The sequence below is a fragment of the Pseudomonas sp. C5pp genome, assembly GCF_000814065.1.
GTDB lineage: Bacteria > Pseudomonadota > Gammaproteobacteria > Pseudomonadales > Pseudomonadaceae > Aquipseudomonas > Aquipseudomonas asiatica.
Window position 1 is genome coordinate 1 of record NZ_JWLN01000021.1, and the last position, 56,529, is coordinate 56,529.

At 63.7% G+C, this 56,529-nt stretch carries 52 protein-coding genes and 1 pseudogene (1 of these 53 only partly in view); 30 read left to right on the top strand and 23 right to left on the bottom strand.

Annotated features, from left to right (window positions below; all coding sequences use genetic code 11):
- Positions 1-85: 85 nt before the first annotated feature.
- The gene (locus RR51_RS31560; RefSeq protein WP_080563721.1) at positions 86-283 is read right to left on the bottom strand and encodes a hypothetical protein; all 198 of its coding nucleotides are present in this window, start codon (positions 281-283) and stop codon (positions 86-88) included.
- Positions 284-467: 184 nt separating this feature from the next.
- Positions 468-1,574 (bottom strand): agmatine deiminase, encoded by a 1,107-nt coding sequence (gene aguA, locus RR51_RS17415; protein WP_039614238.1) that lies wholly within the window; start codon positions 1,572-1,574, stop codon positions 468-470.
- 279 nt (positions 1,575-1,853) lie between these two features.
- On the opposite strand from aguA, the gene rfbC reads away from it, so the two are divergent.
- Genes rfbC through RR51_RS17435 form a run of 4 tightly spaced genes read left to right on the top strand, consistent with a single transcriptional unit; the run spans position 1,854 to position 6,114 of the window.
- Complete coding sequence (rfbC, locus tag RR51_RS17420; protein ID WP_039614239.1) at positions 1,854-2,399, top strand: dTDP-4-dehydrorhamnose 3,5-epimerase; 546 nt, start codon at positions 1,854-1,856, stop codon at positions 2,397-2,399.
- A gap of 42 nt (positions 2,400-2,441) precedes the next feature.
- Complete coding sequence (locus RR51_RS17425; protein ID WP_039614240.1) at positions 2,442-4,256, top strand: sensor histidine kinase; 1,815 nt, start codon at positions 2,442-2,444, stop codon at positions 4,254-4,256.
- A complete protein-coding gene (locus tag RR51_RS17430) occupies positions 4,253-5,659 on the top strand; it encodes a sigma-54-dependent transcriptional regulator (protein WP_039614241.1) in 1,407 nt (468 codons plus the stop codon). Before RR51_RS17425 ends, RR51_RS17430 begins: the two co-directional genes overlap by 4 nt.
- Positions 5,659-6,114, top strand: a complete 456-nt coding sequence (locus RR51_RS17435; RefSeq protein WP_039614242.1) for a thioesterase domain-containing protein — start codon at positions 5,659-5,661, stop codon at positions 6,112-6,114. Before RR51_RS17430 ends, RR51_RS17435 begins: the two co-directional genes overlap by 1 nt.
- Before the next feature lie 156 nt (positions 6,115-6,270).
- Here the strand turns inward: RR51_RS17435 and cysQ are convergent, their stop codons facing one another.
- Together cysQ and nudE are read right to left on the bottom strand one after the other, a co-directional pair.
- On the bottom strand, positions 6,271-7,089 hold the full coding sequence (gene cysQ, locus RR51_RS17440) for a 3'(2'),5'-bisphosphate nucleotidase CysQ (RefSeq protein ID WP_039614243.1): 819 nt from the start codon (positions 7,087-7,089) through the stop codon (positions 6,271-6,273).
- The gene (nudE, locus tag RR51_RS17445; protein WP_013970466.1) at positions 7,086-7,652 is read right to left on the bottom strand and encodes an ADP compounds hydrolase NudE; all 567 of its coding nucleotides are present in this window, start codon (positions 7,650-7,652) and stop codon (positions 7,086-7,088) included. Before nudE ends, cysQ begins: the two co-directional genes overlap by 4 nt.
- 64 nt (positions 7,653-7,716) lie before the next feature.
- Between nudE and yrfG the strand changes: the two genes are divergently transcribed.
- Positions 7,717-8,379, top strand: a complete 663-nt coding sequence (gene yrfG / locus RR51_RS17450; protein ID WP_003257447.1) for a GMP/IMP nucleotidase — start codon at positions 7,717-7,719, stop codon at positions 8,377-8,379.
- A gap of 111 nt (positions 8,380-8,490) precedes the next feature.
- On the opposite strand, the gene lysM is transcribed toward yrfG, so the two are convergent.
- On the bottom strand, positions 8,491-8,931 hold the full coding sequence (lysM, locus tag RR51_RS17455; RefSeq protein ID WP_023661080.1) for a peptidoglycan-binding protein LysM: 441 nt from the start codon (positions 8,929-8,931) through the stop codon (positions 8,491-8,493).
- Between the two features lie 185 nt (positions 8,932-9,116).
- Between lysM and fdhD the strand changes: the two genes are divergently transcribed.
- From fdhD to RR51_RS17470, 3 genes are all read left to right on the top strand, one after another.
- On the top strand, positions 9,117-9,947 hold the full coding sequence (fdhD, locus tag RR51_RS17460) for a formate dehydrogenase accessory sulfurtransferase FdhD (protein WP_013970464.1): 831 nt from the start codon (positions 9,117-9,119) through the stop codon (positions 9,945-9,947).
- Between the two features lie 5 nt (positions 9,948-9,952).
- On the top strand, positions 9,953-12,298 hold the full coding sequence (locus tag RR51_RS17465; protein ID WP_039614244.1) for an FdhF/YdeP family oxidoreductase: 2,346 nt from the start codon (positions 9,953-9,955) through the stop codon (positions 12,296-12,298).
- A 317-nt stretch (positions 12,299-12,615) separates the two neighbouring features.
- Positions 12,616-13,098, top strand: a complete 483-nt coding sequence (locus RR51_RS17470) for a glycine zipper domain-containing protein (protein ID WP_015268607.1) — start codon at positions 12,616-12,618, stop codon at positions 13,096-13,098.
- Between the two features lie 55 nt (positions 13,099-13,153).
- Here RR51_RS17470 and RR51_RS17475 read toward each other — a convergent pair whose 3' ends face one another.
- The 3 genes from RR51_RS17475 to hslO all read right to left on the bottom strand — a co-directional run bounded on the left by RR51_RS17475 (position 13,154) and on the right by hslO (position 16,363).
- On the bottom strand, positions 13,154-13,594 hold the full coding sequence (locus RR51_RS17475; protein WP_039614245.1) for an acyl-CoA thioesterase: 441 nt from the start codon (positions 13,592-13,594) through the stop codon (positions 13,154-13,156).
- Between the two features lie 148 nt (positions 13,595-13,742).
- Positions 13,743-15,284: a phosphoenolpyruvate carboxykinase gene (locus tag RR51_RS17480; protein ID WP_039614246.1), complete on the bottom strand. Its 1,542-nt coding sequence runs from the start codon at positions 15,282-15,284 to the stop codon at positions 13,743-13,745.
- 179 nt (positions 15,285-15,463) lie between these two features.
- Positions 15,464-16,363, bottom strand: coding sequence for an Hsp33 family molecular chaperone HslO (gene hslO, locus RR51_RS17485; protein ID WP_015268604.1), 900 nt, complete (start codon positions 16,361-16,363; stop codon positions 15,464-15,466).
- Positions 16,364-16,485: 122 nt separating this feature from the next.
- Here hslO and RR51_RS17490 point away from each other — a divergent pair, with 122 nt between their 5' ends.
- A complete protein-coding gene (locus RR51_RS17490) occupies positions 16,486-17,280 on the top strand; it encodes a phosphatase PAP2 family protein (protein WP_039614247.1) in 795 nt (264 codons plus the stop codon).
- A gap of 129 nt (positions 17,281-17,409) precedes the next feature.
- On the opposite strand, the gene RR51_RS17495 is transcribed toward RR51_RS17490, so the two are convergent.
- A complete protein-coding gene (locus RR51_RS17495; protein WP_013970457.1) occupies positions 17,410-17,811 on the bottom strand; it encodes an RNA-binding S4 domain-containing protein in 402 nt (133 codons plus the stop codon).
- Between the two features lie 109 nt (positions 17,812-17,920).
- On the opposite strand from RR51_RS17495, the gene rimB reads away from it, so the two are divergent.
- Positions 17,921-18,403 carry a retropepsin-like aspartic endopeptidase RimB gene (gene rimB / locus RR51_RS17500; RefSeq protein WP_003257436.1) on the top strand — a complete coding sequence of 161 codons (483 nt, stop codon included), beginning with the start codon at positions 17,921-17,923 and terminating at the stop codon, positions 18,401-18,403.
- The gene (rimK, locus tag RR51_RS17505; protein WP_013970455.1) at positions 18,400-19,305 is read left to right on the top strand and encodes a 30S ribosomal protein S6--L-glutamate ligase; all 906 of its coding nucleotides are present in this window, start codon (positions 18,400-18,402) and stop codon (positions 19,303-19,305) included. Before rimB ends, rimK begins: the two co-directional genes overlap by 4 nt.
- Before the next feature lie 114 nt (positions 19,306-19,419).
- On the opposite strand, the gene RR51_RS17510 is transcribed toward rimK, so the two are convergent.
- Both RR51_RS17510 and ompR read right to left on the bottom strand, forming a co-directional pair.
- Positions 19,420-20,733: an ATP-binding protein gene (locus RR51_RS17510; RefSeq protein WP_013970454.1), complete on the bottom strand. Its 1,314-nt coding sequence runs from the start codon at positions 20,731-20,733 to the stop codon at positions 19,420-19,422.
- A 13-nt stretch (positions 20,734-20,746) separates the two neighbouring features.
- Complete coding sequence (gene ompR, locus RR51_RS17515; RefSeq protein ID WP_012270052.1) at positions 20,747-21,487, bottom strand: osmolarity response regulator transcription factor OmpR; 741 nt, start codon at positions 21,485-21,487, stop codon at positions 20,747-20,749.
- Positions 21,488-21,704: 217 nt separating this feature from the next.
- Here ompR and RR51_RS17520 point away from each other — a divergent pair, with 217 nt between their 5' ends.
- The 4 genes from RR51_RS17520 to RR51_RS17535 all read left to right on the top strand — a co-directional run bounded on the left by RR51_RS17520 (position 21,705) and on the right by RR51_RS17535 (position 26,775).
- Positions 21,705-24,029 (top strand): Tex family protein, encoded by a 2,325-nt coding sequence (locus RR51_RS17520; protein ID WP_015268601.1) that lies wholly within the window; start codon positions 21,705-21,707, stop codon positions 24,027-24,029.
- On the top strand, positions 24,029-24,412 hold the full coding sequence (locus RR51_RS17525) for a PaaI family thioesterase (protein WP_003257433.1): 384 nt from the start codon (positions 24,029-24,031) through the stop codon (positions 24,410-24,412). Before RR51_RS17520 ends, RR51_RS17525 begins: the two co-directional genes overlap by 1 nt.
- A gap of 153 nt (positions 24,413-24,565) precedes the next feature.
- On the top strand, positions 24,566-26,143 hold the full coding sequence (gene gshA / locus RR51_RS17530; protein WP_161795749.1) for a glutamate--cysteine ligase: 1,578 nt from the start codon (positions 24,566-24,568) through the stop codon (positions 26,141-26,143).
- Positions 26,143-26,775, top strand: a complete 633-nt coding sequence (locus RR51_RS17535; protein WP_039614249.1) for a TetR/AcrR family transcriptional regulator — start codon at positions 26,143-26,145, stop codon at positions 26,773-26,775. Before gshA ends, RR51_RS17535 begins: the two co-directional genes overlap by 1 nt.
- A 139-nt stretch (positions 26,776-26,914) precedes the next feature.
- Here the strand turns inward: RR51_RS17535 and RR51_RS17540 are convergent, their stop codons facing one another.
- From RR51_RS17540 to RR51_RS17575, 8 genes are all read right to left on the bottom strand, one after another.
- On the bottom strand, positions 26,915-27,130 hold the full coding sequence (locus tag RR51_RS17540; RefSeq protein ID WP_003255829.1) for a TOBE domain-containing protein: 216 nt from the start codon (positions 27,128-27,130) through the stop codon (positions 26,915-26,917).
- A 40-nt stretch (positions 27,131-27,170) separates the two neighbouring features.
- Positions 27,171-27,983 carry an aliphatic sulfonates ABC transporter ATP-binding protein gene (ssuB, locus tag RR51_RS17545; RefSeq protein WP_013970450.1) on the bottom strand — a complete coding sequence of 271 codons (813 nt, stop codon included), beginning with the start codon at positions 27,981-27,983 and terminating at the stop codon, positions 27,171-27,173.
- The gene (gene ssuC / locus RR51_RS17550; RefSeq protein ID WP_039614250.1) at positions 27,980-28,777 is read right to left on the bottom strand and encodes an aliphatic sulfonate ABC transporter permease SsuC; all 798 of its coding nucleotides are present in this window, start codon (positions 28,775-28,777) and stop codon (positions 27,980-27,982) included. Before ssuC ends, ssuB begins: the two co-directional genes overlap by 4 nt.
- Before the next feature lie 10 nt (positions 28,778-28,787).
- The gene (gene ssuD / locus RR51_RS17555; protein ID WP_039614251.1) at positions 28,788-29,936 is read right to left on the bottom strand and encodes an FMNH2-dependent alkanesulfonate monooxygenase; all 1,149 of its coding nucleotides are present in this window, start codon (positions 29,934-29,936) and stop codon (positions 28,788-28,790) included.
- A 58-nt stretch (positions 29,937-29,994) separates the two neighbouring features.
- On the bottom strand, positions 29,995-30,960 hold the full coding sequence (locus RR51_RS17560; protein ID WP_039614252.1) for a sulfonate ABC transporter substrate-binding protein: 966 nt from the start codon (positions 30,958-30,960) through the stop codon (positions 29,995-29,997).
- 84 nt (positions 30,961-31,044) lie between these two features.
- On the bottom strand, positions 31,045-31,638 hold the full coding sequence (ssuE, locus tag RR51_RS17565) for an NADPH-dependent FMN reductase (RefSeq protein ID WP_039614253.1): 594 nt from the start codon (positions 31,636-31,638) through the stop codon (positions 31,045-31,047).
- A 289-nt stretch (positions 31,639-31,927) separates the two neighbouring features.
- Positions 31,928-32,566: a peroxiredoxin gene (locus RR51_RS17570; RefSeq protein ID WP_013970445.1), complete on the bottom strand. Its 639-nt coding sequence runs from the start codon at positions 32,564-32,566 to the stop codon at positions 31,928-31,930.
- A 165-nt stretch (positions 32,567-32,731) separates the two neighbouring features.
- The gene (locus RR51_RS17575; protein ID WP_039614254.1) at positions 32,732-34,066 is read right to left on the bottom strand and encodes an OprD family porin; all 1,335 of its coding nucleotides are present in this window, start codon (positions 34,064-34,066) and stop codon (positions 32,732-32,734) included.
- A gap of 508 nt (positions 34,067-34,574) precedes the next feature.
- On the opposite strand from RR51_RS17575, the gene tauA reads away from it, so the two are divergent.
- From tauA to tauD, 4 genes and pseudogenes are all read left to right on the top strand, one after another.
- Entirely contained in the window at positions 34,575-35,546 is a 972-nt protein-coding gene (tauA, locus tag RR51_RS17580) for a taurine ABC transporter substrate-binding protein (protein ID WP_013970443.1), read from the top strand.
- 27 nt (positions 35,547-35,573) lie between these two features.
- Complete coding sequence (gene tauB / locus RR51_RS17585) at positions 35,574-36,362, top strand: taurine ABC transporter ATP-binding subunit (protein WP_023660883.1); 789 nt, start codon at positions 35,574-35,576, stop codon at positions 36,360-36,362.
- Positions 36,359-37,198, top strand: a complete 840-nt coding sequence (gene tauC, locus RR51_RS17590; RefSeq protein WP_039614255.1) for a taurine ABC transporter permease TauC — start codon at positions 36,359-36,361, stop codon at positions 37,196-37,198. Before tauB ends, tauC begins: the two co-directional genes overlap by 4 nt.
- Positions 37,199-37,246: 48 nt before the next feature.
- A pseudogene (gene tauD, locus RR51_RS17595) lies at positions 37,247-38,079 on the top strand (taurine dioxygenase).
- Positions 38,080-38,205: 126 nt separating this feature from the next.
- On the opposite strand, the gene betT reads toward tauD, so the two are convergent.
- Positions 38,206-40,167: a choline transporter BetT gene (gene betT / locus RR51_RS17600; protein WP_170929293.1), complete on the bottom strand. Its 1,962-nt coding sequence runs from the start codon at positions 40,165-40,167 to the stop codon at positions 38,206-38,208.
- Between the two features lie 333 nt (positions 40,168-40,500).
- Complete coding sequence (gene epsC, locus RR51_RS17605) at positions 40,501-41,433, bottom strand: serine O-acetyltransferase EpsC (RefSeq protein WP_039614256.1); 933 nt, start codon at positions 41,431-41,433, stop codon at positions 40,501-40,503.
- 391 nt (positions 41,434-41,824) lie between these two features.
- Between epsC and tcyJ the strand changes: the two genes are divergently transcribed.
- From tcyJ to RR51_RS17650, 9 genes are all read left to right on the top strand, one after another.
- The gene (tcyJ, locus tag RR51_RS17610) at positions 41,825-42,619 is read left to right on the top strand and encodes a cystine ABC transporter substrate-binding protein (protein WP_003257420.1); all 795 of its coding nucleotides are present in this window, start codon (positions 41,825-41,827) and stop codon (positions 42,617-42,619) included.
- Complete coding sequence (tcyL, locus tag RR51_RS17615) at positions 42,616-43,284, top strand: cystine ABC transporter permease (protein ID WP_003255849.1); 669 nt, start codon at positions 42,616-42,618, stop codon at positions 43,282-43,284. The genes tcyJ and tcyL overlap by 4 nt, the downstream gene beginning before the upstream one ends.
- A gap of 2 nt (positions 43,285-43,286) precedes the next feature.
- Positions 43,287-44,045 carry an L-cystine ABC transporter ATP-binding protein TcyN gene (tcyN, locus tag RR51_RS17620; protein WP_013970435.1) on the top strand — a complete coding sequence of 253 codons (759 nt, stop codon included), beginning with the start codon at positions 43,287-43,289 and terminating at the stop codon, positions 44,043-44,045.
- Between the two features lie 327 nt (positions 44,046-44,372).
- Positions 44,373-45,614, top strand: a complete 1,242-nt coding sequence (locus RR51_RS17625; RefSeq protein ID WP_039614257.1) for an SfnB family sulfur acquisition oxidoreductase — start codon at positions 44,373-44,375, stop codon at positions 45,612-45,614.
- 141 nt (positions 45,615-45,755) lie between these two features.
- The gene (locus RR51_RS17630; RefSeq protein WP_039614258.1) at positions 45,756-46,937 is read left to right on the top strand and encodes an SfnB family sulfur acquisition oxidoreductase; all 1,182 of its coding nucleotides are present in this window, start codon (positions 45,756-45,758) and stop codon (positions 46,935-46,937) included.
- Entirely contained in the window at positions 46,937-48,328 is a 1,392-nt protein-coding gene (locus RR51_RS17635; RefSeq protein WP_039614259.1) for an LLM class flavin-dependent oxidoreductase, read from the top strand. Before RR51_RS17630 ends, RR51_RS17635 begins: the two co-directional genes overlap by 1 nt.
- Positions 48,321-49,121 (top strand): MetQ/NlpA family ABC transporter substrate-binding protein, encoded by an 801-nt coding sequence (locus RR51_RS17640; protein ID WP_039614260.1) that lies wholly within the window; start codon positions 48,321-48,323, stop codon positions 49,119-49,121. Before RR51_RS17635 ends, RR51_RS17640 begins: the two co-directional genes overlap by 8 nt.
- Position 49,122: 1 nt before the next feature.
- Positions 49,123-50,232 (top strand): methionine ABC transporter ATP-binding protein, encoded by a 1,110-nt coding sequence (locus tag RR51_RS17645; RefSeq protein WP_039614261.1) that lies wholly within the window; start codon positions 49,123-49,125, stop codon positions 50,230-50,232.
- Positions 50,222-50,866 carry a methionine ABC transporter permease gene (locus tag RR51_RS17650; RefSeq protein ID WP_008096606.1) on the top strand — a complete coding sequence of 215 codons (645 nt, stop codon included), beginning with the start codon at positions 50,222-50,224 and terminating at the stop codon, positions 50,864-50,866. The genes RR51_RS17645 and RR51_RS17650 overlap by 11 nt, the downstream gene beginning before the upstream one ends.
- Positions 50,867-50,959: 93 nt before the next feature.
- Here the strand turns inward: RR51_RS17650 and dibA are convergent, their stop codons facing one another.
- Positions 50,960-52,855, bottom strand: a complete 1,896-nt coding sequence (dibA, locus tag RR51_RS17655; RefSeq protein ID WP_039614262.1) for a phosphodiesterase DibA — start codon at positions 52,853-52,855, stop codon at positions 50,960-50,962.
- Between the two features lie 146 nt (positions 52,856-53,001).
- On the opposite strand from dibA, the gene desA reads away from it, so the two are divergent.
- Both desA and RR51_RS17665 read left to right on the top strand, forming a co-directional pair.
- The gene (gene desA, locus RR51_RS17660) at positions 53,002-54,186 is read left to right on the top strand and encodes a delta-9 fatty acid desaturase DesA (protein WP_039614263.1); all 1,185 of its coding nucleotides are present in this window, start codon (positions 53,002-53,004) and stop codon (positions 54,184-54,186) included.
- A gap of 100 nt (positions 54,187-54,286) precedes the next feature.
- Entirely contained in the window at positions 54,287-55,315 is a 1,029-nt protein-coding gene (locus tag RR51_RS17665) for a GGDEF domain-containing protein (protein ID WP_039614264.1), read from the top strand.
- A gap of 130 nt (positions 55,316-55,445) precedes the next feature.
- On the opposite strand, the gene RR51_RS17670 is transcribed toward RR51_RS17665, so the two are convergent.
- Positions 55,446-56,529, bottom strand: partial view of a response regulator gene (locus tag RR51_RS17670; protein WP_039614265.1) — the 3' portion only. The gene runs 176 nt beyond the window's last position; the window shows 1,084 of its 1,260 coding nt (coding positions 177-1,260); its start codon lies off the right edge, out of view; it ends in the stop codon at positions 55,446-55,448.

Here is a 56,529-nt window from a genome sequence, read left to right on the forward strand (position 1 = left end):
GGTACCCCACATGTATCGAGCCCAGTGGGGTACCTGTGGGAGCGGCTTTAGCCGCGAAGGGGCCAGCACAGGTTTAAGCAATCGATCAGTGCCACACTGCCATCAGCGCCTGCATTTCTGCTTCGCTGATCAGCCCTTGGGGGTATCGTCCGGCAAGCAGACGTCGTGGGTCGGTCGTCCTGACCCTGATGCTTCCATGGTGTTTCAACCACTTCGCCACAAGCCTGAGCGATTGGTGATTCACTGCCGATGGGCGCAAAGCCGACTCACTTGCTGCGTTCATTTCTACACGTACTCCCTGGCCCGTGAGCGGCTAATCTACGTAAGGATTGTTACAGGTCCGAGAGCGCGGCATGGCCGAGCTATCTCACTGAAAACAATACAAAACTTATGCCAGCACCAGCCTGCGGACGGCCCTCGCGAATAAAAAAGGCCCGTCATGACGGGCCTCTTGATTCACCGTGCGCTCAACGCTTGACCGGTGCCGGTTGCTGCTGGGTCAGGCAGTGGATGTTGCCACCGCCCAACAGCAGCTCACGACCAGGGATCATCACCACCTCATGGTCGGGGAAGATCTTAGCCAGGATCGCTCTGGCCTCGGCATCTGCCGGGTCGTCGAAGCTAGGCGCAATGATGCCGCCGTTGACGATCAGGAAGTTCACGTACGAGCCTGCCAGGCGCACCGATGGGTCACGCTCCTGGCTGCCTGCCACCTGATCGACCCCGGCGCACTCTTCGGCAGTAGCGAACAGCGGGCCCGGGATCGGCATTTTGTGCACGATGAACTCGCGGCCCTTGGCATCGCGAGTGTTCTTCAGCACCTCCATGGCGGCATGGCAGCGTGCATAGTTGGGGTCGTTGGAATCATCGGTCCAGGCCAGTAACACTTCGCCCGGGCGCACGTAACAGCAGAAGTTGTCGACATGGCCATCGGTCTCGTCGTTGTACAGGCCATCCGGCAGCCAGACCACGGTGTCCACCGCCAGATGATCGCGCAGCACCGCTTCGATCTGCTCGCGGTTCAGGTGCGGGTTGCGGTTGCGATTGAGCAGGCATTCTTCGGTAGTAATCACCGTGCCTTCGCCGTCCACGTGGATCGAGCCGCCCTCGAGCACGAAGCCTTCGGTGTGGTAGCGCTGGCAGCGCTCCATTTCCAGGACCTTGGCCGCCAGCTCCTCGTCACGGTTCCACGGTGCGTACAGGCCGCCGTCGAAGCCGCCCCAGGCATTGAAGCCCCAGTCCACACCACGCACCTCACCCTGGTCGTTGATGACGAAGGTCGGGCCGGTGTCACGCACCCAAGCATCGTCATTGCTGATCTCGACCACGCGAATGTTCGGCTGGTCGAGCTGGCGGCGGGCATTTTCGTACTGGCCAGCGGAAACCGCGACGGTTACCGGCTCGAAGCGGGCAATGGCCTTGGCCAGGGTCACATGGGCAGCCTGCGCCGGCTTGCCGCCAAGGCGCCAGTTGTCCGGGCGCTCCGGCCAGACCATCCACACCTGGGTTTGCGGGGCCCACTCGGCGGGCATGTGGAAACCATCGGCACGGGGAGTGGAGTTGAGGGTTTTCATGATTGACCTCTGTGATGGCCCTGAGCCGGACTGTGCTGGGGCGTTTGTCAATTTATAACCGATATATATCGATATTTGAAGCCCGATAATCGGGAAAATCATGAGCGAGCGAGGGAATTAAATCGATAACAATCGATACACCCCCAACCTTGACCGAGAAGCAAAACGGCACGACATCTACCATAGCCAGCCCTTGTGAATGCCGTTGAAGCCCGAGGCGGAAAAAACGGCCAGACCGGCTAGGGTCAATACATGAGCAGAACGGGCCAGCGAACCGCCATGAACATCATCCCTACCGCGATCCCTGAAGTACTGATCATCGAGCCGAAGGTTTTCGGTGACAGCCGTGGTTTTTTCTTCGAGGCATTCAACGCCCGTGAGTTCGCCCGGCAAACCGGCGTGAAGGCCGAGTTCGTCCAGGACAACCACTCGCGCTCCATCAAGGATGTGTTGCGTGGCCTGCACTACCAGGTGGAAAACACCCAAGGCAAGCTGGTGCGCGTGGTGCAGGGGGAAATCCGTGATATTGCCGTGGACGTGCGCAAGAGCTCGCCAACCTTCGGCCAATGGGTCGCGGTGCAGCTGTCGGCCGACAATCATCGCCAGTTATGGATTCCACCAGGCTTTGCCCACGGCTTTGCGGTGATGAGCGAGTCGGCCGAGTTCCTCTACAAGACCACCGACTACTACAACCCGGGCGCCGACCGCTGCATCCGCTGGGATGACCCGCAATTGGCGATCGACTGGGGGCTGCAGCAGCCACCGGTGCTGTCGGACAAGGACAAGCTCGGCCTGCCGCTGGCAGAGGCGGAACTGCTGCCTTAACTAGCGCATAATTGCGGCAGACTTTTCTGGCGCATTTACGTGATGATTGCAAAACCCACGCCCCCACGCCGTCCCCGCTGGCGCAGCCTGGCCCTGTTGGCCGTGTGCCTGGCCCCGTTATTGTGGCCCCTGCATCACCTGGCCGAACGTTACTACCAGGAAGAACTGGCCTCGCAGAACCGCCAGACCCTCGACCTGTATGTCGCCAACCTGCTCGGTACCCTGCACCGCTATGAAACCCTGCCACAGATACTCGGCGACCTGCCGGCGCTGCGCGGGGTGCTGGCCGACCCGTTCCGCCTGGAGGCAGTGACCAATGCCAACCGCCTGCTCAAGGACATCGTCCAGCAGACCGGCGCCGAGGTGATGTACCTGATGGACGTCAGCGGCAATACCCTGGCTGCCTCCAACTGGGACAAGCGCGACAGCTTCGTCGGCCGCAACTTCGCCTTCCGCCCCTATTTCAACGAAGCCATGGCCGGCCGCCTGGGGCGCTTCTTTGGCCAGGGCACCACATCGGCCAAGCGCGGTTACTTCTTCGCCGCCGCCGTGCGAGACCGTGAACGCATCGTTGGCGTACTGGTGGTCAAGGTCGACCTCGACCACACCGAAACCTTGTGGGGCCGCACCCCCGAGCAGCTGTTGCTGACCGACCACAATGGCGTGGTCATCCTGACCTCGCGGCCCGACTGGCGCTTCCGCGCGACCCGCGCGCTGACCGAGGCCGAGCGCCAGGCGATCATCGCCATCCAGCCCTACCCGACCCAGGCCCCGCAACCGCTGGTACTCAACCCGGACGCCTGGATCAGCCAGACCCGCGACATCAAGGAAACCGGATGGCAGGTCAGCATCCTCGCCCCGCGCATGCTGGTCGACCGTTCGGTGCAAACCGTGATGGCCATCGGCGCTGGCACCCTACTGGTGCTGATACTGCTGGCTGGCCTGGTGATGCAGCGGCGCCGTCACTACATCGACCGCATCGACTTCGAGGCACGCGGCCGCCAGGAACTGGAAAAACGCGTGGCCGAGCGCACCGCCGACCTCGAAGGCCTGAACACCCGGCTCAAGAGTGCCGTACTGGAGCGTGAGAACGCCCAACAGGAGGCCGTGCGCGCCCAGGACGAACTGGTACAGGCCGGCAAGCTGTCGGTGCTCGGCACCATGTCGGCCAGCATCAGCCACGAACTCAACCAGCCGCTGGCCGCCATCCGCAGCTACGCGGAAAATGCCGAGATCCTGCTCGACCACCAGCGAACCGAAGAAGCCCGCGGCAACCTCAAGCTGATTGGCGAGCTGACCGGGCGCATGGCCTCGATCATCGCCCACCTGCGCGCCTTCGCCCGCCGTGACCGCCATGCCCCGGAGAGCGTGGCCTTGCAGCCGGCCCTGGACGACGCCCTGGCGCTGCTGGCCAAGCGCCGCCGGGCAATGGCCGTGGAGCTGATCCGCGACCTGCCGGAGGCCACCTTGTGGGTACAGGCCGGCGAGACCCGCCTGCGCCAGGTGCTCGGCAACCTGCTGGCCAATGCCCTCGACGCCCTGACCGAAAAAGCCAACCCGCGCCGCCTGTGGCTAAGTGCCGAACAGCGCGATGACTGCGTCTATCTGTACATTCGCGACAACGGCCCCGGCTTCAGCCGCCAGGCCCTGGAGCACGCCAAGGAGCCGTTCTTCACCACCAAGACCCGCACCCAGGGCCTGGGCCTGGGCCTGGCCATCTGCGAAAGCCTGATGCGTGCCCTGGGCGGTGAACTGCTGCTGGCCAACCACCCGGAAGGTGGCGCACTGCTGACCCTGCAGCTGCGCGTGGCCGCGCCTGGCGCTACTTTGCCCAATTCGGAGGACCCCTCGGCATGACCACCGAGACACTGATCGACAGCCGAGCCCAGGTCATCCTGGTCGATGATGACCCGCACCTGCGCCAGGCCCTGAGCCAGACCCTGGACCTGGCCGGGCTCAAGGTGGTCGCTTTGGCCGACGCCCAGGGCCTGGCCGAACGCATCGAGGCCGACTGGCCCGGCGTGGTGGTCAGCGACATCCGCATGCCGGGTATCGATGGCCTGCAGCTGCTGGAACAACTGCACGGCCGTGACAAAGAGCTGCCGGTATTGCTGATCACCGGCCACGGTGATGTGCCGCTGGCGGTGCAGGCAATGCGCGCCGGGGCTTATGACTTCCTGGAAAAACCCTTTGCCAGCGACGCTCTGCTGGACAGCGTGCGCCGCGCCCTGGCCCTGCGCCGCCTGGTGCTGGACAACCGCAGTTTGCGCCTGGCCCTGAGCGACCGCCAGCAACTGGCCACCCGCCTGGTGGGCCAGTCGCCGTCCATGCAGCGCTTGCGCGAGCAGATCGGCGCCTTGGCCGGCACTCGCGCCGACGTGCTGATCCTGGGTGAGACCGGTGCCGGCAAAGAGGTGGTGGCCCGCGCCCTGCACGACCTGTCCAGCCGCCGCGACGGGCCGTTCGTGGCGATCAACGCCGGCGCACTGGCCGAGTCGGTGGTCGAAAGCGAGCTGTTCGGCCATGAGCCCGGGGCGTTCACCGGCGCGCAGAAACGCCGCATCGGCAAGTTCGAGTTCGCCAACGGTGGCACGCTGTTCCTCGATGAAATCGAGAGCATGAGCCTGGATGTGCAGGTGAAACTGCTGCGCATGCTGCAGGAACGGGTGGTCGAGCGCCTGGGTGGCAACCAGCTGATCCCGCTGGACATCCGCATCATCGCCGCGACCAAGGAGGACCTGCGCCAGTCAGCCGACCAGGGGCGTTTCCGCGCCGACCTGTATTACCGCCTGAACGTGGCGCCGCTGCGTATTCCACCGCTGCGCGAACGCGGCGATGACATCCTGGTGCTTTTCCAGCACTTCGCCGACGCCGCCAGCGAGCGCCATGGTCTGCCGCCACACGCCCTGCAGCCGGCCCAGCGCGCCATGCTGCTGCGTCACGACTGGCCCGGTAACGTACGCGAGCTGCAGAACGCCGCCGAGCGTTTCGCCCTTGGCCTGGAACTGGCTCTGGACGGCCAGGCGCCGCCTGCGGCAATGCCTTTGGTTACGATGCCGAGCGGCAACCTCAGCGAACAGGTCGAGCAGTTCGAACGCTCGCTGATCGCTGCCGAACTGGCCCAGCCACACAGCTCCATGCGCAGCCTGGCCGAGGCGCTGGGCATCCCCCGCAAGACCCTCCACGACAAGCTGCGCAAGCATGGCTTGAGCTTCGACGGCGGTAGCGGCGGGCATGACGATCAAGAGGACAACCGTTAATGAACACCGATAGCCAGTACCTGCAGTCCGTCCTACACGGCGACATCCCCCTGACCCGCGAAATGGGCCTGGAAGTGCTCGATTGGCAGCAGCACACCCTGCGCCTGCAATTGCCGCTGGCGGCCAACGTCAACCACAAGAGCACCATGTTCGGCGGCAGCCTGTACTGCGCCGCGGTGCTGGTGGGTTGGGGCTGGCTGCACCTGCGCCTGCGCGAGTTGGGGATCGATGACGGGCATATCGTCATCCAGGAAGGGCAGATCAGTTATCCGCTGCCGGTTACCGGGGCGGCGGTGGCGCGCTGTGCGCCGCCGGATGAGAAGACCTGGGAGCGGTTCCTGACCATGTACCAGCGGCGCGGGCGGGCACGGTTGACGCTGGAGACCACGGTGAGCAATGCCGGTAGTGACGAGCCTGCTGTTACCTTCAGCGGCCAGTACGTGCTGCACCGCTGAAACCAATGGACTGTCGCGACTCCTGTAGGAGCGGCCTTGTGTCGCGATCGGGCCGCGAAGCGGCCCCGGCAATTAATGCGGCAATGCTGAAACCCTGGGGCCGCGCTGCGGCCCGATCGCGACACAAGGCCGCTCCTACACGATCATGTCCGCCTGTCAGATCAGGCTCAGGAAGGCTTGACGCCACACAGCATTTGCCGGCAAAGCCAGGAAATGCGGGTTGAGCAACGACTCCCGCGCCGGGTACCGGAACGGCAAGCCATCCAGCCCGATTACCTCCCCACCAGCCCCTTCCACCACCCCCTGCGCCGCCGCGGTATCCCACTGCGAGGTCGGTGCCAGGCGGGGATAGCAATCGGCGCTGCCCTCGGCCAACAGGCAGAATTTCAACGAACTGCCGATATTGGCCAGCTCCAGTTCCCCCAACGCAGCCCCCAACCCGGCCAACAGCGCTTCCTGTTCCGGGCTGGAATGGCGACGGCTGGCAACCACGGTGAAACGCCCACCTGCCGGCGGCTCGTCGCGAACCTGGATCGGCTGCGGAGCCTCACTCGCTTCCGCACGCCAGGCGCCCAACCCACGCCCACCGAAGTAGCAGCGCCCGTTGGTCGGCATGGATACCACGCCGAACACCACCTCGCCGTTTTCGACCAGGGCGATGTTGACCGTGAATTCCTCGCTGCCGGCGATGAATTCCTTGGTGCCATCCAGCGGGTCGACCAGCCACCAGCGGCTCCAGCCCTGACGCTCGGCCAGCGGAATGTTGCAGTCCTCTTCGGACAGCACCGGGATCTGCGGCGCCAGCGCCAGCAGGCCATCGGCAATCACCCGGTGCGCCGCCAGGTCGGCGGCGGTGACCGGCGAATCGTCGGCCTTGTTGGTCACGGCCACATCGGCGCGCCAGAACGGCAAGATCGCCTCGCCCGCCAACAGGGCCAGCTTGACCACTTCGTGCATCAGTTGCAGGTCGTTCATGCTTCCAGCAGCCCCCGCTGAATCAGCAGGTCACGCGCCAGGTACAGCGCAGCCAAGGCACGCCCCTCGGTGAACTGTGGGTGCATGGCCAGGGCCGAGAGCTCGCGCAGGTTAACCTTGTCGACCCGCATCGGCTCCGGCTCATCGCCCTCCAGGCGCTCCTCGTACAGGTCGCTGGCCAGCACCACCTGGATCTTCTGGCTCATGTAGCCCGGCGACAGCGACAGCTCGGTAAGGTGCTCCAGCTGGCGAGCGCCATAGCCGGCTTCTTCCTTGAGCTCCCGGTCGGCTGCCGCCAGCACGTCCTCGCCCGGCTCGATCAGGCCTTTGGGCAACGACAGCTCGTATTCGTCGGTGCCGCCGCAGTATTCCTCCACCAGCACCGCGTGCTCGGCATCGAGCATGGCCACGATCATCACCGCCCCATAACCATTACCCCGGCCCACCAGGCGCTCGTAGGTACGCTCGTTGCCATTGCTGAAGCGCAATTGCACGGCTTCGACGCGAAACAGGCGGCTGCTGGCGACGATTTCGCGGCTGAGGACGGTGGGTTTCTGGCGCATGGGGCGGCTCCTTGGCGTGAACGGGTTACTATACCGTGGCTTGCCGACTGATCGAGAGTTTCCCATGCCTGTTCTTCCCTGGTCCGCCATCGATACCGTCCTGCTGGACATGGATGGCACCCTGCTCGACCTGCATTACGACAACCGCTTCTGGCTGGACCACCTGCCCCAGCGCTATGCCGAGCTGCACGGGGTGAGCCGGGCCATGGCGGAAATGGAACTGCAGCCGCTGTTCGAACGCAATGCCGGCACGCTTAACTGGTATTGCCTGGACTTCTGGAGCCGCGAACTGCGGCTGCCGATCCGTGAGCTGAAACAGGAAATCGCCGACCTGATCGCCCTGCGCCCGGATGCCGACACTTTCCTTGCCGCGATCCGCGACGCGGGCAAGCGCGTGGTGATGATCACCAATGCGCACCGGGATTCGCTGTCACTGAAGCTGGAGCGGGTGGAGCTGGCGCCGTACTTCGAACGGCTGATCAGCTCGCATGACTACGGCTACCCGAAGGAAAGCCCGCAGTTCTGGGACGCATTGCAGGCGGACATCGGCTTTGAACCGGAGCGCAGCCTGTTCATCGATGACACCTTGGCGATCCTGCGCAGTGCGCGACGGTTTGGCGTGGGGCATCTGCTGGCGGTACGCCAGCCGGATAGCCAGGCCGGGCCGCGCGATACCGAAGAGTTTGCGGCGGTCGAGGATTACCGGGAATTATTGGTAGGCCTGTGAAGGCCCTTTCGCGGGTAAACCCGCTCCCACAGGATCACCACAGGTCTGAACTGTGTGCGATCCCTGTGGGAGCGGGTTTACCCGCGAAGAGGCCGGTACAGGCTGCAGAGATCAGTCAGGAATACGCAGCACCTGCCCCGGATAGATCTTGTCCGGGTGCTTGAGCATCGGTTTGTTGGCCTCGAAGATCTTCTGGTACTTGTTGGGGTCGCCATACACCTTCTTCGAAATCGCGCTCAACGTATCCCCCTTCTCCACCGTCACGAACCGCGCAGCCTGGGCCACCGGCCCGGTCACGGTGATCTGGTCATCCACACTGGCAACGCCTGCGACGTTACCCGCCGCCAGGATGATCTTCTCCTTCTCCTCCTGGCTGGCCACCTCACCCTTGAGGATGATCGTGTCTCCCTCTACAGTGGCCGTGATATTCGGGTTGCCCAGGCCGACACTTTCCACGTGTTTCTTCAGTTGCTCTTCGGCATTGGCATTGCCGGGGGTCAGCAGGTCGATCAACTTCTCGCCCGCTTCCTTGACGAAACTGAACAAGCTCATAGCGCTCTCCTTGTTGACGAAACCTCGGACACAGCAGTCTAGGCCAGCTTTTCCCCTGGCGCCCCATGCGACCAATCGACGCGGTCTATCAAGGCATAGACCCTAGCGATTAGACGCCGCCGGCCCGCACGCCTAGGCTTGTGCTATCTGAAAGTTGCCGATAGCCCGATGAACAGTCAGCCCCGATGAACAGCAAGCCTCCGGTCTGCGCGGCCTCATCGCCCTTGACCATGCCCGCCGCCAGCAACACCTACGATTACGTCCAGCTCAACGATGCCAGGCGCGACAGCACGCCCCTGGCCGAAGAAGTGGCCCTGGCCATTGCCTACAACGGCCTGAACCAGGCGGTGATGCTGGTCAGCCCCACCGACCTGGAAGACTTCGCCGTCGGTTTCAGTGTCGGCAGCGGCATAGTCGAAGGCACAACGGAAATCTACGACCTGAAACTCTCCGGCAGCGGCTCGGCAATGTACGCCGACCTGGAGATTTCCAGCCGTGCGTTCTGGAACCTGAAAAACCAGCGCCGCCAAATGGCCGGCACCAGTGGTTGCGGCCTGTGCGGGGTCGAAGCGCTGGAGCAGGCACTGCCAGAGCTGGCCAAGCTGCCTGGCGCACCTTTACCACCCGCGCAATGGTTGGTCGGCCTGCGTGAGCGCATCGATGCCTTCCAGCCCCTCGGCCAACACTGCGGCGCAGTGCATGCGGCGCTGTTCATGGACCGCCATGGCGAGCTGCTGCTAGGCCGCGAAGACATCGGCCGACACAACGCCCTCGACAAGCTGATCGGCGCCTTGCTTCGCCAAGACATCGACAGCCAGGGTGGCCTGGCCATCGTCACCAGCCGCTGCAGCCTGGAGCTGATCCAGAAGGTGCTGCGGGCCGGTATCCAGACCCTGGTCAGCCTGTCGGCGCCCACCGGCCTTGCCCTGCAATGGGCGCGCAAACACAACCTCAACCTTATCCATTTGCCCAAGCACAGCGCACCGCGGGTCTACAGCCCAGCGGCGGAGTCGTAACAGTCGTGACCTCGTACCAACACCTCCCGGACAACGCCCCAGCCTCTCCACCTCGTTACAAGCCCTACCACGGCCCCGCCGGTGGTTGGGGCGCGCTGCGCAGCGTGGCCAAGGCCTGGGTTGGCAGCGATAACGCGCTGAAGAACATTCGCGCGCTGCTCAAGACCAACCAGAACGGCGGCTTCGATTGCCCCGGCTGCGCCTGGGGCGACTCGCCGGAAAGCGGCATGGTCAAGTTCTGCGAGAACGGTGCCAAGGCAGTGAACTGGGAGGCGACCAAGCGCCGCGTCGATGCCGCGTTTTTCGCCCGCTACAGCGTCACCTCGCTACTGCAACAGAGCGACTACTGGCTGGAGTACCAGGGGCGCCTGACCGAGCCGATGGTCTATGACGCGTCCAGCGACCGCTACCAGCCGATCAGCTGGGACGCCGCGTTCACCCTGATCGCTCGCGAGCTGAACAAGCTGGCCAGCCCTGACCAGGCCGAGTTCTACACTTCGGGGCGCGCCAGCAACGAAGCAGCGTACCTGTACCAGCTTTTCGTGCGGGCCTACGGCACCAACAACTTCCCCGACTGCTCGAACATGTGCCACGAGGCCAGCGGCGTGGCCTTGGGGCAAAGCGTCGGGGTCGGCAAGGGCACCGTCACCTTCGACGACTTCGAGCACGCCGACGCGATTTTCGTCTGGGGCCAGAACCCCGGTACCAACCACCCGCGCATGCTGGACCCGCTGCGCGATGCGGTAAAGCGCGGTGCCCAGGTGGTGTGCATCAACCCGCTCAAGGAACGTGGCCTGGAGCGCTTCCAGCACCCGCAGAACCCGCTGGAAATGCTGACCAACAGCGACCGGCCGACCAACACCGCATTCTTCCGCCCGGCCTTGGGCGGCGACATGGCGATGCTGCGCGGCATGGCCAAATTCGTCCTGCAATGGGAGCGCGAAGCCCAGGCCAACGGCGAACCGGCAGTCTTCGACCATGCCTTCATCGCTGAACATGGCCATGGCGTCGACGACTACCTGGCGGTAGTGGATGCCACCCCGTGGGAGCACATCCAGGCCCAGTCCGGCCTGGCGCTGGCCGACATCGAACTGGCCGCGCGCATGTACTGCCGTGGCAAGCGGGTGATCATGTGCTGGGCGATGGGCATTACCCAGCACCGCCATTCGGTGCCGACCATTCAGGAAATCGTCAACCTGCAAATGCTGCGCGGCAATATCGGCGTGCCGGGCGCAGGCCTGTGCCCGGTGCGCGGCCACAGCAACGTGCAGGGTGACCGCACCATGGGCATCAACGAGCGCCCGCCGGTGGCCCTGCTGAACGCCATCGAGCAGCGCTTCGGCTTCCCCGTACCCCGGCACAATGGCCACAACACCGTCGAGGCGATCCACGCCATGCTCGACGGCCGGGCCAAGATATTTATCGGCCTGGGCGGCAACTTCGCCCAAGCCACGCCGGACACCGAGCGCACCGCCCAGGCACTGCGCAACTGCGAGCTGACCGTGCACATCAGCACCAAGCTCAACCGCAGCCACCTGGTGCACGGCAAGCAGGCACTGATCCTGCCGTGCCTGGGGCGCACTGACATCGACCTGCAGGCAGAAGGGCCACAGGCGGTAACGGTAGAGGACTCGTTCAGCATGGTCCACGCCTCCAATGGCCAGCTGAAGCCGCTGTCGACGCAGATGCGCTCGGAGCCGGCGGTCATCGCCGGTATCGCCGCCGCCACCCTGGGCAAGAAGCCCGTGGACTGGCACTGGCTGGTGGCTGACTACGACCGTATCCGCGAGCTGATCGGCGACACCATCGCCGGCTTCAGGGGCTTCAACCAGCGCCTGCGCGAGCCGGGCGGTTTCTACCTGGGCAACAGCGCCGCCAGCCGCGAATGGAATACCAGCACCGGCCGCGCGAACTTCAAGGCCAACTTGCTGCCCGACACGCTGCTCGACGAGCGTGTACGCGCCAGCGGCCAGGTGCCAGACCTGATCATGCAGTCGATGCGCTCGCACGATCAGTACAACACCACCATCTACGGCCTGGACGACCGCTACCGTGGCGTGCGTGGCCAGCGCGAGGTGCTGTTCGCCAACGAAGCCGACATCATCCGCCTGGGCTTCCAGCCTGGGCAGCAGGTCGACATCGTTTCGTTGTGGGGGGATGAGCATGTACGCCGCGTGCATGGCTTCACCCTGCTGGCCTTCGACATCCCGGCCGGGCAGGCGGCGGCGTACTACCCGGAGGTGAACCCGCTGGTGCCGCTGGAAAGCATTGGCGATGGCAGCCATACGCCGACGTCGAAGTTCATTGCCATCAAGCTGGAGCGGGCGCGGGACGACGGGCGCATCCTGTAGGAATGGTGTTGGCCTCTTCGCGGGTAAACCCGCTCCCACAGAGGCAACTCAAGGACTGAGAGCGGTGGTATCCCTGTGGGAGCGGGTTTACCCGCGAAGAGGCCGGAAGCCCTTGCGCAAAAATCAAAAAAGCCCTGTTCCATAGCGGTTCAGGGCTTCGTCATAAAGGTCTCAGACAGCGAAAAAACGATAAAGTTTCACAGTAAATACAGTAAGTTAGAGAATTGTGTACAACTCGTGTTACTCGTCGGATTTCCGTTGCCAGCCGCGCCTGTAAGGCTCAAAAATCGCCCCGTCATCCTAATGAGGCTCTCTTGATGAAGAAGTACTCCTCGATACTGTTGTTGTCTTTCAGCTTGCTCAGCGGCGTTGCCATGGCAGGCGGCACCACCGAGGCCGGCATTGGCGGCGCATTGGGTGGGGTACTGGGCTCCGTGGTGGGCAACTCCATCGGTGGTAGCACCGGCGGCGCCATTGGTGCCGGCCTGGGCGGCGCGGCTGGCGGTGCCCTGGGTGCCGACAAGCGTCAGCGTGGGGAAGCCGCAATCGGCGGCGCGCTGGGCGCAGCAGGCGGTAACGTGGTCGGCCGCTCCGTGGGCGGCACTACCGGTAGCTACATTGGCGCAGCAGCCGGCGGTGGTGCCGGTGGCGCACTGGGTAACTACCTTGGTAAAGAGGCCGACAGAGACGATTACCACGATGGCCGCCGCTACCGTCGTGGTTATGACGACGACCGTCGCCACTGGGACCGTGGCCATCATTACGGCCATCGCAAGCACAAGCGCCACTGGCGCGACTAACGCCTGAGGGCCCTGCCCCGGCAACAAAAGCCCCGCCCCTGCCAGCGGGGCTTTTTTATGCCTGCTGTTCCAGCACTAAACCAGACAGGATCACCTGCAGCGTCTCTGGCAATGCCACTGGCCGGCCACTGGCGCGTTCGATGAACACCTGCACCACCGTGCCTGCCGCACACGCCTCCGGCTCCCCTGGGCGGAACAGGGCCAGGCGGTACTCCACCGTACTGCCCGCCAGGCGCGTCACCCCCAGCCCCACTTCCAGCACATCCGGGAAGCCGGGCAGCGCGTAGAAATCTGCCGCCGAACTGACCACGAAGGCCGCCAGCTCACCGTCACGCAGGTCCAGTTCGGCCTGTTCGACGAGGAACGCCTGGATGGCGGTTTCGAAAAAGCCGTGCACAGTGGCACCGGCGACGTGGCCATTCAGGTCATTGTCCTGGGGGCGAGTGAGGATGGGGTGGAAGTGGGAGAAGGCAGTGCGCTGAGGGGATTCGGTCATCTGGCTGGCTCTTGTCTTCGCAATGAATGCTGACAGTGAAACAGAAAAACCGGATTTCCGCTGCCCGCGATCCCCTGTGGGAGCGCTAATTCACAGGAACAAAAAAGCCGCCCAAAGGGGCGGCTTTCTCGTTGCAGGCGGGTTCAGCTTACAGCTGCGGGCCAGCGGCCTTGATGGCGTCGGAAACTTCGAACTTCTTGAAGTTTTCGATGAACAGCTTGGCCAGGCCTTTGGCGGCCTCGTCGTAGGCAGCCTTGTCAGCCCAGTTGGTGCGCGGGTTGAGCAGCTCGGTATCAACGCCCGGAACGGCCTTAGGCACGTCCAGGTTGATGATGTCCAGGTGCTCGGTTTCGGCACCGATCAGCGCGCCGCTCTGGATCGCAGCGATCACGGCACGGGTGGTCGGGATGCTGAAGCGCTTGCCAACGCCGTAGCCACCGCCGGTCCAGCCGGTGTTGACCAGGTAGACCTTCGAGTCGAAGCCCTTGATACGCTTGATCAGCAGCTCGGCGTACTCGCCAGCCGGGCGCGGGAAGAACGGGGCGCCGAAGCAGGTAGAGAAAGTCGACTTGATGCCGCTGCCCGAACCCATTTCGGTGGAACCGACCAGCGCGGTGTAGCCGGACAGGAAGTGGTAGGCCGCCTGCTCGTTGTTCAGGATCGAAACCGGAGGCAGAACACCAGTCAGGTCGCAGGTCAGGAAGATGACTGCGTTCGGCTCGCCGCCCAGGTTCGCTTCGGAACGCTTGGCAACGTGCTCCAGCGGGTAGGCCGCACGGCTGTTCTGGGTCAGGCTGACATCGGTGTAGTCGGCGTGCTTGTTGGCGTCGAGGACGACGTTTTCCAGCACGGCGCCATGCTTGATGGCTTTCCAGATGACCGGCTCGTTCTTCTCGGACAAGTCGATGCACTTGGCGTAGCAGCCGCCTTCGATGTTGAAGACCACGCCCTCGCCCCAGCCGTGCTCGTCGTCACCGATCAGGTAACGGCTTTCGTCGGCCGACAGGGTGGTCTTGCCGGTGCCGGACAGGCCGAAGAACAGGGTTACATCGCCTGCTTCGCCGATGTTGGCGGCGCAGTGCATCGGCAGTACGTCGGCAGCCGGCAACAGGAAGTTCTGTACCGAGAACATGGCTTTCTTCATTTCGCCGGCGTAGCGCATGCCAGCGATCAGAACCTTCTTCTGAGCGAAGTTGATGATCACGCAACCATCGGAGTTGGTGCCGTCACGCTCAGGCTCGCACACGAAGTTGGCGACGTTGAGGACTTGCCACTCGCCACGGCCAGCCGGGTTGTACTGCTCCGGGTTGATGAACAGGCAACGACCGAACAGGTTCTGCCAGGCAGTCTGGGTGGTCATCTTCACCGGCAGGTAGTGCTCGGCGGCCGCCCCTACGTGAACGTAGGAAACGAAGTGATCCTGGGCGTTGTTGAACGCCTCGACGCGGTCCCACAGGGCATCGAACTTGTCGGCCGGGAACTTGCGGTTGATCGGGCCCCAGGAAATGGCGTCCTGGGTGGAAGGCTCTTCGACGATGAAACGGTCAGCCGGCGAACGGCCAGTACGGTGACCGGTCTCCACGACCAGTGCGCCAGTATCGGCTAGTACGCCTTCACCGCGTTGCAGCGCTTCTTTTACCAGCTCATCGACGCTCAGGTCGGTGTACACGGTGTTGTTGGCTTGCGTCATGAGATACCCCATCCGGCCCGAGGCCGAGTGCTCCAAACGTTTTGTAGTTGTCTTGAAAAAACTACTACAGCGAAAAAAGTGGCCGGATTATGCCAGAAACGCCCAAAAAAAGTAGGCCCCTCCTGTCAGAACTGCGCTTTTGCGCAATTCGACAGGAGATTGTCCTGTGGTTAAACGTTTCAGTGACGAGTTTCTGAGGCTACGTCAGTGCCGCCACCGGCAAACAGTTGCGCCACATCGCTGGCGTCGAAGAAATAGCGCTCGTTGCAGAACTGGCAATCGATCTCCACCTGCCCGCCGCATTCTTCAACCAGCGCCTTGGCATCGTGCTCGCCCAAACTGACCAGCGCATTGCCGGAACGTTCGCGAGAGCAGCTGCAGTTGAAGCGCAGCGGCTGGATATCGAACAGGCGCACGGCATCTTCGTGGTACAGGCGGTGCAGCAGAGTTTCGTTGTCCAGCGCCCACTCATCAGCCTTGAGCGTGGTGGCCAATGCCACAACGTGCTGCCAGCTTTCCTCACGCTCTTCATCGTCCGGCTGGCGATCGCGCGGCAGTTGCTGCAGCAGCAGGCCACGGGCCTTGCCGCCTTCGGCGTTGAGCCAGAAGCGCGTGTTGAGCTGTTGCGACTGGACGAAGTAGTTGGTGAAGCACTCCGACAGGGTGGCGCCGTCGAGGTCGACGGTGCCTTGGTAGCGCTGGCCCTTGACCGGATCGATGGTCAGGGTCAGGTGGCCGTCGGGCATCAGCTGCGACAGGGTCGCATCCGCCGGGATCTGGTCCGCTTCGTAACGGGCCATGCCACGGATGTCCCGGTCACCGGAACATTCGACCATCAACAGCGGGATCGGTCCTGCGGAACGCGCCTGCAGAATCAGCAGGCCGTCGAACTTCAGCGCCCCCACCAGCAAGGCGGTGGCGGCCATCAGCTCGCCCAGCAGTGCCTGCACCGGCTGCGGGTACTCATGACGCGCCAGCACCGCGGCGTAGCTGTCATCGAGAGACACCCACTCGCCGCGCACATCGCGCTCGTCGAAGATGAAACGTTGGGTGAAATCGGTATCAGGCAAGTCGCTCATAGGTTTTGGCTATCTGAAAAATGATGACAAAATGGTTACAAGGGTTGTCGGAAAACATGCGAGAACCCCGTGACAGAGCGCTCACAAGGCGCTCCGATTCCTGTTTGCAATAGAGGTATTTTATGGACAATCGACCACTGTTCCAAGCAAGGTGGTCCTGGGGGCCATTGGCAGCCTGTACGCTGCTTCCTATCGCTCTACTGTGTTTCTGGTTATGGCCCATTGGCCAGATCTTGTGCCTGACTTTCGACGAGTGGCTGTTCCACGGCCTGAATGCGCCGCTGGCCGACAACACCACCTGGCGCTACATCTGGACCGTCGGTAGCCTGCGGCCATTCGACATCGTCGTCGGCCTGATCCTTCTGGCAGTGCTTATCCGTGGCGACTGGGTGTTCAAGGCAACCCAGGTCCGCCAGGCCTTTTTCGGCTTCCTGGTCACGCTAATCCTCTTAGTGGTGATTCGCGCGCTGTTTTCCAAGTGGGTGGATGCAGCCGGCTGGCAGCACAAGAGCCCTTCGATGATGTTCGACGAGGTGGTGCACCTCAGCGACTACTATCCGAACCTGGAGGCGGCCTGGGAGCTCAAGGACCGTTCCAGCAAGAGTTTCCCGGGGGATCATGCCTCGGTGCTGCTGGTCTGGGCGCTGTTCATGAGCGTGTTCAGCCGCCGCCTGGTGCAGTACCTGGTGGTCTGGGGGTTGGCGGTATTGTTCATGTTGCCGCGCCTGGTGGCCGGTGCCCACTGGGGGCAGGATGACTACATCGGCGGGCTGCTGATGGCGGTGCTGGCGTTGGGCTGGAGTTGTTTCACGCCGCTGGCGGCCAAGGGAAGTGCGGTGCTGATGCGCTGGACGGCGCCGTTGTTCGCGATCGCGGCCAAGTTACCGTTGGTCGGGCGCTTGGCGGTGACCCGCTAGATCCTTGGGGCTACTGCGTAGCCCATCGCGACACAAGGCCGCTCCCACAAGTACCGCACAAGGCATTCAGGCAACGCCCTGCTTGTGGGAGCGGCCTTGTGTCGCGAAAGGGCCGCAAAGCGGCCCCGGCTATTCGAAGCTCCCATGCAACTGGTGAATCTGCCGCCGCTGCTTCTTGGTCGGCCGCCCATCGGTGGTCACGCCCATCGCCCCGGCCTTGCGCAGTTCCGCCGCCTGTTCACGCCGGCGCACGCTGTCCTCGGTCTCTTCGTACAACGTCTGCGCCTCTGGCGCCCCACGCCGCACCACCGACAGAGCCTTCACCACCACGGTGCGCTCGTCGAACCCGGTGCGCAGCACGAACTCGTCACCCACCCGCGGCTCCTTGCCCGGTTTGCAGCGCTCACCCCGGCAATGCACCTTGCCGCTCTCGATCGCCGCCTTGGCCAGCGCGCGAGTCTTGTAGAAGCGTGCCGCCCACAGCCATTTGTCCAGACGGACCTTGTCGTCGTCTTCGGCTTTTTGTGCCATCCCGTTACCTCGAACGCTGTGTTTCATCGAACTGTACTACCGTAACGATCGGATGCAAAAAATCCCCGCCGTGCTTACAGTTCACCACCTCATCCGCAGGGTGCGTTTCGTGAAGACATTTGACCATTTGACTGTGATCGGCCTGCGCGAGTGGGTCGCCCTGCCCGACCTCGGCGTGGCCGGGCTGCGCGCCAAGATCGACACTGGTGCCAGCACCTCCAGCCTGCACGCCACCGAGGTGGAACCGTTCGAGCGCGACGGCCAGCCCTGGGTCCGCTTTACCGCACATCTTGGCTCGGTGGTGCAGTTGCGCCACCGCCGCTGCGAGGCACCGCTGGTGACCATGAAAACCATCAAGAGCTCCAACGGCCAGGCCCAGACCCGCTATGTCATCCGCACGTCACTGGCCCTGGGCGATGGTGTGTGGGAAGTGGAGTTCACCCTGGCCTGCCGCAAGAACATGCGTTATCGCCTGTTGCTGGGTTCCAAGGCCCTGATCCATGGCCAGCTGGTGGTCAACCCTGGCCTCAAATACGTACAAGACAAACCGGCCTTCCCGGCCACCCTTTCTACTGCCACAGGTGCTGCATGAAGATCGCTGTGCTGTCGCGCAATCCGCGTCTGTATTCCACCCGCCGCCTGGTCGAAGCCGGTACCCAGCGGGGCCACGAAATGGTAGTGATCGATACCCTGCGGGCCTACATGAACATTGCCAGCCACAAGCCGCAGATCCACTACCGCGGCAAGCCGCTGGAAGGCTTTGACGCGGTGATCCCGCGCATCGGTGCATCGGTGACCTTCTATGGCTGCGCAGTGCTGCGCCAGTTCGAGATGATGGGTGTGTATCCGCTCAACGAGTCGGTAGCGATAGCCCGCTCTCGCGACAAGCTGCGTTCACTGCAATTGCTGTCGCGGCGCGGCATCGGCCTGCCGATTACCGGTTTCGCCCACTCGCCGGACGACATCCCCGACCTGATCCAGATGGTCAACGGCGCCCCGCTGGTGATCAAGGTACTGGAAGGTACACAGGGCATCGGCGTGGTGCTGTGCGAAACCACCAAGGCCGCCGAATCGGTGATCGAGGCGTTCATGGGGTTGAAGCAGAACATCATGGTGCAGGAATACATCAAGGAAGCGGGTGGCGCGGATATCCGCTGCTTCGTGGTCGGCGACAAGGTCATCGCGTCGATGAAGCGCCAGGCCAAGCCGGGCGAATTCCGCTCCAACCTGCACCGCGGTGGGGTGGCCAGCCTGATCAAGATCACCCCGGAAGAACGCATGACCGCCATTCGCGCGGCCAAGGTGATGGGTTTGAGTGTGGCGGGTGTGGATATCCTGCGCTCCAACCACGGGCCGCTGGTGATGGAGGTGAACTCATCGCCGGGGCTGGAAGGCATCGAAGTGACCACCGGCAAGAACGTGGCCGCCATGATCATCGAACATCTGGAGAAGAATGGCGGCCCTAATCAGACTCGGACCAAGGGTAAGGGCTGAGATTTTGGGGCTGCTTTGCAGCCCATTCGCAGCACAAGGCTGCTCCTACAAGGGATCGCGCGCCCTGTAGGAGCGGCCTTGTGTCGCGAAAGGGCCGCAAAGCGACCCCGGCAATCACACGGCATTACGCGGCAGCAACAACCCCAAAGGCAACCGTACCCGCGCCTCGATCCCACCCCCGGACCGATTGCGCAACTCCACATTCCCGCCATGCTGCGCCGCGATCCGCTTGACGATCGCCAGCCCCAGCCCGGTGCCCTTGCCCCCCCGGGCCCGGTCACCACGAATGAACGGGTTGAAGATGGTCTCCAGCTCCGACTCGTCGATCCCCGTCCCGCGGTCCAGCACGCTCAGCACCACATACGGCGCACTCTCGTCGCCCGACACATAGGCGGCCACCTCGACCCCTTTGCCGGCGTGGTGCAGGGCGTTGCCGATCAGGTTGCCCAGCATGCGCTTGAGCGAAACCCGGCGCAGCGGGAACGGTGGGATCGGCTCCAGGCACAACCGCACCCGTTCTTCCGGCTGGTTGTACGGCGCCACCACTTCGCGCACCAGGTCGGCCAGGTCGACCTCCTCAACCGGCTCGTCACGCCCATCGCGGATAAAGGCCAGGAACTGGTCGAGGATCGCGTCCATGTCCTCGATATCGCGGACCATGTCGTCACTCAGTTCGCTGTCGCTGTCCAGCAACGACAACGACAGGCGCAGGCGCGTCAGCGGTGTGCGCAGGTCGTGGGAAACCCCCGCCAGCATCAGCTCGCGCTCGCGCCCGGCCTGCTCGACATCCTCGGCCATCTGGTTGAAGGCCTTGTACACCTCGGTCATCTCGCTGGGCGTATCGCTGATCGGCAGGCGCACGCTGCGCCCCTGGCCCAGCTGCCGGGCGGCGAACACCAGGCGCTTGAGCGGCTGGTTCAGCTGGCGCACGAAGATCCAGGCCGAAGCTGTGGACAACAGGCCGATGGCCAGGAACCAACCCAGCACGTTCCAGATCTTCTGCCCACGCAGCGGGTGCGGGTACAGCGGTACCTTCAACCAGCCCGGCCCCAGGCTTGGCGCATTGACCCATAACGCCGGCGGCGCATGAATGCGCAGCCGTACCTCGGTGTCTTCACCCAACTCGGCCTGCATCTGCCGTTGGTAGATTTCGCTGTAGGGCCAGTGCTGCTCACCCTCGGGCACGCCCGAGCCGGTGACCCGGATAAGGCCTGCCGCTTCGGCGATCTTGTCGCGGTTTTCTTCGTCGGCCGCCCAATAGGCGCGCAGGGTCAGCGCAACACCGTGGCTGTACTGACGGTCGACCAGCACGTCCTCGTTCATCAGCAGGTAGACCAGGGTCAAGGCCTTGGAGAACAGGACGACGATCAACACCAGCCACAGGGTGCGGGCGAAGAAACTTTGCGGAAACCAGAGCGGTGTTTTCATCGACGGCGCGGCATCATTTACCGGCGTTTCCGTCCGGCACGAACACGTAGCCCACGCCCCACACGGTCTGGATATAACGCGGCTTGGACGGGTCCGGCTCGATCATGCGGCGCAGACGCGAGATCTGCACGTCGATGGAGCGTTCCAGCGCATCCCATTCACGGCCACGCGCCAGGTTCATCAGCTTGTCGCGGGTCAGCGGCTCGCGCGCGTGCATCACCAGCGCCTTGAGCACGGCGAACTCGCCGGTAGTGAGCATGTGCACTTCATCGCCACGCTTGAGTTCGCGGGTGGCCAGCGACAGCTCGTAATCGCCAAAGGTGACCGACTCGTCTTCGCTACCCGGCGCACCCGGCACGCTCGGTGCCTGGCGGCGCAGCACGGCCTTGACCCGGGCCATCAGCTCGTCCGGGTTGAACGGCTTGCCCAGGTAGTCGTCTGCGCCCAGCTCCAGGCCCTTGATACGGCTGAGCTCGTCACCCTTGGCGGTGAGCATGATGATCGGGATCTGGTTGTTCTGCTGGCGCAGGCGCTTGCACGCCGACAGGCCATCCTCGCCGGGCAGCATCAGGTCGAGCACCACCAGGTTGAACACCTCACGCTGCAGCAGGCGGTCCATCTGCTCGGTGTTGGGCACCGCACGGGCACGGTAGCCCTTGCTGGTGAAGAAACGTTCCAGCAGGCTGCTCAGCCCCGGGTCGTCGTCGACGATGAGAATCTTGTCACCTTCAGCGGTGTTTGGCGTGCCGGTCATGAATAACTCCTCTGATATCGCCGCGCATTATGGCGTAGCCATTGCTGCACGTTGCGTGAGCATTGTTAGCAGATTTTTCCCCCGGCGCCAGTTCCGGCTGGCCGGGCGCCATCACCGCAAGCCGTTTGCGATGGGTATAATGCGCGGCTTTCATCCAGCGCCGCCGGGCGACAGGCCCACAGGCGACCCCCGTATTCACAAATGTCAGGTGGTTTACATGGACAGCATCAACAGCCGTATCGCCGAGGAACTGGGCGTACGCCCCCAGCAGGTCGAGGCGGCCGTGGGCCTGTTGGACGAAGGCTCGACCGTGCCCTTCATCGCCCGCTACCGCAAGGAAGTGACCGGTAGCCTGGACGACACCCAGCTGCGCCATCTGGAAGAGCGCCTGCGCTACCTGCGCGAACTCGACGAGCGCCGTGCCAGCATCCTGGCCAGCATCGAGGAGCAGGGCAAGCTGACCCCGGAACTGGCCCGCGAGATCAAGCTGGCCGATACCAAGACCCGCCTCGAAGACCTGTACCTGCCGTACAAGCAGAAGCGCCGCACCAAGGGCCAGATCGCCCTGGAAGCCGGCCTCGGCGAGCTGGCCGACGGCCTGTTCAACAACCCAGACCTTGCCCCGGAAAGCGAAGCCGCACGCTTCGTCAACGCCGACAAGGGCGTGGCCGACGTCAAGGCCGCGCTGGAAGGCGCCAAGTACATCCTCATGGAGCGCTTCGCCGAAGACGCCGCCCTGCTCGACAAGCTGCGCAGCTTCCTCAAGCAGGAGTCGGTGCTCAGCGCCCGCGTCGTGCCTGGCAAGGAAGAGGAAGGCGCCAAATTCCGTGACTACTTCGCCCATGACGAACTGCTGCGCAACGCCCCGTCGCACCGCGCCCTGGCAATTTTCCGCGGGCGTAACGAAGGCGTGCTGAGCGCCTCGCTGAAGGTGGGCGAAGAACTGCCCGGCACCTTGCACCCGTGCGAATTGATGATCGGCAACCACGTCGGCATCGAGAACCGCAACCGCCCGGCCGACAAGTGGCTGGGTGAAGTGGTGCGCTGGACCTGGAAGGTCAAGCTCTACACCCACCTGGAAACCGACCTGTTCGGCGAGCTGCGCGACAACGCGGAAGGCGAGGCGATCAATGTGTTCGCCCACAACCTGCACGACCTGCTGCTGGCCGCCCCGGCCGGCCCGCGCGCCACCCTGGGCTTCGACCCGGGCCTGCGTACCGGCTGCAAGATCGCCGTGGTCGATGCCACAGGCAAGTTGCTGGACCACACCACGGTCTACCCGCACGCGCCGAAGAACGACTGGGACCGCACCATTTCGATCATGGCTGCGCTGTGCGCCAAGCACTCGGTGGAGCTGATCGCCATCGGCAACGGCACCGCCAGCCGCGAAAGCGACAAGCTGGTGGCGGAGCTGGTCAAGAAGTACCCAGCGCTGAAGATCACCAAGATCATGGTTTCCGAGGCCGGCGCTTCGGTGTATTCCGCATCGGAACTGGCCGCCCGCGAATTCCCGGACCTGGACGTGTCGATCCGTGGCGCCGTGTCGATTGCCCGCCGCCTGCAGGACCCGCTGGCCGAGCTGGTGAAGATCGACCCGAAATCCATCGGTGTCGGCCAGTACCAGCATGACGTGTCTCAGCTGAAACTGGCGCGCGGCCTGGACGCCGTGGTCGAGGACTGCGTGAACGCCGTGGGCGTGGACGTCAACACCGCCTCCGTGGCCCTGCTGACGCGCATCTCCGGTCTTAACGCTACCCTGGCGCAGAACATCGTCGCCCACCGCGATGCCAACGGCCCGTTCGCCACTCGCGCGGCACTGAAAAAGGTCAGCCGCCTGGGTGAGAAAACCTTCGAACAGGCCGCCGGCTTCCTGCGTGTGATGAACGGCGACAACCCGCTGGATGCCTCCGCGGTGCACCCCGAGGCCTACCCGCTGGTGCAACGGATTGCCGCCGATACCGGCCGTGACATCCGCTCGCTGATCGGTGACAGCAGCTTCCTCAAGCGCCTGGACCCGAAGAAATTTACCGATGAAACCTTCGGCCTGCCGACCGTCACCGACATCCTGCAGGAACTGGACAAGCCTGGCCGCGACCCACGCCCCGAATTCAAGACCGCCACCTTCCAGGACGGCGTCGAAGACCTCAAGGACCTGGAACCGGGCATGATCCTCGAAGGCGTGGTGACCAACGTCACCAACTTCGGCGCCTTCGTCGACATCGGCGTGCACCAGGACGGCCTGGTGCACATTTCGGCGCTGTCGGAGAAGTTCATCAAGGACCCGCGTGAAGCGGTCAAGGCCGGCGACGTGGTCAAGGTCAAGGTCATGGAAGTGGACATCCCGCGCAAGCGTGTCGGCCTGTCCATGCGCATGAGCGACACCCCTGGCGAGAAGGTCGATGGCAACCGCGGCGGTAACCGTGGCAATGGCGGCAACCGCCAGCAGCAGGCGCCGCGCCAGCGCGAAACCGCCACCGCAGCACCGGCCAACAACGCCATGGCAGCCCTGTTCGCCAACGCCAAGCAGCTGAAGAAGAAGTGATGGACGTTCCACGCGAATACGTCGAAAGCGCCTTCAGCCAGCTCCTCGGCTGCCGCCTGCAACGCCTGGAGACAGGTGTTGCCGAGGTAGCCCTGGCGCTCGAGCCGCACCTGCGCAACCGTGGCCAGAAGCTGCACGGCGGGGCGATCTTCAGCCTGGTTGACATCGCCATGGGCCTGGCCTGCTCGGCCAGCCATGGCTTCGACCAGCAAAGCGTCACCATCGAGTGCAAGATCAACTACATGCGCGCCGTCAGTGACGGCGAGGTGCTGTGCACCGCCCGCGTGCTGCACGCCGGGCGGCGCACCCTGGTGGTCGACGCCGACGTAGTTCAGGGCGACAAGCTGGTGGCGAAAGCGCAAGGAACCTTCGCGGTTCTCTAGCTCACCAAGCATTATCTGCGGTATTTTCAGCAGTGCGCTGGCACTGCTGGATCCGCGTTAACCAGGCGACAACGCCAGTTCCTTTCTTCCTACCCTTGTAGACCGTTATCTCTACCCCCATATTGGGGCGACTGACGCGTGAAGGAATACATCTTGAGCGACCTCCTCAACCGCCGCCTGAGCCTGCTCGGCGCCAATCTTCCCCTGCTCAAGCAGTGCCTGCACGGTATTGAGCGCGAATGTCTGCGCGTGACCGACGAAGGTCGCCTGGCCCAGACCCCGCATCCGCAAGCCCTGGGATCGGCGCTGACCAACGAGCAGATCACCACCGATTATTCCGAGTCGCTGCTGGAGTTCATCACCCCGGCCCTTCCCGACCCGGCCAAGGTGCTGGAAAGCCTCGAAGAGACCCACCGTTTCGTCTACAGCAAGCTGGGCGACGAATACCTGTGGAGCCCGTCGATGCCTTGCACGCTGCCGGCCGAGGAGGACATCCCGATCGCCGAGTACGGCAGCTCGAACATCGGCAAGCTCAAGCACGTCTACCGCAAGGGCCTGGCCCTGCGCTACGGCCGCACCATGCAGTGCATCGCCGGTATCCATTACAACTTCTCGCTGCCCGAAGCGCTGTGGCCGTTGCTGCGCTCCGCAGAAGGTGGCAGAGAAAGCGACCGCGACTACCAGTCGTCGGCCTATATCGCGCTGATCCGTAATTTCCGCCGCTACAGCTGGCTGCTGATGTACTTGTTCGGCGCCTCGCCGGCCCTGGACAAAGGCTTCCTGCGTGGCCGCCCGCACCAGCTCGAAGAGCTGGATGCCGAAACCTTGTATCTGCCCTACGCCACCAGCCTGCGCATGAGCGACCTGGGCTACCAGAGCAACGCCCAGGCCGGCCTCACGCCGTGCTACAACAACCTGGCCAGCTACACCGACAGCCTGCGCAAGGCGGTGGGCACGCCCTACCCGCCTTACGTCGAAGTCGGCACGCACGTGGATGGCGAGTGGGTACAGCTGAACACCAACATCCTGCAGATCGAAAACGAGTACTACTCGAACATTCGCCCCAAGCGCGTCACCTACACCGGCGAGCGGCCGATCCAGGCCCTGACCTCGCGCGGCGTGCAGTACGTGGAAGTGCGTTGCCTGGACATCAACCCGTTCCTGCCGGTGGGCATCGACCTGACCGAGGCGCGCTTCCTCGACGCGTTCCTGCTGTTCTGCGCGCTGGAAGACAGCCCGCAACTGGACAACGGCGAATGCGGCCAGTGCACCAACAACTTCCTGACCGTGGTCAAGGAAGGCCGTCGCCCGGGCCTGGAACTGCGCCGCAATGGCCAGCCGATCGGCCTGAAGGCCTGGGCCAGCGAGCTGATCGAGCGTATCCGGCCACTGGCCGATCTGCTCGACCAGGCGCAAGGCGGTGCAGAGCACGGCAATGCCCTGGATGCCCAGCAGGCCAAGGTCGACGACGCCTCGCTGACCCCGTCGGCCCAAGTGCTGGCGCGCATGACCGAGCATAACGAAAGCTTCGTCAAGTTCGCCCTGCGCCAGAGTCGTATTCACGCCGAAACCTTCCGCGAGCAGCCACTGCCGGTCGAACGCCAGCAGGCCTTCGAAACCCTCGCCCGCGACTCGCTGGCCGAGCAGTCGCGCCTGGAACAGCAGGAAGTCGGCGACTTCGACCTGTTCGTCGGCGCCTACCAGGCCAGCATCCTGGCGATCAGCAACTGATGACCCGCACTACCACCCCGCGCAAGCCGCGCGCCAGCAGCCAGGCCAGGATCGAGGCGATCCTGGCTGCTGCACGCGAGTTGCTGGCCGAGCTGGGGGTGGCGAGCCTGTCGATCTACAGCGTGGCCGATCGCGCACAGATACCACCGTCGTCGGTGTACCACTTCTTCGCCAGTGTGCCGGCGTTGCTGGAGGCGTTGACGGCCGATGTGCACCGGGCCTTTCGGGAAGCGCTGAGCGCGCCGATCGACAGCAGTGCGTTCAACACCTGGCACGAGCTGTCACGGCTGATCGAGCAGCGGATGCTGGATATCTACAACGAGGACGCGGCGGCGCGGCAACTGATCCTGGCCCAGCATGGCCTGAGCGAAGTGGTGCAGGCCGACCGGCAGCACGACATGGAACTGGGCGACTTGATGCACAAGTTGTTCGACCAACACTTTCATCTGCCGGTGATGCCGGTGGATGTGGACGTGTTTGCCCTGGCCATGGAATTGAGTGACCGGGTGTATGCGCGGTCGGTGCAGCTGCATGAGGCGATCACCCCGCGCATGGCCGAGGAAGGCAAGCGAGTGTTCGAGGCGTATCTGGGGTTGTATCTACCGCCATTTCTGGCGAAGCGTTCCAGCTGAGATCATTGGGGCCGCTGTGCGGCCCTTCGCGGGCACGCCCGCTCCCACAGGGTCCGCGCAAAACCTGAAACCTGCGCAGTACCTGTGGGAGCGGGCGTGCCCGCGAAGGGCTGCACAGCAGCCCCATGGTCCACACCCATCACAGCTTCGCGATGGACACTTCAGTCGATTTCACGAAGGCAATCACTTCACTGCCCACCTGCAGCTCCAGCTCACGCACGGAGCGGGTGGTGATGACCGAAGTGACGATGCCCGAGGCGGTCTGCACGTCGATTTCCGACAGTACCGGGCCTTCCAGGATTTCCTTCACGGTGCCTTTGAACTGGTTGCGAACGTTGATGGCTTTGATGGTCATGACTTGATTCCTTCTCTATGGCTTCAGTCTGGTAAGTGAGTCAGTGCGCCCAACGCAGTTGCGTGGGCAAAGGGGCTACAGGATCCGGCTCGGGCGCAGCGCCCGGGGCCGACAGAACACGGTTGAGCACTTCGCTTTCCAGCGCGGCCAGGCGGTGCGAACCACGCGCCCGAGGCCGTGCCAGGTCGACAGTGAGGTCGAGCCCGACTTCGCCGTCCTCGATCAGGATCACCCGGTCAGCCACGGCGACTGCCTCGCTGACATCGTGGGTAACCAGCAACACGGTGAAGCCGTGCTGACGCCACAGGCGTTCGATCAGTTGCTGCATCTCGATACGAGTCAATGCATCCAGCGCACCGAGCGGCTCGTCCAGCAGCAGCAGGCGCGGCTGGTGAATCAGCGCCCGGGCCAGGGCCACACGCTGCTTCTGGCCACCCGACAGAGCCGCCGGCCATTCATTGGCGCGATCAGCCAGGCCAACCGACTCCAACGCTTCCAGCGCACGCGGGCGCCAGTCGCCAGACAGGCCCAGGCCAACGTTGTCGATCACCTTCTTCCATGGCAGCAGGCGCGCGTCCTGGAACATCAGGCGGGTTTCTTCGCGGGCCTGTTCCAGCGGCGCGGCACCGGCCAGCAACTGGCCTGCAGTGGGCTGGTCGAGACCGGCCAGCAGACGCAGCAAGGTGCTCTTGCCGCAGCCACTACGGCCGACGATCGCGACGAACTGGCCGGCAGGAATATGCAGCTCGATCCCCTTCAGCACTTCGCGCTGGCCAAAGGTCTTGCGCAGGCCGCTGGAAGCCAGCGGGATGCCACGCAGCAGGCGTGGCGGCTGTTCCTTGAGTACGGTCATGCGCCCTCCTTCTTCGCCACTTGATAGGCCGGGTGCCAGCGCAGCCACACTCGCTCCAGGCCCCGGGCTGCGAGGTCGGCAAGCTTGCCGAGCACGGCATACAGGACGATGGCCAGCACCACCACGTCGGTCTGCAGGAACTCGCGGGCGTTCATCGCCAGGTAACCAATGCCGGCATTGGCCGAAATGGTTTCGGCAACGATCAGGGTCAGCCACATGAAGCCCAGGGCAAAGCGCACGCCTACCAGAATCGAAGGCAATGCTCCGGGCAGGATCACCTGGCGGAACAGGCTGAAGCCGGACAAGCCATAGCTACGCGCCATTTCCACCAGCGCCGGGTCGACGTTGCGGATGCCGTGATAGGTGTTCAGGTAGATCGGGAACAGCGTGCCCAGCGCCACCAGGAAGATCTTTGCCGACTCGTCGATACCGAACCACAGGATCACCAGCGGGATCAGCGCCAGGTGCGGCACGTTGCGGATCATCTGCACCGAGCTGTCGAGCAGGCGTTCGCCCCAGTTCGACAGGCCGGTGATGAAGCCCAGCACCAGGCCGATGCTGCCACCGATGACGAAGCCCAGCCCGGCACGCCAGCCACTGATGGCCAGGTGGGTCCAGATCTCGCCGCTGCGCACCAGCTCGACGCCGGCGCTGACCACGGCGCTGGGCGCGGGCAGAATGCGCGTCGACAGCCAGCCGGCGCTGACCGCCAGTTGCCAGGCAGCCAGCAGCAGTACCGGCAGCGCCCATGGCGCCAGACGCTGGCCAAGGTTGTTGGAAGTTGCACGACTCATGGCCTGGCCCTCAGCTCTGCGCAACGGACTTGGGCAGGATGTCGTTGGCCACCATTTCGCCAAACGGGCTCACATAGCCGCCGGCCTTGGTTTGGTCCGGGCGTTGCACATCCAGGTGCGGGAACAGCAGCTCGGCCACCCGGTACGACTCTTCCAGGTGCGGGTAGCCGGAGAAGATGAAGGTATCGATGCCCAGCTCGGCGTATTCCTTGACGCGTGCCGCGACGGTCGGGCCATCCCCCACCAGCGCGGTACCGGCACCGCCACGCACCAGGCCGACACCGGCCCACAGGTTGGGGCTGACCTCCAGCTTGTCACGGTTGCCGTTGTGCAGGGCGGCCATGCGTTGCTGGCCGACCGAGTCGAAGCGCGCCAGCGAGGCCTGGGCGCGAGCGATGGTGTCGTCGTCCAGGTGCGAGATGAGCTTGTCGGCAGCGGCCCAGGCTTCTTCGTTGGTTTCCCGCACGATCACGTGCAGGCGGATGCCGAAGCGCACTTCGCGACCCTGAGCAGCGGCTTTCGCACGCACCTGGGCGATTTTTTCAGCGACCGCACTCGGCGGCTCGCCCCAGGTCAGGTACAGCTCGACCTGCTCGGCGGCCAGGTCCTGTGCGGCTTCGGAGGAACCACCGAAATACAGTGGCGGGCGTGGTTGCTGGATCGGCGGGTAGAGCAGCTTGGCGCCCTTCACCTGGATGTGCTTGCCGTCGTAGTCGACCACCTCGCCTTCCAGCACCTTGCGCCAGATACGGGTGAACTCTACAGAGGCTTCATAACGTTCCTGATGGTTCAGGTGCAGACCGTCACCGGCCAACTCGTCCGGGTCACCACCGGTCACCAGGTTGAACAGCGCGCGGCCGTTGGACAGCCGATCAAGGGTTGCTGCCTGGCGTGCCGCCACGGTCGGCGAAATGATCCCGGGGCGCAGGGCGACCAGGAACTTCAGCCGCTGGGTCACCGGGATCAGCGATGCCGCGACCAGCCAGGAGTCCTCGCAGGAGCGCCCGGTAGGTATCAGCACGCCACCAAAGCCGAGCCGGTCGGCCGCCTGGGCGATCTGCTGCAGGTAGCCATGGTCGACCGCGCGGGCGCCATCGGAGGTGCCCAGGTACTTGCCATCACCGTGGGTAGGAAGAAACCAGAAGATATTAAGGCTCATTGGAGTTGTCTCCTCAAGGGGGCTCAGCCAGGGCGGCTCCCCGGCGCGGGCGAATCAATCAAGGCGCACTGGCGACCTTGGCCGGGGGTGTCCAGATCACGTCCTTGATGCTCAGCGGCTTGGGAATCAGCTTCAGTGCCTGGAACGTGTCGGCGATCTTCTGTTGCGCGGCCACCACTTCCGGGGTGAGCGGCGCGGCACCGTAGCCTTGGCGCTTGACCGAAGTCAGGGTGATATCGGCGGGGAGGCCGAGCAGCGGCGCGACCTGGTCGGTCACTTCCTGCGGGTTGGCCTGGGACCATTCACCTACGGCACGCACTTCTTCGATCAGGGTGTTGATCACCGCCGGGTGCTGGGTCGCGTAGTTGCGGGTGGCCAGGTAGAACTGATGGTTGTCGACCAGGCCCTTGCCGTCACGCAGGGCATGAGCCTGCAGCTGTTTCTCGGCGGCAGCCTGGTACGGGTCCCAGATCACCCAAGCGTCCACGCTGCCGCGTTCGAAGGCGGCGCGGGCGTCGGCCGGGGGCAGGTACACCGGCTGGATGTCGCTGTATTTCAGGCCGGCGTCTTCCAGGGCGCGAACCAGCAGGTAGTGAACGTTGGAGCCTTTGTTGAGAGCGACTTTCTTGCCCTTGAGGTCTTTGACCGACTGGATCGGCGAGCCCTTCGGCACCAGGATCGCCTCGCTGTGCGGCGCTGGCGGCTCGTAGGCGACGTACAGCAGGTCGGCACCGGCGGCCTGGGCGAACACCGGCGGGGTTTCACCGGTGACGCCAAAATCGATGGAGCCGACGTTCAGCCCCTCAAGCAGTTGCGGGCCGCCGGGGAACTCGGTCCATTGCACCTGCACGCCCTGCTCGGCCAGGCGCTTTTCCAGCGTGCCCTTGGCCTTGAGCAGCACCAGGGTGCCGTATTTCTGGTAACCGATACGCAGGCTCTCGGCCTGGGCTTGGGTGATGGCGCCGAAGGACACAGCCGCCGCAAACAGGGCGACCAGACCGCGACGCAAGAAGACTGTGCGCATGGCGCTCTCCTGTGCGAGTGGGTTCGGGTTGCACCTGCTTGCCTCGTTGTCGGGCGAGTAAGGTGGTGAAGCGGGTTGGGCCGGTCAGATGCTCCAGCGAGCGCTGATCAGGCGTTCGTTCAATACGCCGGGGGCCACGGGGCGCGGCCGGCGGGCCAGTGCAACGTGGAAGGTTTCCAGCGCGTCCTGCAGGCGTTCTTCCAGCGCCGCTGCCAGCTGCGCGGGCCTGGAGCCTTCTGCGTAGGCGACCTGGCTGTCGTCGGCGAAGATCCCTTGCAGGGTCTCTTGCGCCTTGAGTGCCGACAGCACGGGTTTCAGTGCGTAATCCACCGCCAGCATGTGGGCGATGCTGCCGCCGGTAGCGATAGGCAACACGATCTTGTGTGCCAGGGCGCGTTCGGGCAGCAGGTCGAGCAAGGTTTTCAGGGCACCGGCGAACGAGGCCTTGTACACCGGCGTGGCGACGATCAGGCCATCGGCCTGGGCCACCAGCTGCTGGAAGTGCTGCACCTGCGGGCTGTCGAATCGGGCGTGCAGCAGGTCTTCGGCGGGAAAGTCACGTACCTGGAACGTCACTACCTCGACGCCACGGTCCTGCAGCCACTGGCGAGAACGCTCCAGCAGCACGCCGGAGCGTGAACGGGTACTGGGGCTACCACCGATTGAGACGACCAGCATTGCAGCGCTTCCTTGTGTTTTGTTGGAGGTGACATTAGCAGTCGCCGCATATATCTAGAAATCATATTTTTTCATTTGTTTATTCCATTTTTATCAAAATCCTGTTTTGGCACTTTCGCGGGTAAACCCGCTCCCACAGGGACCGCACGAGGCCTGAGACTTGCGCTGTTCCTGTGGGAGCGGGCATGCCCGCGAAGAAGCCAACGCAGTTTCAGCAGGCAGAAAAAAGGGCCGTCGAAACGGCCCGAATATCCCTGCTATGGCTAAGAGCAATGCAACGAGGAATCCTTTAACGATTGGGCTGCGGGGTCAGCCGCAGATAGGGTTTGACCGCCCGGTAACCTTTGGGGAAACGCTGCTTGATCTCTTCCTCGTCCTTCAGCGAGGGCACGATTACCACGTCGTCACCGTCCTGCCAGTTACCTGGCGTGGCGACCTTGTGGTTGTCGGTCAGCTGCAGCGAGTCGATTACGCGCAAGATTTCGTTGAAGTTGCGCCCGGTACTGGCTGGGTAGGTGATGGTCAGGCGCACCTTCTTGTTCGGGTCGATGACGAACAGCGAGCGCACGGTCAGGGTGTCGCTGGCATTCGGGTGGATCAGGTCGTACAGGTCGGACACCTTGCGGTCGGCGTCGGCAATGATCGGGAAGTTGACCACGGTGTTCTGGGTCTCGTTGATGTCATCGATCCAGCGGTGATGCGAATCGACCGGGTCCACCGACAGGGCGATGGCCTTGACCCCACGTTTGGCGAAATCGTCCTTCAGCTTGGCGGTCAGGCCCAGCTCGGTGGTGCACACCGGGGTGAAGTCGGCTGGGTGAGAGAACAACACCCCCCAGCTGTTGCCCAGCCACTCGTGGAAGCGGATCTTGCCTTCGCTGGAATCCTGTTCGAAATCGGGGGCGATATCGCCGAGTTTTAGGCTCATGGGCTGCGGCTCCTGTGCTGGGTTCTGTACCGTGTGGGTTCAATGTGCCTGCATTCGATTAAAAACAAAAAGAATAAATACTGATTTGTTTATAACCATTAGACATACAAAATTGCAGGCACAAAAAAGCCTCGCACTAGGCGAGGCTTCTTGTTCAGCTACGGCTTACAGGAAGTTGTAAGTGTAGTTCACGATGAAGCGAGTCTGGTCTTTGTCCCCGATGCTTTCGCCGCTACCACGGTAAACACCCTGACGCAGGCTGAAGCCCAGGCCTTTGAGGGAGCCTTGCTGAATGGTGTAGTCGACGCGTGCGTCACGTTCCCATTCGTTGTAGCTGCCGTCGCCCGACTTGTTGCGGATGTCGTCACCACGCAGGTAGGCCACCGAAGCCTTCAGGCCTGGAACGCCCAGGGACGCGAAGTCATAGGAGTACTGACCGAAGGTGGTGTTCTCACCGGCACGAGCGAACTGGTTGATCATGCTGTCGGTGAACAGGTAGAAGCTTGAGCCGCCATTGCCTTCCAGCGAGGAAGTGGCGCCGTCCTTGCGGACGCTACCTTGGTTCAGCCAGACGAAACCACCATCGTCACCCACTTGCTGGTGGCCGAGCATCAGCGCGTGACCACCCAGGGTGTAGGTGAACATGGCGCTCCAGGTCTTGTTGTCGACCTCGCCCCCGTTCTTCGCGTAGCCACCGTTGTTGTCGAAGGCGTAACCGGTCTCGCCATTCTTGCCATCGCTGCGGCTATCGAAGTAGCGCAGGTCGGTCTTGAACGACTGGTTGTCGGCGATCTTGAAGACGTGGGTAGCACCCAGGAAGTGCTGCTTGTAGAAGTCTTCCAGGTTCGAGTAGTAGTACTGCAGGGTCAGGTCGGGAGTGAGCTTGTAGTCACCACCGGCGAACTGGAACTTGTTGCTGTCGCGGAAGGCGCCAGAAACGGAAAGACCGGTACGGTTGCTCGAAGCACGACCCATGGCGTGGGTCAATTGACCTGCGTTGAAGGTCAGGTTGTCGATTTCCTTCGACTGGAGGGTGCCACCCTCGAAGGTCTGCGGCAGCAGACGGCCGTCGTTGGAGACCAGGATCGGCAGCATAGGTGCCAGGGCGCTACCGTAGTGGACCTCGGTCTTGGAGAAGCGAGCCTTGGCGTTACCACCAATGCGTGCCCAGTCGTGAACTGCCGAACCATCGGAGTCGCTTGGGAAGAAGGTGTTGTTGGCATCTGGGCGGCTACCACGGCCACCATCCAGGTGAATGCCCCACAAAGCCTGGACGTCGACACCAAAACCTACGGTGCCTTCGGTGAAGCCAGACAGGTAGTCAAGCTTGAAGCCCTGACCGCTTTCTTTCTGGTCGATACCGCTTTCGCGGTTGTCATCGTTGAAGTACATGGTGCGCGAGCTGAGCGACAGCTTGCTGTCTTCAACGAAACCGGCAGCGCCTGCTTGTTGGGCGAGAACCCCCAGTGCCACGGCCAGGGCCAGGCTGGACTTGTACATGTTTTGCTCCTCTACGTTCTAATTCTTGTGTATCTCTGGTGGCGGGATCTGCTGCCCCGCTCACCGTGGATTGGCGATTTAGTCCCAAAGCGTGACCGTAAAGTCAATCGTTTCTAAACGTTTCGCGACTTTGGTCTAAGACGCCAGCTGCGCTACAGGATAATGACAATCCTATAAATCCAAAATGACCGTTTTATGAATTGGTAAGATTTTTAAGGAATATGTTAGGAATTATTACTGCTATTCGTTAGAAGCAGCACTCTTTCCATAACCAATAGTTATTTGCAAACGTTTGCTCATAACCTAATTCCGTATCGTTCTATCGGGACGAAAAAGCCTAGCAGCACTCTCGGATTTCACCATTGAGCGAAATCACAGCGTTTCCCTGTTAACGCGTCTCAAACCATTGGCTCCTAAGCTAATGCAAAAAAGTTATTTATTTTGCATTTCTTAGATCAATTAGCCTTCTCGTCATCCACCACACCGATTGCCTGACGAGAGGTTCACCATGATCCCGCACGCCCCGCTGCGCCTGTTCGCCGCCCTGACCCTCGCCAGCGCCAGCTGGTTGGCCCAGGCTGCTGATCTGACCGTGGCCTACCAGACCACCGTCGACCCGGCCAAGGTGGCGCAGGTCGATGGCGATTACGAAAAAGCCAGCAAGGCCAGCATCGACTGGCGCAAATTCGATAACGGCGCCGACGTGATCACCGCCGTAGCCAGCGGCGATGTGCAGATCGGCTACCTGGGCTCCAGCCCGCTGGCCGCCGCAGCCTCCCGCAAGCTGCCGGTCGAGACCTTCCTGATCGCCACGCAGATTGGCGCCGGTGAAGCACTGGTCGCCCGCGACAGCATCAAGACTCCGCAAGACCTGGTCGGCAAGAAAGTCGCCGTGCCTTTCGTCTCCACCGGCCACTACAGCCTGCTGGCCGCGCTGAAGAGCTGGAACATCGACCCGGCCAAGGTGCAGATCCTCAACCTGGCGCCACCGGCAATCATTGCCGCCTGGAAGCGCGGCGACATCGATGCCACCTACGTCTGGGACCCGGCCCTGGGTGTGGCCAAGGAAAACGGCAAGGTGCTGATCACCTCCGGTGAGCTGGCCGAGAAAGGCGCACCGACCTTCGACGCATGGATCGTGCGCAAGGACTTCGCCGCCAAGCACCCCGACGTGGTCAAGGCCTTCGCCAAGGTCACCCTCGACGCCTACGCCGACTACCGCAAGAACCCGCAAGCCTGGCTGGCAAACCCCGACAACGTAAGCAAGCTGGCCAAACTGTCGGGCGCCAAGCCTGCCGACATCCCGGTGCTGCTGCAGGGCAACGTGTACCCACTGGCCGTCGACCAGGCCAATGCACTGGGCGCATCGACCACCCAGGCGCTGACCGACACGGCCACCTTCCTCAAGCAGCAAGGCAAGGTCGACGCGGTGCTGCCGGACTACTCGCCCTACGTCAGCGCCAAGTACCTCCCCAACTAAGCCTGTAGAAACCGACCGGAGCCTGCCATGGCCTTGCTCGAACTGGAGCGCATCAGCGCACAGTACCCCGGTGCCGAAACCCCGGTACTGGCCGACATCAACCTTAGCCTGGGGCCGCGCCAACTGCTGGTGGCCCTGGGTCCTTCCGGCAGTGGCAAGACCTCGCTGCTCAACCTCATCGCAGGCTTCGTCGCCCCCAGCGGCGGGCGCATCACCCTGGACGGCGTGCCCGTCCAGGGCCCCGGCGCCGAGCGCGGCGTAGTGTTCCAGGACGATGCGCTGCTGCCCTGGCAGAACGTGCTGGGCAACGTCGCATTCGGCCTGGAACTGGCCGGCGTGCCACGCGCCGAGCGTGAGGCCAAGGCCCGCGAAATGCTGGCCCTGGTCGACCTCGACGGCTTTGGCGAACGGCGTATCTGGCAATTGTCCGGTGGCCAGAAGCAGCGTGTTGGCCTGGCCCGGGCGTTGGCAGCCGATCCACGAGTGTTGCTGATGGACGAACCGTTCGGCGCACTTGATGCCTTCACCCGCGAGCAGATGCAGGAGTTGTTGCTGCAGGTATGGCAACGCACCGCCAAGCCGGTGTTCCTGATTACCCACGACATCGAAGAAGCCGTGTTCCTCGCCAGTGAACTGGTACTGCTGGCGCCCAACCCGGGGCGCGTGGTGGAGCGCCTGCAACTGGACTTCGGCCAGCGCTACGCAGCGGGTGAATCGGCGCGGGCTATCAAGTCCGACCCGGCTTTTATCGAAACCCGCGAGCACGTACTTGCGCGGGTGTTCTCTCAACGCCAAAGCCTGCAGGAGCGCGCATGAGCAGCCTGGACCTGCCGGTCACCGGCAAGCGCAATACCCAACCCCGGCCAGCCACCAAGCTGCGCCGCCCCCTGCCCACCCGCTGGATCAGCACCCTGACCCTGGCCAGCCTGCTGTTGGCCTGGTGGCTGGTGACCGCGGCCGGCTGGATCGAGCCGCTATTCCTGCCCTCGCCCGCCGACATCCTGGCCAAGGCCGGGACCCTGCTGACCCAAGGCTATATGGATGCCAGCCTGTGGCAGCACCTGGGTGCCAGCCTGGGGCGCATCGGCGTGGCCCTGCTTGCCGCCACCCTCACCGCTATCCCGGTGGGTATCGCCATCGGCTATAACCGCGTGGCCCGCGGCATTCTCGACCCGCTGATCGAGTTCTACAGGCCGATCCCGCCGCTGGCCTACCTGCCGCTGATCGTCATCTGGTGCGGCATCGGCGAGCTGTCCAAGGTGCTGCTGATCTACCTGGCAATCTTCGCTCCTATCGCCATTGCCACTGCCACCGGCGTGCGCACGGTCGACCCGGCCAAGCTGCGTGCAGCGCAGTCGCTCGGCGCGACCAAGGTCCAGCTGATCCGCCACGTGATCCTGCCCAGCGCCCTGCCCGACATCCTCACCGGCATCCGCATTGGCCTGGGGGTTGGCTGGTCGACCCTGGTGGCCGCCGAGCTGATCGCCGCCACCAGCGGCCTGGGCTTCATGGTGCAGTCGGCGGCGCAGTTCCTGGTTACCGATGTGGTGGTGCTGGGGATTTTGCTGATCGCCCTGATCGCCTTCGCACTGGAAATGAGCCTGCGTGCCCTGCAACGCAAACTGGTGCCTTGGCACGGGCAGAGCCACTGAATCCTGTTGACCACGCCAGCAGCCTGGCGCCTGATTGAAGAGACCGACATGAGCCTGACCATCACCCCCTCAGCCCGGCGCTCGGCGCCCAGATCAGCGGCGTGGACATCAGCCGCGATATCACCGTCGAAGAACGGGACGCCATCGAGCAGGCGCTGCTGCAGCACCAGGTGCTGTTCTTCCGCGACCAGCCGATCAACCCGCAGCAGCAGGCGCGGTTTGCCGCCCGCTTCGGCGACCTGCACATCCACCCGATCTACCCCAACGTGCCGGAAACCCCGCAGGTGCTTATCCTCGACACGGCGGTGACCGATGTGCGCGACAACGCCGTATGGCACACCGATGTGACCTTCCTGCCGACCCCGGCCCTGGGCGCGGTACTCAGCGCCAAGCAGTTGCCGGCCTACGGCGGCGACACCCTTTGGGCCAGCGGCATCGCTGCCTTCGAAGCCTTGTCGGCGCCGCTGCGCGAGATGCTCGACGGGCTGACCGCCACCCATGACTTCACCAAGTCGTTCCCGCTGGAGCGCTTTGGTACCACGCCGGAAGACCTGGCGCGCTGGGAAGCAACCCGGCGCAACAACCCGCCGCTGTCACACCCGGTGGTGCGCACGCATCCGGTGAGCGGGCGCAAGGCGCTGTTCGTCAATGAGGGGTTCACCACGCGCATCAATGAGCTGGGCGAACTGGAAAGCGAGGCACTGTTGAAATTGCTGTTCGCCCATGCGACGCGGCCGGAGTTCAGCATTCGCTGGCGGTGGCAGGAGAATGACGTGGCGTTCTGGGACAACCGCGTGACCCAGCATTTTGCGGTGGATGACTACCGGCCGAACCGGCGGGTGATGCATCGGGCGACCATCCTCGGGGATGCGCCCTTCTGATAGAGATGCATCAGCAGTGCCGGCCTCTTCGCGGGTAAACCCGCTCCCACAGGTACCGAACCGGTATTGAAGCCAGTGTTATACCTGTGGGAGCGGGTTTACCCGCGAAGAGGCCGGTACAGGTTACTACCTGACCAGATGCAGGTACTGCATGTGCCGTTCGTACTGGTCGAGGATGTCGTTGATGATCTGCTCCTTGCTGTAGCCGACCAGGTCATAGTTCTGGCTGCCTTCGCTCAGGTGCACCTCCGCCCGGTAGTAACGGCGGTTCTTCAACTCTTGCGTACCCAGCCCACCCAAGGCGAACGATGGCGTGAAGTAACCACGCATCTGCACCTGGTAAATGAACGGCTGTTCCTCGCCATGGCCAATCTTCAGGCTGACGTTGTCGTGGCTCGGGTCGTCCTGGGTAATCAGCACCAGGCCCTTCTGCTCGAACACTTCACGCACATCGGCAATTGCCGGGCGCACCACGTCGTCCATGAAGCGGTACACCTCATCTCGCGACGGGAAGTGCACCGCCTGGCTCAGGCGCTGGCGCCAGCCGCCACGGCCGCGGCGTGACTGGGCGAACGGGGCCAGCGAATGCATCTGTGCGATCTGCCGTTGCGACTCCAGGTAGAACGCCTTGTGCAGCCCCCACATCATGCACAGCAGGATCAGCGAGAACGGCAATGAGGTCAGCACCACCGCCGACTTCAGCGAGTCGATGCTGCCGGCGAACAGCAGCGCGCTGGTGATCAGCGCGGTCATCGCCCCCCAGAAGATACGCAGCCAGTTCGGCCCATCCTCGTCCGCATCACCGCCCTTGGCCGACAAGGTCGACAGCACCACGGTGCCCGAGTCGGCCGAGGTGACGAAGAACACAAAACTGATGAACACCGTCATGGCGATCACCGTCTTGCTCCAGGGGTAGGTCTCCAGCAGCAGGTACAGGCTCATCGACGGGTTATCCAGCGCCGACTGGCCCAACGCGGTCATGCCGTGGTTGATGACTTGGTCCAGGGCACTGTTGCCGAAGATCGACATCCACGCCAAGGTGAAGCCCAGCGGAATCAACAGCACACCAAAGACGAATTCGCGGATGGTGCGGCCACGGGAGATGCGGGCGATGAACAGGCCCACGAACGGCGCCCAGGCAATCCACCAGGCCCAGTAGAACACCGTCCAGCCGCCCAGCCAGTCACGGTTCTCGCCGTAGGCATAGACGTCGAAGCTCTTGCGCGGCAAGGCACCCAGGTAGTCGCCGAGGTTCTGGATCAGCGTGTTGAACAGGTGCTGGGTAGGCCCGGCGAACAACACGAACAGCAACAGCGCGCAGGCCAGGAACAGGTTGATGTCGCTCATCACCCGCACGCCCTTCTCCACCCCGGCGACCGCCACGGCCACCGCAGCGCCCATCATCAGGGTGATGAGCAGCACTTGCACCCACTGGCTGTGGTCGATGCCGAACAGGTAGTCGAGGCCGGCGTTCAGGTGCAGCACGCCAAAACCCATGTCGGCGCCCAGGCCGAACACCGTGGCGATGATGCCGAAACCGTCCACCGCATAACCGATTGGCCCGTTGATGCGCTTGCCGATCAACGGGTACAACGCCGAACGCAGGGCCAGCGGCAGGTTGTGCCGATAGGCGAAGTAGGCCAGGGCCATGCCGACGAAGGCGAACACCCCCCAGCCATGCAGGCCCCAGTGCAGGAACAGGATCTGCATCGCCTGGCGCCCGGCCTCGGCCGTGCCCGCTTCGCCCTGGGGCGGCTGCAGCATGTGGGTCAGGGGTTCGGACACGCAGAAGAAGAACAAGGTGATGCTGATGCCGGCGGCGAACAGCATGCCGGCCCACGACAGGTAGCTGAACTCGGGTTCGTCGTGGTCGGCACCGAGCTTGATCTTGCCGTAGCCGGACAAGGCGGTGACCACCACGAAGACCAGGTACAGCGTCATCGCCAGCATGTAGTACCAGCCGACCGTGTTGGCCGCCCAGTTCTGCGCCGCCAGCAACCAGTCGCCTGCTGCTTGCGGATAGGAAATGACCACGAGGCCGAAGATGAGGATGAAACTTGCCGCGAAATAGAACACCGGGGGGTTCATGCGGATCTTGCCATTGGCAAGGGAAGGGGTCGGTGCACTCATCGGGGGCGCACCTCGTCGAATGACGTAAGGCTCGGAATGAACGGGTTCAGCAAAGGAATCCTCCTGTTGAACACCGGCAGCGGACCAGCGTTTTTTCATTGAACAAGCGTTCAAGTTAAACATGGATCGGATTTCAATGCGAATTGGGGCGCTGATTGGTGCCCTCCTGCACGGGCCTCTTCGCGGGTAAACCCGCTCCTACAGGTACTGCACAAGATTCAAGATCTGTGGGGTCCCTGTGGGAGCGGGTTTACCCGCGAAAGGGCCGGTACAGGCCAAGGAAATGCCAGATCAGTTCTTGTCCTGGCAATCCAGCTGAAGGTTGGCCTGGGTAATGTTGCTTTCGGCCGGCACACTGCGGGTCAGCCACACATTACCGCCAATGGTCGAGCCTTTGCCGATGGTGATCCGCCCCAGCACCGTGGCCCCCGCATAGATCACCACATCGTCCTCGACGATCGGGTGGCGCGGCAGGCCCTTGTGCAGGGTGCCCGATTCATCGCTGGGGAAGCGCTTGGCGCCCAGGGTCACCGCCTGGTAGATGCGCACACGCTCGCCGATGATCGCGGTTTCGCCAATCACCACGCCGGTACCATGGTCGATGAAGAAGCTCGGGCCAATTTGCGCCCCGGGGTGAATGTCGATCCCAGTGGCCGAATGCGCCAGCTCCGAGCTGATGCGCGCCAGCAGCGGCAGGCCGGCCTGGTACAGATGGTGCGCCAGGCGATGGTGGATGATCGCCAGGATACCCGGGTAGCACAGCAGCACTTCATCGACACTGCGCGCAGCCGGGTCGCCGTGATAGGCGGCCAGCACGTCTGTGTCCAGCAGCACGCGCAGGCCCGGCAGGGCGGCGGCGAATCCCTGCACCAGGCTCAGCGCATGGGCATCGACGCCGGCCAGTTCGCCCTTGCTTTGTCGTGCGGCGTAGCGCAGCTCCAGGCGGGCCTGGGCCAGCAGGGCGGTCAGGGCGGCATCCAGCGTATGGCCGACGTAGAAGTCTTCGCTTTCTTCGCGCAGGTCGACCGGGCCAAGGCGCATGGGGAACAGTGCGCCGCACAGTTGCTCCAGGATGTGCCGCATCGCCTCGCGCGAAGGCAGCTCACGCCCGCCCTGCTCGCCGCTGCTGCGGCCATTGCGGGTGCGCCATTGTTCACGGGCGCCGCGCAGGCCGGTGACGATGCTCTGCAACTGCCAGTGCCCGGATGAAGGTTGTTCGCTCACGGTTTTCTCCTGCCTGAAGAGGCCAACTATTTTTATCGCCAGGCCAGGCCTCTTCGCGGGTAAACCCGCTCCTACAGGGACTGCACAGGTTTCGATGCCTGTGCGGTCTCTGTAGGAGCGGGTTTACCCGCGAAGAGGCCGGAACTGCCTACATGCAATTCACTCTACGGCAAATCCATCCCTTGGAAAAAACAACGCTTTATTCCATCCTGCGCTAAGTCAGGCATAAGCCGCGATGACGGAGCAGGCAACCTCGCCTACCCTCAATGCAGCCAGCACCTGGCAAAAACCAAAAAGGAAATAACAAAATAATTTTTTAGTATTTCCTGGCCTAAGCAGCCGACCCTATAGTCGCCACCCACTACTTACACAACAAGCGCGGGGCTCTGAAATGTCGAAATTCGCCAAACCGCTACTCAACGCCAGCCTGGCACTCCTGCTGGGTGCCGGCCTGCTCGGCCAGGCCTTCGCTGGCGAGCAGCTGAAGACCATCCAGGAAAAAGGCGTGATCAACGTCGGTCTCGAAGGCACCTACCCACCGTTCAGCTTCCAGGACGAAAACGGCAAGCTGACCGGCTTCGAAGTGGAACTGTCCGAACTGCTGGCCAAGGAGCTGGGGGTAAAGGCCAAGGTGCAGCCGACCAAGTGGGACGGCATCCTCGCCGCACTGGAATCCAAGCGCCTGGACGTGGTGATCAACCAGGTGACCATTTCCGAAGAGCGCAAGAAGAAGTATGACTTCTCCGAGCCTTACACCATCTCCGGCATCCAGGCGCTGATCCTGAAGAAGAAGGCCGAGCAACTGAACATCCACAAGGCCGCCGACCTGGCAGGCAAGAAGGTCGGTGTAGGCCTGGGCACCAACTACGAGCAATGGGTCAAGAAGGACGTGCCGCAAGCCGATGTGCGCACCTATGAAGACGACCCGAGCAAGTTCGCCGACCTGCGCAACGGCCGCATCGACGCCATCCTGATCGACCGCCTGGCCGCGCTGGAATACGCGCAAAAAGCCAAGGACACCGAACTGGCCGGCGATGCCTTCTCGCGCCTGGAAAGCGGCGTGGCCCTGCGCAAGGGTGAACCGGAACTGCTGGCAGCGATCAACAAGGCGCTGGACAAGCTCAAGGCTGACGGCACGCTGGCCAAGCTGTCCGAGAAATACTTCGGTGCCGATGTCACCAAATGATCGCTGAAAGCCTGCAACTCGTTGTCGACTCCGCGCCCTTCCTGCTGAAGGGCGCGGGCTATACAGTGCTGCTCAGTGTTGGCGGCATGTTCTTCGGCCTGGTGCTGGGCTTTGCCCTGGCACTGATGCGGTTGTCGAAGATATTGCCCCTGAACTGGCTGGCGCGGGTCTACGTGTCGTTCTTCCGCGGCACGCCGCTGCTGGTGCAGCTGTTCGTCATCTACTTCGGCATGCCGCAGATCGGCATCGAACTCGACCCGATCCCGGCTTCGCTGATCGGCCTGTCGCTGAACATGGCCGCCTACATCTGCGAAATCCTGCGCGCGGCGATTTCCTCGATCGACCGTGGCCAGTGGGAAGCCGCCGCCAGTATCGGCATGACCCGCGTCCAGGCCATGCGCCGGGCGATCCTGCCCCAGGCCTTGCGCACCGCACTGCCGCCGTTGGGCAACAGCTTCATCTCGCTGGTCAAGGACACTGCCCTGGCGGCAACCATCCAGGTGCCCGAGCTGTTCCGCCAGGCCCAGCTGATCACCGCACGCACCTTCGAAGTGTTCACCATGTACGTGGCGGTGGCGGTCATCTACTGGGTGCTGTGCAGCATCCTCGCGCACTTCCAGAACCGCATGGAAGCGCGAGTCAACCAGCATGACCAGGAGCATTGAGCATGATTGAAGTCAAAGGCCTGACCAAGCGGTTCAAAGGCCAGACCGTGCTCAACGGTATCGACCTGACCGTACAACCCGGCGAAGTGGTGGCCATCATCGGCCCCAGCGGCTCGGGCAAGACAACCTTCCTGCGTTGCCTGAACCTGCTGGAAACACCCGATGCCGGGCAGATCCAGATTGGCGATATCAGCATCGACGCCAACCGCCCGCTGGGTGGGCAGCAAAGTGCGATTCGCCGCTTGCGCCAGCAGGCCGGGTTCGTGTTCCAGAACTTCAACCTGTTCCCTCATCGCACCGCCCTGGAAAACGTGATCGAGGGGCCGGTGATCGTCAAGAAGACACCCCGCGAGCAGGCGATCGAACTGGGCCGGCGCCTGCTGGCCAAGGTCGGCTTGGCCGGCAAGGAAGACGCCTACCCGCGGCGCCTGTCCGGTGGCCAGCAGCAACGGGTGGCCATCGCCCGCGCCTTGGCAATGGAGCCGGAGGTGATCCTGTTCGACGAGCCGACCTCGGCGCTGGACCCCGAACTGGTGGGTGAAGTGCTGGCGACCATCCGCGGCCTGGCCGAGGAGAAGCGCACCATGATCATCGTTACCCACGAGATGAGCTTTGCCCGGGATGTGGCGAACCGGGTGATCTTCTTCGACAAGGGCGTGATCGTGGAGCAGGGCGAGGCCAAGGCGCTGTTTGCGGCGCCGAAGGAAGAGCGTACCCGGCAGTTCTTGCGCAAGTTCCTGGGGACTGCTGCCTCCGAGTAAACCTGTTGCGGCCTTTTCGCGGGCACGCCCGCTCCCACAGGTGTGGCACCGATTTCAAGATCTGTGCTGTACCTGTGGGAGCGGGCGTGCCCGCGAAGAGGCCGGCACATCCGCAGCAAAATCCCCCTTCTATACATATTCCAAAGAGTTAGTTCATAATCTTTTTATAAAGCATTAGGGTATATAAACCGGACCACCGGACCAGCACACATCTGTCGCGATCAGCTGTTAGCGACATAATTCATTTGCGAGGTCAGGAATGGTCAGGATCACGATCACCCCAGTGCGGAACGCCAGGGCATTGAGTGCAGCCAAGGAGCGGTACTGATGTCCAGCCAACCCGATACCCAATTCCACAGCGATCTCGACAGCTCGCCCCTGCTGCTGCCGGCCAAGGTTCTACGCAACGACGCCGAAGCCTTGCAAGCAGCCCGCGAACTGGCCGAGGTCGCCCGCGAGCAGGCCGCCCGCCGCGACCAGCAACGCAAACTGCCATGGGCCGAGATCGAACTGTTCACCCGCAGCGGCCTTGGCAGCATCAGCGTACCCAAGGCACATGGCGGCCCGGAGGTGTCGTTCGAGACCGTGGCTGAAGTGTTCCGCCTCATCAGCGCCGCCGACCCGGCCCTGGGGCAAATCCCGCAGAACCAGTTCGGCATGCTGCAACTGCTGCGCCTGACTGCCACCGAGGCGCAGCAGGCGGTGATCTTCCGCAGCGTGCTCGATGGCTGGCGCATCGGCAATGCAGGCCCCGAACGCGGCACCAAGGACACCCTGACCCTCAAGGCCAGGATCACCCGCGTCGGCGACAGCTATCGCATCAGCGGCGAGAAGTTCTATTCCACCGGTGCCCTGTTCGCCCACTGGGTGGCGGTCAAGGCACTGGACGACGAAGGTCGCCAGCGCCTGGCATTCGTCCGCCGAGGCAGCCCGGGGCTGCGCATCGTCGATGACTGGTCCGGTTTCGGGCAGCGCACCACTGCAAGCGGCACCGTGCTGCTCGACCAGGTCCCGGTGGATGCCGACCTGGTGATCGACAACTGGCGCCAGCGCGACATTCCCAACATCCAGGGCGCTGCCTCGCAGCTGATCCAGGCGGCGATCGATGCTGGCATTGCCGAAGCAGCGATCGAGGACGCCATCAGCTTCGTGCGCGAAAAGGCCCGGCCATGGATCGAAGCCAAGGTCGACCGCGCCAGCGACGACCCTTACGTAATCGCCGACATCGGCCGCCTGAAGCTCGAGCTGCACGCCGCCGAAGCCCTGCTGCGCAAGGCCGCGCGGGTCCTCGACGAGGTCAACGCCGAGCCGATCGATGCAGCAAGCGCAGCGCGGGCCTCGATCGCTGTGGCCGAGGCCAAGGTACTGACCACCGAGATTGCCCTGCAGGCCAGCGAAAAGCTGTTCGAGCTGGCCGGTAGCCGCGCCACCCTCGCGGAGTTCAACCTCGACCGCCACTGGCGCAATGCCCGGGTGCACACCCTGCATGACCCGGTGCGCTGGAAGTACCACGCGGTTGGCGCTTACCACCTCAACGGCACCTTGCCTGCACGGCATTCCTGGATCTGACTTGCTGCCTTTGGGGCTGCTACGCAGCCCTTCGCGGGCTCGCCCGCTCCCACAGGATTACCAGCGCCTGAACAGGCATCACTTTACCTGTGGGAGCGGGCGAGCCCGCGAAGGGCCGCGCAGCGGCCCCCGGAGAACACCATGACTACAAACATCATAACCAGCGACACCCAGGCCCTGAACGTCGCCGAGGAAGTCGCCCGACACCTGCGCCGCGACAGCGCCCTGCGCGACCGCGAGCGCCGTCTGCCGCACGCCGAACTGGAACTGTTCACTCGCTCCGGCCTGTGGGCCATCAGCGTACCCAAGGCCTTCGGCGGCGCCGGCGTGTCCAACGTCACCCTGGCCAAGGTCATCGCCCGCATCGCCCAGGCTGACGGCTCGCTCGGGCAAATCCCGCAAAACCATTTCTACGGCCTGGAAGTGCTGCGGGTAAACGGCACACCCGAACAGCAACAGCGCCTGTACGCCGAAGTACTGGCCGGCAGCCGCTTCGGCAATGCCCTGGCCGAACTGGGCACCAAGACCGCCAACGACCGCACCACGCGCCTGTCCCGCGACGGCGATGGTTTTCGCATCAACGGCCGCAAGTTCTACTCCACCGGCGCCATCTACGCCCAGCGCATTCCCACCTCGGTGGTCGATGAACAGGGCGTGCAGCACCTGGCCTTCGTCCCGGCCGACAGCCAGGGCCTGCAGGTGATCGACGACTGGAGCGGCTTCGGCCAGCGCACCACCGGCAGTGGCTCGGTGGTATTCGACAACGTGTACGTCAGCGCCGCCGACGTGGTGCCGTTCCAGAGCGCCTTCGAACGCCCCACCCCGGTCGGCCCGCTGGCGCAGATCCTTCATGCCGCCATCGACACCGGCATCGCCCGCGCCGCATACGAAGATGCCCTGCACTTCGTGCGCACCCGCAGCCGCCCCTGGGTAGACTCCGGCCTGGACAAGGCCAGCGATGACCCACTGACGCTGAAGAGTTTCGGCCATCTGGCGATCCGTCTGCACGCCGCCGAAGCCTTGCTGGAGCGCGCGGGCGAATATCTGGACCGCGCCCGCGACGACAGCACTGCCGACAACGTGGCCGCCGCGTCCATCGCGGTGGCCGAGGCCCGCGCCATCAGCACCGAGATTTCCCTCGCGGCCGGCACCACCCTGTTCGAACTGGGCGGCAGCCAGGCCACCCTGGCCGAACACAACCTTGACCGCCACTGGCGCAACGCCCGCGTGCACACCCTGCACGACCCGGTGCGCTGGAAGTACCACGCCATCGGCAACTACTACCTCAATGATGCCAACCCACCACGCCGGGGGACCATCTGATGGCCAAGCAGATCCTGCTCAATGCTTTCAACATGAACTGCATCGGGCACATCAACCACGGCCTGTGGACCCACCCACGAGACACCTCGACCCAGTACAAGACCCTGGACTACTGGACCAGCCTGGCGCGGCTGCTGGAGCGCGGCTTGTTCGACGGGCTTTTCATCGCCGACATCGTCGGCACCTACGACATCTACGGCCAGTCGCTGGACGTCACCCTCAAGGAGTCGATCCAGCTGCCGGTCAACGACCCGCTGCTGCTGGTCTCGGCCATGGCCGCCGTCACCCGCCACCTGGGCTTCGGCCTTACCGCCAACCTCACCTACGAAGCGCCGTACCTGTTCGCCAGGCGCCTTTCCACCCTGGACCACCTGAGCCATGGCCGGGTAGGCTGGAACATCGTCACCGGCTACCTCGACAGCGCCGCCCGGGCCATGGGCCTGGCGCAGCAACCCGAGCATGACCGCCGCTACGACCAAGCCGACGAGTACCTGCAGGTGCTGTACAAGCTGCTGGAAGGCAGTTGGGCCGACGATGCCGTGGTCGCCGACCGCCAGCAGCGCGTCTATGCCAGGCCCGACAAGGTGCGCAAGGTCAACCACCAGGGCGAGTTCTACAAGGTCGACGGCTACCACTTGTGCGAGCCCTCGCCGCAACGTACTCCGGTACTGTTCCAGGCCGGCAGCTCGCAGCGTGGCCTGGCCTTCGCCGGCAACCACGCCGAATGCGTGTTCATCAGTGGCCAGGACAAGGCCGCCACCCGCGCCCAGGTCGACAAGGTGCGCGCCGCCGCCCAAGCCGCTGGCCGCGACCCGCAAGCGGTCAAGGTGTTCATGGGCATCACGGTGATCGTCGCCGCCACCGAGCAGCAGGCCCAGGCCAAGCATGCCGAGTACCTGCGCCATGCCAGCGCCGAGGCCGGGGTCGCGCACTTCGCAGCGTCCACCGGCATCGACTTCGCCGCCTACGCCCTGGACGAGCCGATTGCCTTCAGCCAGGGCAACGCCATCCAGTCGGCCACGCGCCAGTTGCAGGACAACGCCTGGACCCGCCGGCGCCTGCTGCAGCAGCACGCCCTGGGTGGCCGTTACGTGACCCTGGTCGGTGCGCCCGAGCAGGTGGCCGAACAGCTGATCGCCTGGGTCGATGAAACCGGCCTGGACGGTTTCAACCTGACCCGCACCGTAACCCCGGAAAGCTTCGAGGACTTCATCGACCTGGTCATCCCGCAGTTGCAACAGCGTGGCCGCTACAAGACCGCCTACGCCGAAGGCACCCTGCGCGAGAAACTGTTCCAGGCCGACCACCCGCATTTGCCCGCCGACCACCCTGGCTCGGCTTACCGCTTTACCTCTACCCCTGCCCCGACTGGAGCCCTGCACCATGCTTGAAAAACTGTTCCGGCCCGTCGCGGCCATTGCCCTCACCCTCGGCCTGTCCGCCAGCGCGCTGGCTGCCGAACCGCTGAAGATCGGCACCACCTCGGCCTTTGCCATCCCGCTGGAAGCCGCAGTGGAAGAAGCGCACAAGCAAGGTCTGGAAGTGAAGCTGGTCGAGTTCAGCGACTGGATCGCACCCAACGTCAGCCTAAACAGCGGCGACATCGACGCGAACTACTTCCAGCACATCCCGTTCCTGGAAAACGCCAAGGCAGCCGCAGGCTTCAACCTGGTGCCCTACGCCCCGGGCATCATCAACAACGTCGGCCTGTACTCGAAAAAGTACAAGAGCTTCGCCGACCTGCCCGAAGGCGCCAGCGTGGCCATCGCCAACGACCCGATCAACAGCGGCCGTGGCCTGCAGCTGCTGGCCAAGGCCGGGCTGATCACCCTCAAGCCGGGGGTCGGCTACAAGGCCACCGAGGACGATATCGTCGCCAACCCGAAAAAACTGAAGATCCTTCAGGTCGAGGCCGTACAGCTGGTTCGCGCCTATGACGACGCCGACCTGGTGCAGGGCTACCCGGCCTACATCCGCCTGGCCAACAGTTTCGACGCCGGCTCCGCACTACTGTTCGACGGCCTGGAGAACAAGGAATACGTGATCCAGTTCGTCATTCGACCGCAAAGCAAGGACGACCCACGCCTGGCCAAGTTCGTCGACATCTACCAGCACTCGCCAGTGGTGCGCGCAGCCTTGGACAAAGCCCACGGCAAGCTCTACCAAGCCGGTTGGGAGGGCTGACATGAGCCAGGCCAGCGCGCTGCGGGCGCCCACCGCACAACCACTGCCCCAAACGGCCAGGGAGCAGGCTTTGCGCCCGGAGGTCAATGAAGCCCATGTGCGCTTCATCGGCCTGGGCAAGACCTACCCGGGCCAGGCGCAACCGGCCTTGCAAGGCATCGACCTGAACATCCGCCATGGCGAGATCTTCGGCATCATCGGCCGCAGCGGCGCCGGCAAGTCATCGCTGCTGCGTACCATCAACCGCCTGGAGCAACCCACCCAGGGGCGGGTGCTGATCGACCAGGTGGACATCGCGCCCTTCGACGAGGAGCACCTGGTAGCCCTGCGCCGGCGTATCGGCATGATTTTCCAGCACTTCAACCTGATGTCGGCCAAGACCGTGTGGCAGAACGTCGAGCTGCCCCTCAAGGTGGCCGGCGTGGCCAAGGCCGAACGCCAGCGCAAGGTACGCGAACTGCTGGAGCTGGTGGGCCTGCGGGAAAAGCACCACGTGTACCCGGCGCAGCTGTCCGGCGGGCAGAAGCAGCGCGTGGGCATTGCCAGGGCGTTGGTGCATGACCCCGAGATCCTGCTGTGCGACGAGGCCACCTCGGCGCTGGACCCGGAGACCACTGCTTCCATTCTCGAACTGCTGCGCGACATCAACCAGCGCCTGGGCCTGACCATCGTGCTGATCACCCACGAGATGGCGGTAATCCGCGATATCTGCCACCGGGTAGTGGTGCTTGAACGTGGAGAAGTGGTCGAGCAGGGTGAGGTCTGGCGGGTGTTTGGCTCACCACGCCACGAAGTCACCCGTACCCTGCTGGCACCGTTGCAAGCCAGGTTGCCAGCCGCGCTGCAAGCCAGCCTGCGGGCCAGCCCGGCAAGCCGCGACAGTGCCGTGGTGCTGAGGCTGACCCTGCTCGGCGAGCCCGAACTGTCTGCCCTGTTCAACGAACTTGGCGGCCGCGTGCGCCTGCTGCAGGGCGGTGTGGAAACCATTGGCGAGCATGCCCTGGGGCAGCTGATCCTGTCGGTGCAGCACTCACCGCACGACACCCATCAATTGCTGGAGCGTGCCCGCCGCTGGGCCGAGGACGTGGAGGTACTGGGCCATGTGGTTTGATCGCCTGCTGGAAGGTTTGCTCGATACCCTGCTGATGGTCGGCGTGTCGTCGCTGATCGCCCTGCTGGTTGGCGTACCGATGGCGGTGCTGCTGGTCACCAGCGACAAGGGTGGGATCTTCGAGGCGCCGCTGCTGAACCGGGTGCTGGGTGCATTCGTCAACCTGTTCCGCTCGATCCCGTTCCTGATCCTGATGGTCGCGCTGATCCCTTTCACCCGCTTGGTAGTGGGTACCACGTATGGCGTGTGGGCGGCAGTGGTGCCACTGACCATTGCCGCCACGCCGTTCTTCGCGCGGATTGCCGAGGTCAGCCTGCGCGAAGTCGACCACGGCCTGGTGGAGGCTGCACAGGCCATGGGCTGCCGGCGCTGGCACATCGTCTGGCACGTGCTGCTGCCCGAGGCGCTGCCGGGAATTGTCGGGGGCTTCACCATTACCCTGGTGACCCTGATCAACTCCTCGGCAATGGCCGGAGCGATCGGTGCCGGGGGACTGGGGGACATCGCCTACCGCTATGGTTACCAGCGCTTCGACAGCCAGATCATGCTGACCGTGATTGCCATGCTGGTGGCGTTGGTGGCGTTGATCCAGTTGGGTGGAGACCGGTTGGCGAAAGGCTTGAACAAGCGCTGAAGTCTTCGCGGGCACGCCCGCTCCCACAGGTACTGCACAGGGCTTGAATACAACGATATCCCTGCGGGAGCGGGCATGCCCGCGAAGGGGCCTTCAACCCCAGCGAAGATCCCCGGCAGGCACCGGCCGCCCGAACCAGTACCCCTGCCCAAGCTGACACAGCTCATGCAGCAGGAAGCTGGCCTGCTCGGCCTGCTCGATGCCCTCTGCATGCACTTGCATGCCCATGCTGCGGGCCAGGGCGATGATCACCCGAACGATCGCGATGTCGTCCTCATCCAGCGGCAACCCGGCAACGAAGCCTTGGTCGATCTTCAGCTTCTGCACCGGCAAGCGCTTGAGCCGCAGCAGCGATGAATATCCGGTGCCAAAGTCGTCGATAGCCAAGGTCACCCCCAGCTCGCGCAGGCGATGCAACTGCTCCAGCGCCACCTCCGGGTCCTCCATCACCGCGCTCTCGGTCACCTCCAGCTCCAGCAAGGCCGGGGCCAGGCCGGTTTCGTCCAGCACCTCGGCCACCTGCTGGTACAACTCGTGCTGGCCAAACAGGCGGCTGGAGATGTTCACCGCCACGAATGCCAACTGCCGCCCTTCACCCTGCCATCGCACCATCTGCCGACACGCCTGGCGCAGTACCCAGGCGTCGATCTCGGCAATCAGCCCGGTACGCTCGGCAATCGGGATGAACTCGCCCGGTGGCACCAGGCCGCGCTGAGGGTGCTGCCAACGCACCAAGGCTTCGACGCCGACCTGGCGGCCGGTCGCCAGGTCGTGCACCGGCTGGTAGAACACCCGCAGCTCGTCCTGCTCCAAGGCTCGGCGCAGCTCGCCGGCGGTTTCGACCCGGTGTTGGGCGTGAGCGGTCAGTTCTTCGGTGTACAGCGCATAGCAGGCCCGCCCATTGCTCTTGGCCTTGTACAACGCCGAGTCGGCATTGCGCAGCAACTGCTCGGCACTCAAGGCATCGCTGGGAAACAGGCTGATGCCCACGCTGACGCTGATGAACAGGCGGTGACCGTCGAACTGGAACGGCTCGCGCATGCGCTCGATGATGCCCTGCGCCAGCTTGCCCGCCTGGCCAACCTCATGGCAGTTTTCCGCCAGCACGCCAAATTCGTCGCCCCCCAGGCGCGCCAAGGTCACGCCGCTGCGCAGCACCTCTGCCAGGCGCTCGCCCACCAGCTTCAGCAACTGGTCGCCAATGGTGTGGCCGAGGCCGTCGTTGATGCTCTGGAAATGGTCCAGGTCCAGCAACAGCAGGGCACAACCACGCTTGTTGGCCTGGGCTGCGGCCAGCGCTTGCTCGACCCGGTCGTTGAACAGCAGGCGGTTGGGCAGGCCCGTCAGCGGGTCATGGTGGGCCAGGTAGGCCAGCTCCTGTTCAGAATGCTTGATCGCGCTGATGTCGCTGAACACCGCCACGTAATGGCTGAGCTCGCCTTGATCGTCGCGGATGGCGCAAATGGTCTGCCATTGCGGGTAGATTTCACCGCTCTTGCGCCGGTTCCATATTTCGCCGCTCCACTCGCCCTTTTCCGCCAGAGTGGCGAAAATCTGCTGGTAGAACGCCAGGCCATGGCGGCCCGACTTGAACTTGTTCGGGCGCTGGCCGATGACCTCGTCCTGCTGGTAGCCGGTGATACGCATGAAGGCACGGTTGACGTGCACGATCAGGCCATGGCGGTCGGTCACCAGCACGCCTTCGAGGGTGCTGTCGAACACTGCCGCAGCCATGCGCAGGCGTTCACGGTCTTCACCACGCATACGCGCGCCAACACCGATGAAGTCAAGCAGCCGCACCCGCGACACATAGATCAGAAAGGCGCTGAGCAGCACCCAGACCACCACGTTGATCTGCCGGCCCACGGTCAGTGCCAGGGGGTCGTCGGTCATGCCGTGCAACACCACCTCGGCCAGCGTCAGCCAGAGGATCGAGAGCACCACATACAGCGCAGCCATGCGCAAGGCGTCGCGAACGGAAACAGACATGTCGGGTGCAATTGCCCATGAAAAATGATGGGGCATTATAAAGGCTGAAACATGTCGTGACTTCCTATCTGAACGGGTGACTGCATTTATTTCCTGCACAAGGGATAATCAGCCCCTCCTCCTGCATTCCGAGGGTATTTACACCTATGTGGTACAACGGCCTGCTCGACTTGTCGGCCTGGCAACTGGTCGGCATTACCCTGCTGATGACCCACGTGACCATCGTCAGCGTCACGGTCTACCTGCACCGTTACTCCGCGCACCGGGCCCTGGAGCTAAATGGCGCGCTCAAGCACTTCTTCCGTTTCTGGCTGTGGCTGACCACGGCGCAGAACACCCGCGAATGGACTGCCGTCCACCGCAAGCACCACGCCAAATGCGAAACCCCCGACGACCCGCACAGCCCGCTGTACAAGGGCCTGGGCACGGTGCTGCGCAAGGGTGCCGAGCTTTACCGGGAAGAGGCGCGCAACCCCGAAACCCTGCGCATCTATGGCAAGAACTGCCCGGACGACTGGATCGAGCGCAACCTCTACTCACGCTACAAGCTGGGCGGCATCGCGCTGATGGCGGTGATCGACCTGCTGCTGTTCGGCACCATCGGCATCACCATCTGGGCAGTGCAGATGATGTGGATTCCGTTCTGGGCCGCCGGCGTGGTCAATGGCCTGGGCCACGCTCTCGGCTACCGCAACTTCGAGTGCCGCGACGCCGCGACCAACCTGGTGCCGTGGGGCATCGTCATCGGTGGCGAAGAGCTGCACAACAACCACCACACCTACCCCAACTCGGCCAAGCTGTCGGTCAAGCGCTGGGAGTTCGACATGGGTTGGGCGTGGATCCGCCTGTTCTGCCTGCTGCGCCTGGCCAAGGTACAGCGCGTGGCGCCCATCGCCCACCGGGTGGCAGGCAAGGCCAGCCTGGACATGGACACCGCCATGGCCATCCTCAACAACCGCTTCCAGATCATGGCCCAGTACCGCAAGCTGGTGATCGGCCCGCTGGTCAAGCAGGAGCTGGCCCGTGTCGATGCTTCGCTGCGTCACCACTTCCGCCGCGCCAAGCGCCTGTTGTCGCGCGAGACCAGCCTGCTGGAAGACCGTCACCATGTGCGCATCGAGTCGATGCTCGCCCACAGCCAGGCGCTGAAGACCATTTACGAAAAACGCCTGGCCCTGCAGCAGATCTGGGCGCGCACCAGCGCCAACGGCCACGACATGCTGGCCGCCATGAAGGACTGGGTACACGAGGCGGAAACCAGCGGCATCCACGCCCTGCGGGACTTCGCGGCACAGCTGAAGACGTACTCCCTGCGCCCGACCGGCGCCTGACCGCCGTTGATCGGCACGCCCCTTTGGCTGGGCGTGCCGCCCGGAACTTCGCCCTCTCGTTTACACTCATATCTGGCACATCGCCCGCGTGGCGGGCCAGATGCTGGCCGCACGCTTTCACGCCGAGATCTGCTCCGTGCACATGGCCAAGAACATTCCGACGACACTGCCCGGCACCCCGCCTCCGGAAGCCGCCCAGACCTTGCTTGCGCTGCTCCACGCCCAAGGCGAGGTTGCCCGCCTGAGCGAGCGCGAACAGCTGTTCAGCTCGCTGCTCGACAGCGTCAATGCGGTGCTATGGGCCTTCGACTGGGAAACCCGTCAGGTGCTGTACGTCAGCCCCGCCTACGAACGCATCTTCGGCCGCCCGGCCAGCCTGGTGCTGGCCGACTACAACGAGTGGCGCGATAGCATCTACCCCGACGACCTGGAGTTCGCCGAGCGCAGCCTGGCCCAGGTACTGCTCAAGGGCTCGGTGGAAGACCGCGAGTACCGCATCCTCAATGCCGACGGCCAGCTGCGCTGGCTGAGCGACAAGTGCTACATCAACCAGCAACGCGATGGCGACCGGGTGATCATCGTCGGCATCGCAGAAGACATCACCGAGAAGAAGCAGCTCGAAGGTGAACTGCAGCGCCTGGCCACCACCGACGTGCTGACCCAGAGCAGCAACCGCCGGCACTTTTTCGAATGCGCCCAGCAAGCCTTCGACAGCGCCCGCGAAGACGGTACACCACTGGCCTTCCTGCTGCTGGACATCGACGACTTCAAGCGCATCAACGACAGCTACGGTCACCAGGAAGGCGACCAGGTGCTGCAGCAGATCGCCGACAGCGGCAAGGCCGTGCTACGCCGAGGTGACCTGTTCGGGCGCATTGGTGGCGAGGAGTTCGCGGCAGTGTTCCCCGGCTGTAGTGCCCAGGTCGCGGAGCAGATTGCCGAGCGCTTGCAGCGGCAGATCCAGCGGCTGAGCTTCAGCCATGGGGAGCAGACCTACGGGGTGACGGTGAGCCAGGGGGTGACCGGGCTGACTGACGAGGATGTGGCGCTGGACAGCCTGTATGCCCGGGCCGATGCGGCGATGTACCAGGCCAAGCGGCAGGGCAAGAACCAGATCGTCCGCGGCTGAGCTCTGGGGGTGCTCTGCACCCCAATCGCCGGCAAGCCAGCTCCCACAGGTACGGCGCAATACTCCAGCCTTGTGCAGTACCTGTGGGAGCTGGCTTGCCGCCGATGGGCCGCAAAGCGGCCCCAAAATCTCAGCTGGAAACCTCGGCCTCAGCCACCGGCGGCTCTTCCTGCGGCTTCACCTCCGGGTTCTCCACCTTACGCAACCGCCTCAGCTCCGGCAGGCCAAGCTTGAGCAGGCGCGCCGTCTTGCTGCTGGCCACCTTCTCCAGCCCCTGCTCGGCCGACAGCCGCGACAACTGCCCGGCCAGGTTCATGGCCAGGATCTCCCGCGAGTAAACCCCGCCGCCCAGCTGGTATATCGCCGCGATCAACTCGCGCAAGCCCAGGGGCAACCGCCAGCGCGTACGCAGCGCCGAGCCGAACGCCGCACCGAACTCATTGAGCGACAGCTGCACCTGGTCCTCATCCAGCTCGCCCCCGGCCAGCCGCCATTCCTGCAGGCAGCGCAGCACCGCCAGGTCGCCCAGGCAATGCAGCAACCCCGCGCAATAACAACGCCCTTCGTCCAGCTCGAGCATGCGTGCCAAGGTGCGGCCATATTCGGCAGCGTGCAGCGACAACTCCCAGTAGCGGGCAGCATGCTCCGCCAGCAGCGGGTCGCTGAGGCGAGCGCTGCGCTTGAGGGTCATGCCAAGGATCAGGTTCATGCTCTGGGTGCTGCCAAGCTTGTTCAAGGCCTGCAGCAGCGTCTGCACTGGTGCTTCGCGGTGCAGCGCTGCGCTGTTGGCCGCCGCAATCAGCACAGCGGTGATCTGCGGGTCGCCCTGCACTTCCTCTTCGAGCACTCTCAGGTTCAGGCCCTGGGGGTTGAGCGCGCGCTTGATCGCCACCTGCACATCGGCCAGCAGCGGCCCGCCATCGGCGGTAGCGCGACGCTGCTCGAGGTAGGCCGGCAGGCTGGCACCTGGCTGCAAGGCCGGCACCGGGCAGGCGATTTCTTCGCCAACCGCCAGCAGCAGCTCTTCCAGGCGCTTGCGAAGAGTTTCCAGGTTCAGCGGCTTGCTCAGGTAGGCAGTGGGGTGCAGGGGCAACGCCTCATGCACACTGGCACTGTCAATGCGGTTGCTCATGAGGATGAACGGCAACCTCGAGCCTTTGGCGCGTACCTTGCGCAACAGGTCGAGCCCATCGACACCTGCCAGTTCGCGCGCG

What these genes read in the sequence shown, in the direction of transcription:
- RR51_RS31560 (WP_080563721.1), bottom strand. Translation starts at nt 283, where the DNA reads ATGAACGCAGCAAGTGAGTCGGCTTTGCGCCCATCGGCAGTGAATCAC.
- nudE (WP_013970466.1), bottom strand. Translation starts at nt 7,652, where the DNA reads ATGCGCCAGAAACCCACCGTCCTCAGCCGCGAAATCGTCGCCAGCAGC.
- RR51_RS17625 (WP_039614257.1), top strand. Translation starts at nt 44,373, where the DNA reads ATGTCCAGCCAACCCGATACCCAATTCCACAGCGATCTCGACAGCTCG.
- aguA (WP_039614238.1), bottom strand. Translation starts at nt 1,574, where the DNA reads ATGAAAACCCTCAACTCCACTCCCCGTGCCGATGGTTTCCACATGCCC.
- ssuD (WP_039614251.1), bottom strand. Translation starts at nt 29,936, where the DNA reads ATGAGCCTTAATATCTTCTGGTTTCTTCCTACCCACGGTGATGGCAAG.
- hslO (WP_015268604.1), bottom strand. Translation starts at nt 16,363, where the DNA reads ATGAGCGACTTGCCTGATACCGATTTCACCCAACGTTTCATCTTCGAC.
- RR51_RS17535 (WP_039614249.1), top strand. Translation starts at nt 26,143, where the DNA reads ATGACCCGCACTACCACCCCGCGCAAGCCGCGCGCCAGCAGCCAGGCC.
- RR51_RS17475 (WP_039614245.1), bottom strand. Translation starts at nt 13,594, where the DNA reads ATGACCGAATCCCCTCAGCGCACTGCCTTCTCCCACTTCCACCCCATC.
- RR51_RS17495 (WP_013970457.1), bottom strand. Translation starts at nt 17,811, where the DNA reads ATGGCACAAAAAGCCGAAGACGACGACAAGGTCCGTCTGGACAAATGG.
- RR51_RS17640 (WP_039614260.1), top strand. Translation starts at nt 48,321, where the DNA reads ATGCTTGAAAAACTGTTCCGGCCCGTCGCGGCCATTGCCCTCACCCTC.
- yrfG (WP_003257447.1), top strand. Translation starts at nt 7,717, where the DNA reads ATGCCTGTTCTTCCCTGGTCCGCCATCGATACCGTCCTGCTGGACATG.
- RR51_RS17525 (WP_003257433.1), top strand. Translation starts at nt 24,029, where the DNA reads ATGGACGTTCCACGCGAATACGTCGAAAGCGCCTTCAGCCAGCTCCTC.
- ssuB (WP_013970450.1), bottom strand. Translation starts at nt 27,983, where the DNA reads ATGACCGTACTCAAGGAACAGCCGCCACGCCTGCTGCGTGGCATCCCG.
- RR51_RS17635 (WP_039614259.1), top strand. Translation starts at nt 46,937, where the DNA reads ATGGCCAAGCAGATCCTGCTCAATGCTTTCAACATGAACTGCATCGGG.
- ompR (WP_012270052.1), bottom strand. Translation starts at nt 21,487, where the DNA reads ATGACCGGCACGCCAAACACCGCTGAAGGTGACAAGATTCTCATCGTC.
- RR51_RS17645 (WP_039614261.1), top strand. Translation starts at nt 49,123, where the DNA reads ATGAGCCAGGCCAGCGCGCTGCGGGCGCCCACCGCACAACCACTGCCC.
- RR51_RS17540 (WP_003255829.1), bottom strand. Translation starts at nt 27,130, where the DNA reads ATGACCATCAAAGCCATCAACGTTCGCAACCAGTTCAAAGGCACCGTG.
- RR51_RS17425 (WP_039614240.1), top strand. Translation starts at nt 2,442, where the DNA reads ATGATTGCAAAACCCACGCCCCCACGCCGTCCCCGCTGGCGCAGCCTG.
- dibA (WP_039614262.1), bottom strand. Translation starts at nt 52,855, where the DNA reads ATGTCTGTTTCCGTTCGCGACGCCTTGCGCATGGCTGCGCTGTATGTG.
- lysM (WP_023661080.1), bottom strand. Translation starts at nt 8,931, where the DNA reads ATGAGCTTGTTCAGTTTCGTCAAGGAAGCGGGCGAGAAGTTGATCGAC.
- RR51_RS17575 (WP_039614254.1), bottom strand. Translation starts at nt 34,066, where the DNA reads ATGTACAAGTCCAGCCTGGCCCTGGCCGTGGCACTGGGGGTTCTCGCC.
- desA (WP_039614263.1), top strand. Translation starts at nt 53,002, where the DNA reads ATGTGGTACAACGGCCTGCTCGACTTGTCGGCCTGGCAACTGGTCGGC.
- tauA (WP_013970443.1), top strand. Translation starts at nt 34,575, where the DNA reads ATGATCCCGCACGCCCCGCTGCGCCTGTTCGCCGCCCTGACCCTCGCC.
- cysQ (WP_039614243.1), bottom strand. Translation starts at nt 7,089, where the DNA reads ATGAACGACCTGCAACTGATGCACGAAGTGGTCAAGCTGGCCCTGTTG.
- tauC (WP_039614255.1), top strand. Translation starts at nt 36,359, where the DNA reads ATGAGCAGCCTGGACCTGCCGGTCACCGGCAAGCGCAATACCCAACCC.
- ssuE (WP_039614253.1), bottom strand. Translation starts at nt 31,638, where the DNA reads ATGCTGGTCGTCTCAATCGGTGGTAGCCCCAGTACCCGTTCACGCTCC.
- rimK (WP_013970455.1), top strand. Translation starts at nt 18,400, where the DNA reads ATGAAGATCGCTGTGCTGTCGCGCAATCCGCGTCTGTATTCCACCCGC.
- RR51_RS17470 (WP_015268607.1), top strand. Translation starts at nt 12,616, where the DNA reads ATGAAGAAGTACTCCTCGATACTGTTGTTGTCTTTCAGCTTGCTCAGC.
- RR51_RS17560 (WP_039614252.1), bottom strand. Translation starts at nt 30,960, where the DNA reads ATGCGCACAGTCTTCTTGCGTCGCGGTCTGGTCGCCCTGTTTGCGGCG.
- RR51_RS17480 (WP_039614246.1), bottom strand. Translation starts at nt 15,284, where the DNA reads ATGACGCAAGCCAACAACACCGTGTACACCGACCTGAGCGTCGATGAG.
- RR51_RS17650 (WP_008096606.1), top strand. Translation starts at nt 50,222, where the DNA reads ATGTGGTTTGATCGCCTGCTGGAAGGTTTGCTCGATACCCTGCTGATG.
- RR51_RS17520 (WP_015268601.1), top strand. Translation starts at nt 21,705, where the DNA reads ATGGACAGCATCAACAGCCGTATCGCCGAGGAACTGGGCGTACGCCCC.
- RR51_RS17630 (WP_039614258.1), top strand. Translation starts at nt 45,756, where the DNA reads ATGACTACAAACATCATAACCAGCGACACCCAGGCCCTGAACGTCGCC.
- RR51_RS17490 (WP_039614247.1), top strand. Translation starts at nt 16,486, where the DNA reads ATGGACAATCGACCACTGTTCCAAGCAAGGTGGTCCTGGGGGCCATTG.
- ssuC (WP_039614250.1), bottom strand. Translation starts at nt 28,777, where the DNA reads ATGAGTCGTGCAACTTCCAACAACCTTGGCCAGCGTCTGGCGCCATGG.
- RR51_RS17570 (WP_013970445.1), bottom strand. Translation starts at nt 32,566, where the DNA reads ATGAGCCTAAAACTCGGCGATATCGCCCCCGATTTCGAACAGGATTCC.
- tcyN (WP_013970435.1), top strand. Translation starts at nt 43,287, where the DNA reads ATGATTGAAGTCAAAGGCCTGACCAAGCGGTTCAAAGGCCAGACCGTG.
- RR51_RS17430 (WP_039614241.1), top strand. Translation starts at nt 4,253, where the DNA reads ATGACCACCGAGACACTGATCGACAGCCGAGCCCAGGTCATCCTGGTC.
- RR51_RS17510 (WP_013970454.1), bottom strand. Translation starts at nt 20,733, where the DNA reads ATGAAAACACCGCTCTGGTTTCCGCAAAGTTTCTTCGCCCGCACCCTG.
- tcyJ (WP_003257420.1), top strand. Translation starts at nt 41,825, where the DNA reads ATGTCGAAATTCGCCAAACCGCTACTCAACGCCAGCCTGGCACTCCTG.
- fdhD (WP_013970464.1), top strand. Translation starts at nt 9,117, where the DNA reads ATGAACAGCAAGCCTCCGGTCTGCGCGGCCTCATCGCCCTTGACCATG.
- rfbC (WP_039614239.1), top strand. Translation starts at nt 1,854, where the DNA reads ATGAACATCATCCCTACCGCGATCCCTGAAGTACTGATCATCGAGCCG.
- betT (WP_170929293.1), bottom strand. Translation starts at nt 40,167, where the DNA reads ATGAACCCCCCGGTGTTCTATTTCGCGGCAAGTTTCATCCTCATCTTC.
- RR51_RS17435 (WP_039614242.1), top strand. Translation starts at nt 5,659, where the DNA reads ATGAACACCGATAGCCAGTACCTGCAGTCCGTCCTACACGGCGACATC.
- RR51_RS17665 (WP_039614264.1), top strand. Translation starts at nt 54,287, where the DNA reads ATGCTGGCCGCACGCTTTCACGCCGAGATCTGCTCCGTGCACATGGCC.
- tcyL (WP_003255849.1), top strand. Translation starts at nt 42,616, where the DNA reads ATGATCGCTGAAAGCCTGCAACTCGTTGTCGACTCCGCGCCCTTCCTG.
- tauB (WP_023660883.1), top strand. Translation starts at nt 35,574, where the DNA reads ATGGCCTTGCTCGAACTGGAGCGCATCAGCGCACAGTACCCCGGTGCC.